This is a genomic window from Deinococcus apachensis DSM 19763 (assembly GCF_000381345.1).
GTDB lineage: Bacteria > Deinococcota > Deinococci > Deinococcales > Deinococcaceae > Deinococcus > Deinococcus apachensis.
The window spans coordinates 55,679-99,460 of sequence record NZ_KB906414.1 but is presented as its reverse complement, the minus strand read 5'-3'; the positions used below and the strand labels follow the sequence as shown (position 1 = coordinate 99,460).

At 68.7% G+C, this 43,782-nt stretch carries 44 protein-coding genes and 4 tRNA genes (1 of these 48 running past the window's edge); 28 read left to right on the top strand and 20 right to left on the bottom strand.

Annotated features, from left to right (window positions below; genetic code table 11):
* Position 1 precedes the first annotated feature (1 nt).
* From tuf to F784_RS0118410, 5 genes are all read right to left on the bottom strand, one after another.
* Positions 2 to 1,219: an elongation factor Tu gene (gene tuf / locus F784_RS0118430; protein ID WP_019586270.1), complete on the bottom strand. Its 1,218-nt coding sequence runs from the start codon at positions 1,217 to 1,219 to the stop codon at positions 2 to 4.
* Positions 1,220 to 1,331: 112 nt separating this feature from the next.
* A tRNA-Thr gene (locus F784_RS0118425) sits at positions 1,332 to 1,406 on the bottom strand.
* A gap of 9 nt (positions 1,407 to 1,415) precedes the next feature.
* A tRNA-Gly gene (locus tag F784_RS0118420) sits at positions 1,416 to 1,488 on the bottom strand.
* 3 nt (positions 1,489 to 1,491) lie between these two features.
* A tRNA-Tyr gene (locus F784_RS0118415) sits at positions 1,492 to 1,577 on the bottom strand.
* Between the two features lie 69 nt (positions 1,578 to 1,646).
* A tRNA-Thr gene (locus tag F784_RS0118410) sits at positions 1,647 to 1,722 on the bottom strand.
* Between the two features lie 374 nt (positions 1,723 to 2,096).
* On the opposite strand from F784_RS0118410, the gene F784_RS0118405 reads away from it, so the two are divergent.
* The 8 genes from F784_RS0118405 (at position 2,097) to F784_RS0118370 (ending at position 12,413) form a co-directional block, all read left to right on the top strand.
* The gene (locus tag F784_RS0118405) at positions 2,097 to 3,989 is read left to right on the top strand and encodes an ABC transporter ATP-binding protein (protein ID WP_019588204.1); all 1,893 of its coding nucleotides are present in this window, start codon (positions 2,097 to 2,099) and stop codon (positions 3,987 to 3,989) included.
* Complete coding sequence (locus F784_RS0118400) at positions 3,986 to 5,854, top strand: ABC transporter ATP-binding protein (RefSeq protein WP_019588203.1); 1,869 nt, start codon at positions 3,986 to 3,988, stop codon at positions 5,852 to 5,854. The genes F784_RS0118405 and F784_RS0118400 overlap by 4 nt, the downstream gene beginning before the upstream one ends.
* Before the next feature lie 105 nt (positions 5,855 to 5,959).
* A complete protein-coding gene (gene pstS, locus F784_RS0118395) occupies positions 5,960 to 6,988 on the top strand; it encodes a phosphate ABC transporter substrate-binding protein PstS (RefSeq protein WP_019588202.1) in 1,029 nt (342 codons plus the stop codon).
* 139 nt (positions 6,989 to 7,127) lie between these two features.
* Positions 7,128 to 8,150, top strand: a complete 1,023-nt coding sequence (pstC, locus tag F784_RS0118390; RefSeq protein ID WP_019588201.1) for a phosphate ABC transporter permease subunit PstC — start codon at positions 7,128 to 7,130, stop codon at positions 8,148 to 8,150.
* Positions 8,150 to 9,013: a phosphate ABC transporter permease PstA gene (gene pstA, locus F784_RS0118385; protein ID WP_026332579.1), complete on the top strand. Its 864-nt coding sequence runs from the start codon at positions 8,150 to 8,152 to the stop codon at positions 9,011 to 9,013. Before pstC ends, pstA begins: the two co-directional genes overlap by 1 nt.
* 71 nt (positions 9,014 to 9,084) lie before the next feature.
* Positions 9,085 to 9,843, top strand: a complete 759-nt coding sequence (pstB, locus tag F784_RS0118380) for a phosphate ABC transporter ATP-binding protein PstB (protein ID WP_019588199.1) — start codon at positions 9,085 to 9,087, stop codon at positions 9,841 to 9,843.
* 60 nt (positions 9,844 to 9,903) lie between these two features.
* The gene (locus F784_RS0118375) at positions 9,904 to 10,554 is read left to right on the top strand and encodes a phosphate signaling complex PhoU family protein (RefSeq protein WP_019588198.1); all 651 of its coding nucleotides are present in this window, start codon (positions 9,904 to 9,906) and stop codon (positions 10,552 to 10,554) included.
* Positions 10,555 to 10,628: 74 nt separating this feature from the next.
* Positions 10,629 to 12,413 (top strand): M3 family oligoendopeptidase, encoded by a 1,785-nt coding sequence (locus F784_RS0118370; protein WP_019588197.1) that lies wholly within the window; start codon positions 10,629 to 10,631, stop codon positions 12,411 to 12,413.
* A 71-nt stretch (positions 12,414 to 12,484) separates the two neighbouring features.
* Here the strand turns inward: F784_RS0118370 and F784_RS0118365 are convergent, their stop codons facing one another.
* The 4 genes from F784_RS0118365 to F784_RS24860 form a co-directional block, all read right to left on the bottom strand.
* Positions 12,485 to 12,895, bottom strand: coding sequence for an OsmC family protein (locus F784_RS0118365; RefSeq protein WP_019588196.1), 411 nt, complete (start codon positions 12,893 to 12,895; stop codon positions 12,485 to 12,487).
* A 526-nt stretch (positions 12,896 to 13,421) separates the two neighbouring features.
* Complete coding sequence (locus F784_RS0118360) at positions 13,422 to 15,029, bottom strand: S49 family peptidase (protein WP_019588195.1); 1,608 nt, start codon at positions 15,027 to 15,029, stop codon at positions 13,422 to 13,424.
* 5 nt (positions 15,030 to 15,034) lie between these two features.
* On the bottom strand, positions 15,035 to 15,877 hold the full coding sequence (locus tag F784_RS24865) for a group III truncated hemoglobin (RefSeq protein ID WP_019588194.1): 843 nt from the start codon (positions 15,875 to 15,877) through the stop codon (positions 15,035 to 15,037).
* Positions 15,878 to 15,928: 51 nt separating this feature from the next.
* The gene (locus tag F784_RS24860; protein ID WP_026332578.1) at positions 15,929 to 16,897 is read right to left on the bottom strand and encodes a c-type cytochrome; all 969 of its coding nucleotides are present in this window, start codon (positions 16,895 to 16,897) and stop codon (positions 15,929 to 15,931) included.
* Positions 16,898 to 17,006: 109 nt separating this feature from the next.
* Here F784_RS24860 and F784_RS0118345 point away from each other — a divergent pair, with 109 nt between their 5' ends.
* Complete coding sequence (locus F784_RS0118345) at positions 17,007 to 17,747, top strand: helical backbone metal receptor (RefSeq protein ID WP_040383543.1); 741 nt, start codon at positions 17,007 to 17,009, stop codon at positions 17,745 to 17,747.
* A 605-nt stretch (positions 17,748 to 18,352) separates the two neighbouring features.
* Positions 18,353 to 18,571 carry a dihydrofolate reductase family protein gene (locus F784_RS0118340; RefSeq protein ID WP_019588192.1) on the top strand — a complete coding sequence of 73 codons (219 nt, stop codon included), beginning with the start codon at positions 18,353 to 18,355 and terminating at the stop codon, positions 18,569 to 18,571.
* Here F784_RS0118340 and F784_RS0118335 read toward each other — a convergent pair.
* The gene (locus F784_RS0118335) at positions 18,568 to 19,155 is read right to left on the bottom strand and encodes a TetR family transcriptional regulator C-terminal domain-containing protein (RefSeq protein WP_026332577.1); all 588 of its coding nucleotides are present in this window, start codon (positions 19,153 to 19,155) and stop codon (positions 18,568 to 18,570) included. The two genes, F784_RS0118340 and F784_RS0118335, sit on opposite strands and share 4 nt — an antisense overlap.
* Before the next feature lie 91 nt (positions 19,156 to 19,246).
* On the opposite strand from F784_RS0118335, the gene F784_RS0118330 reads away from it, so the two are divergent.
* A complete protein-coding gene (locus tag F784_RS0118330; protein ID WP_019588190.1) occupies positions 19,247 to 19,747 on the top strand; it encodes a hypothetical protein in 501 nt (166 codons plus the stop codon).
* Positions 19,748 to 19,752: 5 nt separating this feature from the next.
* Complete coding sequence (locus F784_RS0118325; RefSeq protein ID WP_157465356.1) at positions 19,753 to 20,136, top strand: hypothetical protein; 384 nt, start codon at positions 19,753 to 19,755, stop codon at positions 20,134 to 20,136.
* A 396-nt stretch (positions 20,137 to 20,532) separates the two neighbouring features.
* Here the strand turns inward: F784_RS0118325 and F784_RS0118320 are convergent, their stop codons facing one another.
* On the bottom strand, positions 20,533 to 21,096 hold the full coding sequence (locus tag F784_RS0118320; protein ID WP_019588188.1) for a nucleotidyltransferase family protein: 564 nt from the start codon (positions 21,094 to 21,096) through the stop codon (positions 20,533 to 20,535).
* Complete coding sequence (locus F784_RS0118315) at positions 21,083 to 22,078, bottom strand: ADP-ribosylglycohydrolase family protein (RefSeq protein ID WP_019588187.1); 996 nt, start codon at positions 22,076 to 22,078, stop codon at positions 21,083 to 21,085. Before F784_RS0118315 ends, F784_RS0118320 begins: the two co-directional genes overlap by 14 nt.
* Before the next feature lie 223 nt (positions 22,079 to 22,301).
* Here F784_RS0118315 and F784_RS0118310 point away from each other — a divergent pair, with 223 nt between their 5' ends.
* Both F784_RS0118310 and F784_RS0118305 read left to right on the top strand, forming a co-directional pair.
* Positions 22,302 to 22,625 carry a PadR family transcriptional regulator gene (locus F784_RS0118310; RefSeq protein ID WP_019588186.1) on the top strand — a complete coding sequence of 108 codons (324 nt, stop codon included), beginning with the start codon at positions 22,302 to 22,304 and terminating at the stop codon, positions 22,623 to 22,625.
* Positions 22,626 to 22,628: 3 nt separating this feature from the next.
* A complete protein-coding gene (locus F784_RS0118305) occupies positions 22,629 to 22,967 on the top strand; it encodes a hypothetical protein (protein ID WP_019588185.1) in 339 nt (112 codons plus the stop codon).
* On the opposite strand, the gene F784_RS0118300 is transcribed toward F784_RS0118305, so the two are convergent.
* Positions 22,964 to 23,422: a TlpA family protein disulfide reductase gene (locus tag F784_RS0118300; RefSeq protein ID WP_019588184.1), complete on the bottom strand. Its 459-nt coding sequence runs from the start codon at positions 23,420 to 23,422 to the stop codon at positions 22,964 to 22,966. The two genes, F784_RS0118305 and F784_RS0118300, sit on opposite strands and share 4 nt — an antisense overlap.
* A 38-nt stretch (positions 23,423 to 23,460) precedes the next feature.
* On the opposite strand from F784_RS0118300, the gene F784_RS0118295 reads away from it, so the two are divergent.
* The 7 genes from F784_RS0118295 (at position 23,461) to F784_RS0118265 (ending at position 30,700) form a co-directional block, all read left to right on the top strand.
* A complete protein-coding gene (locus F784_RS0118295) occupies positions 23,461 to 24,222 on the top strand; it encodes an ABC transporter substrate-binding protein (protein WP_019588183.1) in 762 nt (253 codons plus the stop codon).
* Between the two features lie 475 nt (positions 24,223 to 24,697).
* Positions 24,698 to 25,393, top strand: a complete 696-nt coding sequence (locus tag F784_RS0118290; protein ID WP_019588182.1) for an amino acid ABC transporter permease — start codon at positions 24,698 to 24,700, stop codon at positions 25,391 to 25,393.
* Positions 25,393 to 26,292, top strand: a complete 900-nt coding sequence (locus tag F784_RS0118285; protein WP_019588181.1) for a zinc-dependent alcohol dehydrogenase — start codon at positions 25,393 to 25,395, stop codon at positions 26,290 to 26,292. Before F784_RS0118290 ends, F784_RS0118285 begins: the two co-directional genes overlap by 1 nt.
* A 151-nt stretch (positions 26,293 to 26,443) precedes the next feature.
* Positions 26,444 to 27,160 (top strand): AzlC family ABC transporter permease, encoded by a 717-nt coding sequence (locus tag F784_RS0118280; protein ID WP_019588180.1) that lies wholly within the window; start codon positions 26,444 to 26,446, stop codon positions 27,158 to 27,160.
* Entirely contained in the window at positions 27,157 to 27,453 is a 297-nt protein-coding gene (locus tag F784_RS0118275; RefSeq protein ID WP_019588179.1) for an AzlD domain-containing protein, read from the top strand. Before F784_RS0118280 ends, F784_RS0118275 begins: the two co-directional genes overlap by 4 nt.
* Before the next feature lie 341 nt (positions 27,454 to 27,794).
* Positions 27,795 to 29,495 (top strand): PASTA domain-containing protein, encoded by a 1,701-nt coding sequence (locus tag F784_RS0118270; RefSeq protein WP_019588178.1) that lies wholly within the window; start codon positions 27,795 to 27,797, stop codon positions 29,493 to 29,495.
* Between the two features lie 71 nt (positions 29,496 to 29,566).
* On the top strand, positions 29,567 to 30,700 hold the full coding sequence (locus tag F784_RS0118265) for a cysteine desulfurase family protein (RefSeq protein WP_019588177.1): 1,134 nt from the start codon (positions 29,567 to 29,569) through the stop codon (positions 30,698 to 30,700).
* Here F784_RS0118265 and F784_RS0118260 read toward each other — a convergent pair.
* Positions 30,687 to 31,376 (bottom strand): Nif3-like dinuclear metal center hexameric protein, encoded by a 690-nt coding sequence (locus F784_RS0118260; RefSeq protein WP_019588176.1) that lies wholly within the window; start codon positions 31,374 to 31,376, stop codon positions 30,687 to 30,689. The genes F784_RS0118265 and F784_RS0118260 overlap by 14 nt on opposite strands.
* A 506-nt stretch (positions 31,377 to 31,882) precedes the next feature.
* Here F784_RS0118260 and F784_RS23785 point away from each other — a divergent pair.
* Positions 31,883 to 33,019 carry a serine hydrolase domain-containing protein gene (locus F784_RS23785; protein ID WP_019588174.1) on the top strand — a complete coding sequence of 379 codons (1,137 nt, stop codon included), beginning with the start codon at positions 31,883 to 31,885 and terminating at the stop codon, positions 33,017 to 33,019.
* On the top strand, positions 33,020 to 33,343 hold the full coding sequence (locus tag F784_RS0118245) for a hypothetical protein (RefSeq protein ID WP_019588173.1): 324 nt from the start codon (positions 33,020 to 33,022) through the stop codon (positions 33,341 to 33,343).
* 81 nt (positions 33,344 to 33,424) lie between these two features.
* On the opposite strand, the gene F784_RS0118240 is transcribed toward F784_RS0118245, so the two are convergent.
* The 3 genes from F784_RS0118240 to F784_RS0118230 form a co-directional block, all read right to left on the bottom strand.
* The gene (locus F784_RS0118240; RefSeq protein ID WP_019588172.1) at positions 33,425 to 36,190 is read right to left on the bottom strand and encodes a valine--tRNA ligase; all 2,766 of its coding nucleotides are present in this window, start codon (positions 36,188 to 36,190) and stop codon (positions 33,425 to 33,427) included.
* Positions 36,183 to 36,707: an NUDIX hydrolase gene (locus tag F784_RS27650; protein WP_019588171.1), complete on the bottom strand. Its 525-nt coding sequence runs from the start codon at positions 36,705 to 36,707 to the stop codon at positions 36,183 to 36,185. The genes F784_RS0118240 and F784_RS27650 overlap by 8 nt, the downstream gene beginning before the upstream one ends.
* A gap of 364 nt (positions 36,708 to 37,071) precedes the next feature.
* The gene (locus F784_RS0118230; RefSeq protein ID WP_019588170.1) at positions 37,072 to 37,593 is read right to left on the bottom strand and encodes a DUF4388 domain-containing protein; all 522 of its coding nucleotides are present in this window, start codon (positions 37,591 to 37,593) and stop codon (positions 37,072 to 37,074) included.
* Positions 37,594 to 37,733: 140 nt separating this feature from the next.
* Between F784_RS0118230 and pdxH the strand changes: the two genes are divergently transcribed.
* The 4 genes from pdxH (at position 37,734) to mqnB (ending at position 41,568) form a co-directional block, all read left to right on the top strand.
* Entirely contained in the window at positions 37,734 to 38,378 is a 645-nt protein-coding gene (gene pdxH, locus F784_RS0118225; RefSeq protein ID WP_019588169.1) for a pyridoxamine 5'-phosphate oxidase, read from the top strand.
* Between the two features lie 306 nt (positions 38,379 to 38,684).
* Positions 38,685 to 39,209, top strand: a complete 525-nt coding sequence (locus F784_RS0118215; RefSeq protein ID WP_019588168.1) for an NfeD family protein — start codon at positions 38,685 to 38,687, stop codon at positions 39,207 to 39,209.
* A 31-nt stretch (positions 39,210 to 39,240) separates the two neighbouring features.
* Positions 39,241 to 40,845: an SPFH domain-containing protein gene (locus tag F784_RS0118210; protein WP_019588167.1), complete on the top strand. Its 1,605-nt coding sequence runs from the start codon at positions 39,241 to 39,243 to the stop codon at positions 40,843 to 40,845.
* A gap of 93 nt (positions 40,846 to 40,938) precedes the next feature.
* Complete coding sequence (mqnB, locus tag F784_RS0118205) at positions 40,939 to 41,568, top strand: futalosine hydrolase (protein WP_019588166.1); 630 nt, start codon at positions 40,939 to 40,941, stop codon at positions 41,566 to 41,568.
* Between the two features lie 21 nt (positions 41,569 to 41,589).
* Here the strand turns inward: mqnB and F784_RS0118200 are convergent, their stop codons facing one another.
* The 3 genes from F784_RS0118200 to F784_RS26670 form a co-directional block, all read right to left on the bottom strand.
* Entirely contained in the window at positions 41,590 to 41,886 is a 297-nt protein-coding gene (locus F784_RS0118200) for a hypothetical protein (protein ID WP_019588165.1), read from the bottom strand.
* Positions 41,887 to 41,985: 99 nt separating this feature from the next.
* Complete coding sequence (locus F784_RS0118195) at positions 41,986 to 42,402, bottom strand: hypothetical protein (RefSeq protein WP_019588164.1); 417 nt, start codon at positions 42,400 to 42,402, stop codon at positions 41,986 to 41,988.
* A 21-nt stretch (positions 42,403 to 42,423) separates the two neighbouring features.
* Complete coding sequence (locus tag F784_RS26670) at positions 42,424 to 42,570, bottom strand: hypothetical protein (RefSeq protein ID WP_019588163.1); 147 nt, start codon at positions 42,568 to 42,570, stop codon at positions 42,424 to 42,426.
* 227 nt (positions 42,571 to 42,797) lie between these two features.
* Here F784_RS26670 and tdh point away from each other — a divergent pair, with 227 nt between their 5' ends.
* A protein-coding gene (gene tdh / locus F784_RS0118185) for an L-threonine 3-dehydrogenase (protein ID WP_026332576.1) crosses the window boundary here: on the top strand, positions 42,798 to 43,782 show its 5' portion. Its footprint extends 53 nt past the window's final position; only the first 985 of its 1,038 coding nucleotides appear in the window; it begins with the start codon at positions 42,798 to 42,800; its stop codon lies off the right edge, out of view.

Below are 43,782 nucleotides of genomic sequence, written 5' to 3'. Positions count from 1 at the left end.
TTTACTCCAACACTTTCGTGACGACGCCCGCGCCGACGGTACGGCCGCCCTCGCGGATGGCGAAGCGCAGGCCCTCTTCCATGGCGATGGGCTTGATCAGCTCGACGGTGAAGGTCACGTTGTCACCGGGCATCACCATCTCCACGCCCTCGGCCAGCTCCACCACACCCGTCACATCAGTGGTGCGGAAGTAGAACTGCGGACGGTACCCGCCGAAGAACGCCGAGTGACGTCCACCCTCATCCTTGGACAGCACGTACACGCTGGCCTCGAACTTGGTGTGCGGCTTGATGCTGCCCGGCTTGGCCAGTACCTGGCCGCGCTCCACGTCATCACGGGCCACGCCGCGCAGCAGCACCCCCACGTTGTCGCCCGCCATGCCCTGATCCAGCAGCTTGCGGTGCATCTCGATGCCCGTCACCGTGGTCTTCTTGGTATCGCGCAGCCCGATGATCTCCACCTCGTCCTGCACCTTCACCACGCCACGCTCCACGCGGCCGGTGGCCACGGTGCCGCGGCCGGTGATGGTGAACACGTCCTCGACGGGCATCAGGAAGGTCTTGTCGGTGTCGCGCTCGGGGGTGGGGATGTAGCTGTCGATGGCGTCCAGCAGTTCCCAGATGCGGTCGACCCACTGGTTCTCGCCGCGGCTGGTCTTGGGGTTGGCCTGCAGCGCTTCCAGCGCCTGCAGGGCGCTGCCCTTGATCACCGGCAGGTCATCGCCGGGAAACTCGTACTTGCTGAGCAGCTCGCGCACTTCCATCTCCACCAGTTCCAGCAGCTCCTCGTCGTCGACCATGTCCACCTTGTTCATGAACACGACGATGTAGGGCACGCCCACCTGGCGAGCGAGCAGGATGTGCTCGCGGGTCTGGGGCATCGGGCCGTCGGCGCTGCTGACCACCAGGATCGCCCCGTCCATCTGGGCGGCGCCGGTGATCATGTTCTTGACGTAGTCGGCGTGGCCGGGGCAGTCGACGTGGCTGTAGTGGCGGGTGGGGGTGTTGTATTCGACGTGCGCGGTGTTGATGGTGATGCCGCGGGCCTTTTCCTCGGGGGCCTTGTCGATCTGGTCGTAGGCCAGCTTCTCGACGGTGGGGTCCATCGCGGCCGCCGTGAAGGTGATGGCGGCGGTCAGGGTGGTCTTGCCGTGGTCCACGTGCCCGATCGTCCCGACGTTCACGTGCGGCTTCGTCCTCTCAAACGTTCCTTTGGCCATGGTGATTCCTCCTAGAGAAGTCTCCCGGGGGAGACGGGCTTAAGCAGCATACGGCGCTAATAATGACACAAGTGAAAGCGCGGCCCACCTGTCGCGGGCCGCGTTTCCGAAGTGGAGCTCTTGGTCGGGATTGAACCGACGACCTCTCCCTTACCAAGGGAGTGCTCTACCACTGAGCTACAAGAGCGGGCTGGAAAGCGGGAAACGAGACTCGAACTCGCGACATTCAGCTTGGGAAGCTGACGCTCTACCAACTGAGCTATTCCCGCGTGTGGTGGGCAGGGGCGGATTCGAACCGCCGTACACTTACGTGAACAGATTTACAGTCTGTCGCCTTTAACCACTCGGCCACCTACCCAGATTTGCCCCAGATTGCGCTGGCCCGGATTGTCTCGCCCCGGATCGCCGTGACGTGTGGTGCGTCACTTGGAGCCACCCAGGAGAATCGAACTCCCAACCTTCCGATTACAAGTCGGGTGCTCTACCAGTTGAGCTAGGGTGGCACCTGTTCCTGAGGCAGAAGGCGGAGGGATCCCGCCCCTGAGCACGGAAGTTTCGCGCTGACGCGCTTGCTTCCGGCTGTGGATAGTAGCACCGCCCCCCTGGGGTGTCAACAGCAGCGGGACTTCGCCATTGGCGGCTTTTTTCGACCGCTCCACCGGGTTGCCGGTCATTCCCCGCGCGGCTGAACTCTCCTGAAGGTCACGTGAACCCGGCCCATGTGCGGACTCCGCCATTACGCGCATTCCTCCCTCCGCCGGGCGGCGTAGACTGACCGCTCTCGGAGCCGCGCTCCTGATTGCACGCGTCTTTTGGCCGCTCTTCCCCCGAGGTGAATCTCTTGGACAGCCTACGTACCCTCTGGCCCTACCTGCGAATGCACCGGAGGCAGTACCTCATCGGCATCATCGCCGTGGTGATTGCCAACAGTGTCAACCTGCTGCCGTACTACTACATCCGCCTCACCATCGACGGCCTGACGCGGGCGACTGACGCGAGCCCGAACACCGTGGGGGTGGCGCTGGCGCAGGTCGGGCTGTACGCGCTGGGGATCGTACTGGCTGCCGCGACCGCCGGGGCACTGATGCTCCTGATGCGCCGCCAGATCATCATCGCGTCTCGGCAGACGGAGTATGAGATTCGCCGCGACATCTACATGAACCTCCAGACGCTCGACAAGGCGTATTACGACCGCTCGCGCACCGGGGACATCATGAACCGCCTGACGGGCGACCTGAGCGCCGTGCGCGAGATGCTGGGCTTCGGTTCGTGGCAGATCGTGAACATCGTGTCCGCCTTCCTGACGAGCTTCACCGTCCTGTTCGGCCTGAGCTGGCAGCTCACCCTGATCGTGATCGCCGTGCTGCCGTTCATCGTGGGCCTGCTGTATTACCTCGCCCGGCTGATCAACCAGCGCTACACCCGGGTGCAGGAGCAGAACAGCCTGATCGCCGGAAAGGCGCAGGAGAACTTCAGCGGCGCGCGGGTGGTGAAGGGCTACGCCATCGAGGACCGCGAGATCGCCGACTACCGGGCGATGAACCTGGAACTGCTGCGGCGCAACATCGCGCTGACGAAGGTGGACGGGCCGCTGCGGGGCTTCATGAGCCTGCTGATCGGCCTGACCTTCGGGCTGATCCTGCTCGTCGGTGGGCGGCTGATCCTGTTTCCGCAGGGGGGGGCGGACTTCACGGTGGGCAAGTTCGTGCAGTTCGTGGGCACGCTCGACCGCCTCGCCTGGCCCATGCTGATGGTGGGGTGGATCACCGGGGTGACGCAGCGCGGGCTCTCCTCCTGGGAGCGGCTGCGTGAGCTGCTCGACGCCCGCCCCCAGGTCCACGACGAACGGGGCCGCACAGACCCGGGCATCCGCACCGTCCGCGGGGACGTGACCTTCGAGAACGTGAGCCTGCGCTACGGCGACTTCACTGTGCTCGACCGGGTGAACCTGCATATCCCCGCAGGGACCTTCCTGGGAATTACCGGCCCCACCGGGAGCGGCAAGACGTCCCTCGCGGCGCTCATCACCCGCAGCATGGACCCCACGAGCGGCGTGGTGCGGGTGGACGGGCACGACGTGCGGGTGATTCCGTTGCGCGTCCTGCGTGAACACGTCTCCGTCGTGCCGCAGGAACCCTTCCTCTTCAGCGACACGATTGCCAACAACATCGCCTTCGGGCTGGAGGGGCGGGACCTCCCCGCGATTCCGACCGGGGTGAATGTGGCGAAAGTGCCCGCGCCCCCCGAACTGCCCCAGCAGCCCGACCTCGCCCGGGTCCACGAGGCCGCGCGGCTGGCCGGGCTGGCGGGCGACGTGGAGGGCTTCCCCCAAGGGTATGACACGATGCTGGGCGAGCGCGGCGTGACCCTCTCGGGCGGGCAGCGGCAGCGCACGGCCATCGCCCGCGCCATCGTCCGCAACCCGGCGATCCTGATCCTGGACGACAGCCTCTCGGCGGTGGACACCGAGACCGAGCGGCGCATCCTCGATGGGCTGCGGGAGGTCGCCAAGGGGCGCACCGTCATCCTGATCGCCCACCGCGTGAGCAGCCTGCGCCATGCCGACCGGATCGTGGTGCTAGAGGAGGGGCGCGTGATCGAGCAGGGCACCCACGAGGAACTGCTCGCGGCGGGCGGCCACTACGCCGAACTCGAACGCCTCCAGCGCCTCGCCTCCGACCTCGACGCCGAGGACGAGCCCATCCGGGATGCGGAGACGGCAGCCGACGACCTCGAACACTCCGCCCTGCCCCAGGAGGCCGTGAAGTGACCGCGCCCGATCCCCTCGACGCCGCCAAGAAGGGCTTCGACGTCCACCTGACACGGCGCATCCTGAGCTATTTGCGGCCGTACAAGGCACTCGCCTTGACTGCCGTGGTCGTCGCGCTGCTGCTCGCGGTTCTGTCGCCGCTGCCCACGCTGGTCCTGCGCCACGCCATCGACGCCTTCCTCTCGCCCTTCGAGCGCAACCCCGGCCTGAACGCCGAGACGCTGTACCGCGGCCTGACCCTCGCCGCGCTGGGGTACATGGGGCTGCGGGTGATCGAATTCGTCCTGAACTACGTCTCCACCCTCGCCATCGGCTACCTGGGGCAGAACGTGCTGCGCGACATCCGCTCGGACGTGTTCGGCAAGCTCCAGCGGTTACAGCTGGCGTACTTCGACCAGAACCCGGTGGGCCGCCTGATTACCCGCGTCACGAGCGACGTGGACGCGATCAACCAGTTCATCACGGGCGGGCTGGTCAGCATGATCACAAGCAGCCTCCTGATCCTGGTCTATGCGGGCTTCATGCTGCGGCTGAACTGGAAGCTCGCGCTAATCAGTTTCACGGTGCTGCCGGTGCTGTTTTTCGCCACCAACTTCTTCCGGGCACGGCTGCGCGACGCCTTCCGCGCCACCCGCATCCAGCAGGCCATCGTGAACACCCGGCTGAACGAGAACATCACCGGGATGCTGACGGTCCAGCTTTTCCGGCGCGAGGCGCGCACTGCGCTGGACTTTGATCACGCCAACCGGAACCTGCTGACGGCCACGGTGAACAGCGTGTACTGGTTCTCACTGTTCATGCCGACCGTCGCGGTGCTGGGCCAGGTCGCCGTGGCACTCGTGCTGTACTTCGCCGCCCGTCAGATCTTGGGGCAGGACGCGGTGGCGAGCGGGGTGGCCGGGGCCGTCACGGTGGGCACGCTCTTCGCCTTCGTGCAATGGACGCAGCAGCTCTTCCAACCCATCCAGGACCTCGCGGACGTGTTCAACAACCTGCAAGCGGCGATGGCGAGCAGCGAGCGCATCTTTACGGTGCTCGATACCGAGGAGGAGATCACCGACAAGCCGGACGCGAGGAGGCTGGAACACTTCGAGGGCCGGGTGGACTTCGAGGGGGTATGGTTCGCCTACGACCAGACGGTGAAGGCCGACACGCCCGACGACGACCGCTGGATTCTGCGCGGAATCGACCTGCACATCCAGCCGGGCGAGAGCGTGGCCCTCGTTGGCGCAACGGGCGCGGGCAAGACGAGCGTGACGGCGCTGGTGAGCCGCTTCTACGACGTGCAGCGCGGCGCAGTGAAGGTGGACGGGATCGACGTGCGCGACCTGGCCCAGCACGATCTGAGAAAGCACGTCGGCGTGGTGCTTCAGGACGTGTTCCTCTTTGCTGGGACCATCGAGAGCAACCTGACGCTGAACAACCCTGACATTCCCCACGAGCGGGTGGTGGAGGCCTGCCGCTACGTCGGCGTCCACGATTACATCCTCTCGCTGCCGGACGGCTACGACACCGAGGTCCGCGAGCGCGGTGCCACTCTCTCGACCGGGCAGAAGCAACTGCTCGCCTTCGCCCGCGCCCTGATCCAGAACCCCGACATCCTGCTGGTCCTGGACGAGGCGACCGCGAACGTGGACACCGAGACGGAGATGCGAATTCAGCAGGCGCTGGAAAAGGTGATGCTGGGCCGCACGAGTATCATCATCGCGCACCGCCTGAGTACCATCGAGCACTGCGACCGCATCGTGGTGATGCGCCGGGGCCGTATCGTGGAGCAGGGGAGCCACCGCGACCTGCTGGAAAAGGGCGGCTACTACGCGCGGCTGCACCGCCTCCAGTACGCCCAGGCGGAAGCGGCGGACTAAGAGAATGGAGGAGGTCGGGGGCGGTGGGGGAGACCTCGCCGCCCCTGACCTTTCCATGACATGCCAGTGACGCGGCCCTGACAGTTCGCCCGCACGCTGTCAGCTATGAAGAAGACCTTTCTCCTGGGCCTGGCCCTGATGACGACTGGTATGGCAGCGGCGCAGACGAGCCTGACGGGTGCGGGCGCCTCGTTCCCCTACCCGCTGTACTCCAAGATGTTCGCCGAGTACAAGGACGCCACCGGCGTCAACGTCAACTACCAGTCGGTCGGCAGCGGTGCCGGACAGAAGCAGATCCTGGAGCGCACCGTCGACTTCGCGGGGTCGGACAACCCCATGAGCGACGAGACGCTGAAGACCGCCCCGGCCGCCCTGCTGCACGTCCCCACCGCCATCGGCGCGGTCGTGCCCGCCTACAACCTCCCCGGGGTGACCCAGCCCCTGAAGTTCACGGGCCGGGTGCTGGCCGACATCTACCTGGGCAAGATCAAGACCTGGAATGACAAGGCCATCGCGGCCCTGAACCCCGGCGTGACGATTCCCCCGCTGCCCATTACTGTTGCCCGCCGCAGCGACGGTTCCGGGACGACCTACGTGTTCTCGGACTACCTGAGCAAGGTCAGCAACGAGTGGAAGAGCAAGGTCGGGGTGGGCAACAGCCTCCAGTGGCCGGTGGGCACCGGGGCCAAGGGCAACGACGGGGTGGCGGGTGTGGTGAAGAGCACCCCCGGGGCCATCGGGTACGTGGAACTGGTGTATGCCAAGCAGAACAAGCTGCCCTTCGGCAGCGTGCAGAACCGCGCCGGGAAGTTCGTGCTGGCGGATAACGGTCCGGCGGCGGCGGCGGCGCTGGGGGTGGTGATTCCCAAGGACACGCGGGTGAGCCTGACAAACAGCGCGAACGCGAACGCCTACCCGATCGCCAGCTTCACCTACGTGATCTTCTACCAAGATCAGAAGTACGGCAACCGTACCGAGGGGCAGGCGAAGGCACTGAAGAACCTGCTGAGTTGGATGGTGACCACCGGGCAGGGGTACAACGAGGGGCTGGATTACGCCAAGCTGCCCGCCAACGTCGTCACGAAGGTCAAGGGCATCATCAACTCTATAACCTACGGCGGCAAGAGAATTTAAGACGAAACTTCCTCGTCGGCGGCCCTCCACTGGAGGGCTGCCCCTTTTTTGTCCCGCGTCCCTCTTGTCCTCACCTGACCTGCCCCTGACGCTTTGCCTGTCAACTGGGGTCAGCCTGCCCCCGAGAGGTCATGCCCCTATGAGTGAATCTGCCCGCTCCTCCCCCACACCCGTCCGCTCCCGGCTCGGCGCCGCGCTGTCGAGCCGCAGCGACCGCACCTTTCAAATCCTGATTCTCGCGCTGGCGTCGGTGATCGTCATGGTGTTCGTGCTGAGCGTCTACCAGCTCGGGCGCGAGTCGTGGCCCGCCTTGCAAGCCTTCGGCTGGCGTTTTTTCACTGAGCGCACCTGGAACCCGGTGCAGGACCGCTTCGGCGCCGCCGCCATGATCGTCGGCACCCTCGTAACCAGCCTCGCTGCCCTGGTGATCAGTGTGCCACTCGCGGTGGCGAGTGCGCTATTCGTGGCCGAGTACGCGCCGAAGTGGCTGGCGAACCCGGTGGGCTACCTGATCGAGCTGCTGGCCGCCGTGCCCAGCGTGGTGTACGGCCTGTGGGCGCTGTTCGTCATCGCCCCCATTCTGGCCCACTGGCAGACCGCCTACTTCGTAAACCCGGAGAACGTGGCCACCATCACCCGGTGCAATGAGCTGTGGGCGCAACAGCAGACCAGCCTCCAGTGCTTCTTCGTGCCGTCGGGCGCGGGGGGGCGAGGGCTGGCCCTCGCCATCATCATCCTGACGGTGATGATCCTGCCCTACACGGCCAGCGTGGCGCGAGACGTGATCCGCCTGGTGCCTCAGGATCAGCGCGAGGCGATGTATGCCCTGGGCGCGACGAAATGGGAAGTGATTTCCCGGGCGATCCTGCCCTACGCCCGCGCCGGAATTCTGGGGGGCGTGATCCTCGCGCTGGGCCGCGCCCTGGGCGAGACGTTGGCGGTGGCCATGGTGATCGGGGATAGCCAGGACATTCTCAAGAGCCTCTGGGGCGGTGCCAGCACGATGGCCTCGGTGATTGCCAACCAGTTCGGGGACGCGCAGGAGGCCCTGCACCGCTCCAGCGTGGTCACCCTGGGCCTGACCCTCTTTTTCGTCAGTGTGGTCGTCAACTTCGCCGCCCGCCTCATCATCGCGCGGCTGACGCCGAAGGGCATTCAATGATGCGCGTCGCCTCTGCTGCCACCGCCCGCCCGAGCGCCCGCCTCAGCCCAGCCCGGCGGGTCAAGAACCTGCTGATGGGGGCTTTGATCCTGCTCGCCACGCTGATCGTGGTGGCGCCGCTGATCCTGATCTTCGTCTACCTGTTGCGTGAGGGTCTGGGGGCGATGAACCTCGCCTTCTTCACCCGGACTCCGGCTCCCGAGGGTGAGGCGGGGGGCGGGCTTCTGAACGCCATTACTGGCAGCCTGCTGATGCTGGCAATGGCGAGCGTGATCGGCGTGCTGATCGGGGTGGCGGGCGGCATCTTCCTGGCCGAGTACCCCCGGCACCGCCTGATGCCCTCCATCCGCATGATCAGTGACGTGCTGGCGGGCATTCCCGCCATCGTGATGGGGTTGGTCGCCTACGGATTGATCGTGCTGCACTTCGGCTTCTCGGGGCTGGCTGGGGCACTGGCGCTGGGGTTCCTGATGATCCCCATCGTGGTCCGCACCACCGAGGAAGTGCTCAAGCTGGTGCCGCTGAGTGTACGCGAGGCAGGCCTCGCGCTGGGGTTACCCCAGTGGCTGGTGATCCTGCGGATCGTCCTGCCCGCCGCCGCTGGTGGCATTGTCACGGGTGTGATGCTGGCCCTGGCCCGCGTCGCCGGGGAGGCCGCACCGCTGCTCTTTACGGCTTTCGGGAACAACAACGTCAACCTCGATCCCACCAAACCGATGAGTGCGCTACCGCTGGAGATTTACCGTGGCGCCACGAGTGCCTATGACGAGAACCAACGCTTGGCAAAGGCGGGTGCCCTGCTGCTGATCACCCTGATCTTCCTGACCAGCCTGCTCGCCCGGCGGGCGAGCAGAAGGCGATGAGCCTGGGGTCATCAGGAACACGCCCCTCCTTCTGACCGTTTCTCTCCCATCCTCCAAGGAGCTTTCCTTTCATGACCTCCCTGCTCAGTGCCCGGAACGTCAGCATCTACTACGGCGACAAACAGGCCGTGCGCGACGTCAACCTGGACATTCAACCCAGCACCGTGAACGCCCTGATCGGTCCCAGCGGCTGTGGCAAGACGACCTTTCTGCGCGCGGTGAACCGCATGCATGACCTCACCCCGGGTGCCCGGGTCACGGGCACCCTCCTCCTTGACGGCGAGGATATGTACGGCCCGAAGGTTGATCCGGTCTCCATGCGTCGCCGAGTCGGCATGGTCTTCCAGAAGCCCAACCCCTTCCCCACCATGAGCGTCTTCGACAACGTCGTCAGCGGCCTGAGACTCGCGGGCGTCCGGGATGGCAAGCGCCTGATGGAGGTCGCCGAACGTTCCCTGCGCGGTGCGGCCCTCTGGGACGAGGTCAAGGACCGCCTCAAGACGCCCGCCACCGGCCTCTCCGGTGGGCAGCAGCAGCGGCTGTGCATCGCCCGTGCGCTGGCCGTCGAGCCCGAGATCCTGCTGATGGACGAGCCGACCTCGGCGCTTGACCCCGCCAGCACCGCGAGGATCGAGGACCTGATGACGGACCTGAAAAAGGTCACCACCATCATCATCGTCACCCACAACATGCATCAGGCTGCCCGAGTGAGCGATACGACCTCGTTCTTCCTCAACGGTGACCTCGTCGAACATGGCGTCACCGATCAGGTCTTCACCAGCCCCACAGACGAGCGCACCGAGGCCTACGTCACCGGCCGCTTCGGGTAACCATGGCGGTGAACGTCGGGGCTGACCTGCCCCTCACGAAGGGCCACGATACTCGCTGCCATGACCCACGGTGAGGCGAGCACCCGGTACCTGACGGCGCGGTTCCTGCGAATGCTCAGCCTCACGCTGGGGGAACTTGACGCGGTGCGCGACGCCGCCCGGCGCGCCGAGTACGCGGGCCTGACCCGCCGCGCGGGCGCCCTGGAACGCGAGACGGACGCGCTGGAACGGGAGATTGAGGACGCCTGCCTCCACGCCTTCGCGGGGCCGCTCACGCCGGACGAGCTCGCCTTTCACCTGATGGTGTTTCGCAGCCTGACCAACCTGGAGCGGGTGGGCGACTACGCCTTCGGGGTGGCCCGCGACCTGGAGGCGCTTGCCCCGCGCACCCGCAGCGCCACCCTCCAGGACGTGCTGCCCCTCGTGAACCTCCTCGCCGAGATGCTCGAACGCCTGGCCTACGCCTTCGCCGAGCGCGACGTAAAGGCCGCCCGCGAGGTGATGCGCCTGGACGAGGAGGAGGTGGACGCCCTGTACGAGCAGATGCTGCGCGCCAGTCTCACCCGGCTGCACGAGCGCCCCGACGACGTGGAGGTCGCGCTCGCTGCCCACCGGATGGCCCGCAGCCTGGAACGCCTGGGCGATCACCTTGTCAACGTGGCCGAGCGGCTGGAGGCGTTGGTGCAGGGAAGCGTCCAGGCCGTGTGGTAGTGGATGTGGAAATCGCCCGCTAGGCCATCTGGCGGAGACGAGCAGGCCGGGCCTGCGGGGCTAAACTGCCCCCCATGACCACAACCCAGGCAAGAGATCTTCCCCGCTGGCGCACCGACGACCTCTATGCCGGGCTGGACGACCCCCGTCTGACCGCCGACCTCGCCATGTTGCGCGAGGAGGTGGCGGCGCTGGAGGCGACCTTTGGTGAGGTAGGCGTGCGCAAGGGCGGGAGTGCAGCCACGCCCCAGGCCCTTGACCGCGTACTGGGAGGCCTGAACGCCCTCCTCGCCCGCCTGACCCCGTTGCGCGGCTTCGTCTCCGCCTTCGTGACGACCGACAGCCGTGACGCGCTGGCCCAGCAGCGGATGGGGGACCTGACCACCCTGACGCTGCCGCTGGGGCCGCTGCGCTCGCGCCTGACCGCCTGGCTGGGGGAGCAGGACGTGGAGGCGCTGCTGAAGCAGTCCGACGTGGCCCGCGACCACGAACACCTCATCCGCCGCAGCGTGGAGTACGCGCGGCATCAGATGACGCCCGAGGAGGAGGACCTGGCCGCCCGGCTGCGACCCAGCGGCGCGGGGGGCTGGGCCAAGCTGCACGGGAACTACTCCAGCCAACTGACGGGCGAGTACCGGGGCCAGCGGTTGCCCGTCACCGCGCTGCGAGCCCTCGCCACCGATCCCGACGAGAACGTGCGCCGGGAGGCCTTCGAGGCCGAGCTGAAGGTCTGGAAGGACGCGGAGGTCGTGCTGGCCGCCGCAATGAACGGTGTGAAGGGCGAGGAGGGCACCCTTGCTGCCCGCCGGGGCTTCCCGGATGCCGTAGCGCCCAGCCTGCTCACCCACGGCATTGACCGCGAGACGCTGGAGGCGATGCAGGGGGCGGTCGAGCGCAGCCTGCCCGACTTCCGCCGCTACTTCACTGCCAAGGCCCGCGCGCTGGGCAAGCCGAAACTCGACTGGTGGGACCTCTTCGCGCCGCTGGGCCGCAGCGAGACGGAATGGACGTACGAGGCCGGGACACGCTTCGTGGAGGAGCAGTTCCGGGGCTACTCCGACAAGCTCGGGGACTTCGCCAGCCGTGCCTTCCACGAGAGCTGGATCGACGCCGGGCCGCGCGACGGCAAGCGCGGCGGGGCCTTTTGCATGGGCTGGCAGGGCGACGAGAGCCGCATCCTGATGAACCATGACCCCAGCCTCGACAGCGTGTCCACCCTCGCGCATGAGCTGGGGCACGGCTACCACAACCTCCTCAAGGCGCCGCGCACGCCCCTGCAACGCGAGACACCCATGACCCTGGCCGAGACGGCCTCCATCTTCTGCGAGACGATCATCCAGAACGCGGCGCTGGAGCGGGCAACGGGCGAGGAGCGGCTGTACGTCCTCGAAACGCAACTGCTGGGGCACGCGCAGGTCGTGGTGGACATCCACTCGCGCTTCCTGTTCGAGCGGGCCGTCTTCGAGAAACGGGCCGAACGCGACCTGACGCCACAGGAGCTGAACGACTTGATGACCTGGGCGCAGCGCGAGACGTACAGCGACGCCCTGGAGACGACCCACCCGTACATGTGGGCCGTCAAGCCGCACTACTACAGCCTGGGCTTCTACAACTACCCGTACACCTTCGGCCTGCTGTTCGGCCTGGGCCTGTACGCGCAGTACCAGCAGGCGAAGGCGGAGGGCCGCGAGGACGACTTCCAGACCCGCTACGACGACCTCCTCGCCGCCACAGGCCTGGCCGATGCCCGCACCCTCGCCGCCCGCTTCGGCATCGACCTGCACGCGCCGGAGTTCTGGGAGGGGAGCCTGGACGTGATCCGGGGGCAGATCGCGGCGTATGAGGAGGCGACGGCCTGACCTTCGGCCGGGAACGTCGAGGGGAGGGGGAGCCGCCCGGGCGGCTCCCCCTCCCCAGCTTTTCTCACGTTCTAGACGCTCTGCACTTCGGCATCCGTCAGGGTCACGGCCACTCCGGCCCTGAGTGTCTTCTGGATCTCGGCGACCCGGTCGGTGTGGTGCAGCAGGTCCCGGACTTCGGCCTCGTCCCCCCGGGTGGCGATCCGGACGCGGTAAGTCACGTTCCGGGCAGGTTCGCCCTCGGCCCTGAACTCGCCGGAAACCTCCACCCGCTCCACCTCCAGGGCACGTTTTGCCGCCTCCCGGTAAACATTGTTGCAGTAACAGGTCGCCAGGGCGAGGAACAGCAGTTCGCCCCCGTTGACGCCGGACCCGAAGCCGGTCGACCTGGGCGAAATGGCAAGGCGCTGGACATGACCGTTCGTCCGCAGCGTGACCTCGTGCTGGCCTCCTCCGTTTTGGACGAGGGCGCTGATGTTCATGGCATACCTCCGGGAGCGTTCAGCGGATGAGCGGACGGAAAGTCACGAACCAGATCAGGGCGCAGGTTGCGCTGGCGAACAGGGCGACGAGAATCTGCGGCCAGGGGTAGGACGAGGGGTTTTTAGGCCTTCCCCCCTTGCCCTCGCCATCTGGAAGGCGTCAGTACTCCTTCTCTTGGGATGGCCCAGCACCAGACATCCGGCGAAGGCGTCCATCACCCGTCCGGGCAAGTTGATGCCATTCAGGACCACGATCAGGGTGTGCCCGGCGAAGAGGTAACCGAGCAAGGCCCTCACCAGTTCCCCAAGAAGTCCTCAGGTCAGCCCACGCTCAAAAGAGTCAAGACCACTACTGGCCGCGATTGCACTTACGTGTCTTCCATACTTCGGAGCCTACCCCCGGAGCGCCTGCTGTGGGCCTTATAGGAGTTTGAGCGTTGCCTCAAGCAGCAGGGGCTGCCTTGGTTGGATCAAAGAGGGGCGGACGCTTGTTCGATGCGTCCGCCCCTTTTGCTTCGCTCGCCTATTACCTGACCTTGATCTCCTGATCCAGCCAGGTCAACACCCGCTCACGGCCGAAGGGCCACACGCTGAGCTGAGCGGCGCGGGCGGCCTCCTGCACGAATTCGGGGAGGGGGCCGGTGCGGGCGGGGGTGACGTTCCAGGTCGGGGCATCGTAGGGGAGCCCGGCAAGTTCGCAGGCCCGCTCAATGCCCAAGTGCAGGTCGCCCAGCTCGTCCACCAGCCCCAGGTCGAGGGCGTCCAGTCCGCTCCAGATGCGGCCACGGCCGATCTCGTTCACACGCTGGGGCGTCATCTTGCGGCCCTGCGCCACGCGGGTCACGAAGCGGTCGTAGACCTCAGAGATGCCCTTCTCAACGTGGGCGCGTTCCTCATCCGAGAAGGGGCGGGAGGCGCTGTACATCAGGGCGCGCTCGCGGCCCACAGGCTCGGGCTTCAGGCCATGGCGGGCGTTGAACTCGCGCAGCACGGGCTTGCCGCTCACCACGCCAATGCTGCCCGTCAGGGTGTAGGGGCTGGCGACCACGTGCCGCGCGTGCGCCAGGACGTAGTAGCCGCCGCTCGCCGCGTACTCGCCCATCACGGCGACGACAGGCTTTTCCGAGGTGGCGACCTCCCGCCAGATCAGGTCCGACGCCAGCGCCGAGCCGCCGCCGCTGTTTACGTACAGCACGATGGCCTTGGTCTTGTCGTCCTTCTTCGCGCGCTTGAGGGCCGCGACAACTGTGTCCGACCCCGCCTGCGGCCCTCCCAGCAGCGGGATGGGCAGCGGGTTGTTGCGGCTCTTGCCGGGCACGATGGTGCCGACGAGGGAGACGACGGCAACCCGCCCATCCTTCGCGTTCCCCCGTCTGGGCATCAGCAGGTCGATCACCGCCGCCAGCGGCCGGGTGCCGGGGCCGACGAGTTCGTCCTCGTAGGCGACGCGGGTGATCAGGCCCGCCTCCTCGGCGGCCCGCGCACTCGTGAGGTCGCCCGTCAGCCACGCGCGAGCTGTCTCCTCGCCCACGCCACGCGCCGCCGAGAGGTCGAGCGCCCAGGCGGTTTCCAGCCCGTTCAGGTACGCGGTGAGCTGCTCGCGGTTCGCGTCGTCCATGTGGTCCTGAGAGAAGCGGGTCAGCGCTGCCTTGTACTCCCGGATCCGCAGGTTCTCGAACTCGACGCCGCTCTTCTTCAGGAACTCGCCCAGGAAGGTGGGCTCGACGGCAAAACCGGGCACGAGCACGTCCGCCGACTCGGGCGCGGCGATTTCCTTTGCCCCGCTCGCCGCGAGCAGCGCCGTCATCGTGAGCTGCGGGAGGTAGGCGATCACCCGCTTGTCCTGCCCCAGTCGGGCGAGGATCTGGCGGATCGCGTGGGCGGTCGCGGGTGCCGCCGTGAACTCTGAGATGCGGACCAGAACGCCGTGCAGCCAGTCGGCGTGCCGCAGCTTCTCGGCGCGGGCTTCGAGGGCCTCCAGTGTGTCCTCGCGGTTGAGCAGCGCCTGGATGGGGTTGGCGGGCTGCCGCTCGGGGTAGGCGCCGGTCACGTCGAGGATGACCCAGGTGGGGCGGCTCACCCCGCCGGGCAGCTTGTCCTCGTTCTTCAGGAAGGGGATGTTGAAGGGTGCCATACCCCTTACGGTACGCGCCTGACGTGAGGACCGTTCCCCCGTTTTCCTTGACCCAGCCGCGCCCCCATCGCCTCCGCCCGGGTGGTGAGCAGCGCGGCGGCCTGCGGGGAGAGGTGGGCCTGCGCCGCCGCCCGGAACAGCGCCAGCCAACGTGCAAGGTGCGGACCACGGATGCCCAGCCCCGCGTGAACGCTATTGAGGTTGCCCCGCCAGGCTGCCCCACCCCCCAGCATCGTGACCCAGAAGGCGGTCACCCGGTCCAGGTGGGCGTCCCAATCGGTGACGTGCGCGGCGAAGAGCGGGCCGAGCAGGTCGTCCGCCCGTGCCCGCGCATAGAAGTCGGCCAGCAGGGGGCGCAGCGCCGCCTCGCCGCCCACCATCTCCAGGGGAGTTCCGGGGGTGCGGGGTCCGGTGGAGGCCAGGCCCGCCAGGAAGGCCTCTCTCAACGCCTCCGGCAGGGTCACGCCCGCCCAGGCCGTCACGTTGCCCGCGCGCCACAGCAGAGGCACTTCCCCCTCCCACTCCTCGGTAACCGCGCCGCGAGGCAGCTCTGACCACTCCAGGGCGGGGTCCGGTCCACCCCCCACCCTGACCCGCGCGCCCAGGGCCCGGCCCGCCATCGCCGCCCCTGTTCCCCAGGCCAGCACGGGCACGCTCCGCCGCACCGCGCCCGACAGCAGGGTTAGGAGTGCCCAGCGGTCAGGTCTGTCCCGGATATCTGCGACCGGCCCGCCATCGTGCGGCACGAGCAGGCCCGCCGCGGTGAACAGCTCGTCTGGGGTCGCCTCCACCACCCCCACCCCGAACGCCGTCAGGGGAGAGGTCGTCAGCAGGGGGCTGGGCGTCACGCACTAAGAATAGAGCCCGCCGGGAAGGGCGGGCCGGGGAATTGCGGGCGCTTACTGGCGCAGCGTTTTGAGGTAGGCATAGATGTCGGTCAGGTCCTCGTCGCTGAGCTGCTCCTTGGTGAAGCGGGGCATGATGGGGCCGAGTTCGTGGTCGGGCGCGTGGCCCTGGCGGACGGCGGCCTCGAACTGCCCGATGTCCCAGGAGCCGGGGCCTGTGGCGGCGTTCAGGGCCGGGCCGATGCCGCCTTCGCCGTTCTGGCCGTGGCAGCCACTGCAGGTCGCCACGAACTTCTTCTGCCCCTCGGCCGTGTCGCCGCTGAGCGCGCTGGAGACCTCGGCCGCCTTGGAGTCGCTCAGGCCCCCACTGGCCGCCGTCGCCTTTTCGGTGTTGGAGGCGCCGGTCTGGCCGAGCTGGGTCTCCTCGCTACCCTGGACGGTTGGCGAGGGCACGTTCGGCTGCCCCTCACCCCTCAGGCTGTTGTTCTGCGGAGCAGTGGTCTGATCCCCGCCAGTCTGATCCGTGCTGCTCTGGTCCCCCGTGGTCCCGGTCCCGCCGGTCTGCTCGCCGCTGGCGTCGCCCGAGCCGCCCCCGGTGCTGCCGGTGCCGCCGCTCTCGGTACCGCTGCCCGTCTCCGTCGTCTTAGTCCCGCCGTCGGTCGTGGTGCCGCCATTCTGGTTGCTGGTGGTGCCCGCATCGGCTCCCGCGCCCCCGGAGTCCTCGCCACCGTCAGCGGCCACCGCCCCGTTCTCGCCCGCCTTGGCGCCGCCCGCCTGGTCCTGCTCCATCACGTTGCCCTGGGCGGTCGACAGGTCGTTGCTGCCCTGGGTGGCGGCCTCGCGGGCCGAGGGCACCGACTCGCTCTTCACGTCCTGGGTGGTCGGGTCACCGATGGATTCCGCCCCGCCCTTGCTGGCTTCGGCGGCCTCGTTTGGGGTCGTCGCAATCCGGTATCCGGCAAAGGAGCCGCCCAGCGCGAGCGCCAGCAGCAGCGTCATGGTGACGGCGAACGTGTTCTTCATACCCGCCACCCTACCATACGGTCAGGGGGCGTTTGCCCGTTCTGACACGCTTGAAAAGGCTCCTGAGGGGTGGGTGAAGGAGCCGCGGCCCGCCCGCTATGCTGCCCTCATGCGCCTCGTCTCGCTGACCTCCTCCAACTCCGACATCCTCGCGGCCCTGGGCGTTTCGGGCTGGGTCGTGGCCGCCGACAGCCACAGCGACGCGCCGGGGCTGGAGGGGGCGCGCCGCGTTGGCCCGGACCTGAACATTGACGTGTCGGCGGTGTGCGAGGCTCGGCCGGATCTCGTCCTCGCCAGCCTGAGCGTGCCGGGCATGGAGCGGGTGGTGGAGGGGGTGCGCGATGCGGGCCTGCCCACCCTCGTCCTCGACCCCGTGAGCGTGCCGGATACCCTGCGGGACATCCGCGAGATCGGGGCGGCCATCGGATTGCCGGAGCGGGGGGAGGACGTGGCCGGGCGGCTGGAGGCGGAACTGCGAGGGTTAAGGCGGGTTTACCCCCGCCCGCCCCGCGTCCTCGTGGAGTGGTGGCCCCGCCCGATCATCGCGGCGACGCGCGACTCCTGGGTGACGGACCTGCTGGAGGGGCTGGGCGCCGTGAATGCTCTGGGGAAACGGCCGGGCCGCAGTTCCCCCCTCACGCTGGAGGAGGTGCGCGCGGCGCAACCCGACCTGATCGTCTGCTCGTGGTGCGGCGTGAAAAAGCTCCGTCCCGAGGTCATCGAGGCGCGCGGCCTGGGCGTCCCGGTCGTCTGCGTGCCCGAGAGCGGCCTGGGCCGTCCCGGTCCCCGGCTGGTCGAGGGGGCGCGGCAGATCGCGGCGGCGCTGGTGGGCTTGCCCTTGCCGGAATGAGGAGCACCGTGGGTTGTGCTCGTTCCCGTGGGGGGTCCCTGGTCGGCGGCCTCCCACCATCGTGGGACGGGCGGGAGCAGTCTGAACGGATGTCCGGGCTCCCGCCCCATCGCGTCCGCACGCAGGTGCAACTTCCCAGGACGACCCGGGCGGGATTGAAGGTCCGGTTGCGGCTCAAAACGGACGCCGGACACGATGCGGCATGATTTGGCCGAGAGCAGAGGGCAGGGCACTCTCGACCGAGGTGGCCGTAAACGGGTGAAGGGAGAGAACATCTGCCTGAGCTGGTTTGTGAACTGATCGTCAGTCTCGACAGCTTTGCCCAAGGTCAGCGTTCCTCCGGTTCCTTCGGCTATTTTGGCCCCGATTTTCCCGCCCGGGTCAATACCAACGCGGCGGTTCCACATCGGCTGCTCCTCGGACGCCGGACCTACGAGCTGCTGGAGGGACTGCCCGCCGAGGCGCGGGATGGGGAACGATGAGGGCCACGCCCGGCTGGCTGTTCTCGCGCGCCCTGGAGACGACAGACTGGCCCTCTCTAAACGCCGTCCGTGATGATCTGGTGGGGTTTGCGCGTGAGTTGAAGCGGACGGATAGTCCCGAGCGTGGGCAGCCTCTCGCTGGTTCGGCAACTGCTCGCGGCTGGTCTGGTGGACCGCCTCAGACTCGTTGTCTGCCCCCTGGCGCTCGGACAGACCGGCCTTGAGCCAATTTTCCAGGGGCTGCCGGACCTGGGTTTCGATCTGCTCTCGACCCGGATTCTGGATGAGCGCGTCCTGCTGCTGGCCTACCGGCCGACCGGGGCGCCGCCGTACAGCGCTTAATTCCCCCACCCCAGAATCGCCCTGAGTCCCCGCAGGCACTCGGCCCGGTAGGCTTGGAGGTCCGGCTCGGGGTCGGCCAGGAAGCGCACGCTCAGGCCCTCGACGAGCGCCCGCAGCAGCCGTGCCCGCTCCTCGGCGCCCGCCTCCCCGGCCAGCCGGGCGAGTTCGAGGTCGAGGGCCAGCGTCCCCCGCAGGAAGTCGCGCTGCACGGCCATCAGTTCGGGGTCACGGGTGGCCGCCGCCAGGAAGTCCAGCGACACCGTGTAGAAGCGCCGGGTGTTCTCCACCCCGTAGAACTGGTTCTCGACGTAGGCGGCGAGCTTGGCCTCGGGGGTGGTCGCTTGCCGCAGCGCCCGGCGGGTGGCCGCCGTGATCGTGCGGGTGAAGCGGCGCATGACCGCTGCGAGCAGGCCTGTCCGGCTGCCGAAGTGATAGGCGAGCGTCCCCTTGCTGACGCCCGCGTACCCGGCAATATCGGCCAGCGTCACACCCGCGTAGCCCCGCTCGTAGATCGCCAGGTACGCCGCCTTCTCCAGCGCCGCGCGCCGTGCCCGGTCCTGGATGGGATTCACGCGGCGAGCCATGAGGGGCAGGGTAACAGGCGAGGGGCGGGGGCGTGACCTCACCGTGAGCATGGGTGCCGACAACCTCCGCCCGGCCCGGTAGCATGGCCGCATGAACGTGCCGCGTGCCGCCGTTACCCTGATCGCGGGTTTAAGTGCCGCCCTGATCGCCTACAGCGCCTTCTACGTGCGGGGGGATACGGCGGGCGTGATGCACTACCTGCGCGAGCGGGGCGATGTGCGTGACCTCACGGCAAGCGGGGCGAGCGCGGCGGCGGTGGAAGCGGCGCGGCGGAACCTCGCAGAATTAGGCGCCCGGATCGCCGACCCCGACTTCGCCCTGCGGATGGTGCCGGTCGCGCTCCTGATCGGCGTGCTGGTCGCCTGGGCGGTGTGGCGCGCGTTCGGGTCGCGGGTGGGTAGTGCTGAGCGGGGCGACGTGCAGGAGCGCATGATTCTGCGGCTGGCCTACCGAAAGGGCGGGCAGTTCACGCTGGGGGACCTGAGCGCTTCCTCGCCCCTGTCCGAGGAGCAGGCCCGGGCCGTGACGCGCCGGATGCTGGATGCGGGCCGCCTGACCCGGGAGGGTGACACCTTCCGGCTGGTGCGGTGAGCGCGGTGAGCCTTCAGCCTCAGGACCTCGCCCGGCTGCTGGAGGGCGCGCAGAACGGGCCGCACTACAGCATCCGGGCGGCCCTGTCGCTGGTCGATGGGCAACCCCCGCCGCGCATCGCGGGGCTCGTGACGGGGCTCACCGGCAGCAAGCGGGCGCTGTGGGCGAGGATCGCGCAGGTAACGGGGACGCCTGCGCCGCCGGACGATGCTGGGCTCACGCGGCTTTCCGAGTGGGAGGTGCAGGCGGTGCGGACCCTGAAGCCGGAGCATCTGGCGGTGCGGGTGCAGGGGCGGGTGATGGAGGATTTGCTTCTGGAACACGTTCGGGAAGTGTTGTGGACGGCGGGGCAGATTGCGGCGCATGCTAATCGGGTTCGGTTTGCGTGAGGGGGAGGGGCCGGGCATCTTGATGCGGTTTGCTCCTACCCCCAGGGGGGCAGGGGGAGCGGCGCTGCGCCAGGCAAGGTCCCTACCCTTCGCGCCCGTGGCCGTCCTTCTTCACGCGCAATGTTTGATCTTGCTGCTCCCTCACTCACCAGCCCACCGTCTCGCTGCGCGAGCAAGGCGGGGTGAAGGCCGTGCGAGAGCCAGCTACTTGTGGCGATTGGCCGTCCACAAGAGACAGCTTTGAACAGCGAGAGCTTTGGCGCTCTTACTCCTCCCCCGCAAGGGGGAGGTGGGGAGGGGGGTGGCAGCCGCAGGCAGCCGTCTAAAGCCTGGTCCTAACCCCTTTGGCAAGCAACTCTACAAGTCCAGAGCAAAGAGCTGGAAGTACCCTCTGCGCTACTCACCCTCTCCGTCCCCCACTTCCCGCAGCCACGGCCAGCGTTGGCGGTAGTCGGCCACTTTTGCCGCGTACAGGTCGGGCGTGTGATTCTGGAGGTTGGGACGCAGGCGGCCCGCCGCGAGGTCGGCCAGCCCGTAGGGGGCGTAGACGGTGCCACGCTCGTCCACGCCGACGCAGGTGCATTCTACGAGGAATTGGTCGATGCCTTCGCGGGCACTGTGCAGGGGTGGGCGGGTCAGGCCGAATTTCTGCGGAAACCACAGGTGGACGCGGGCCTGGTTGCGGACCTCGATGCGGGCGCCCAGGTCGGCGAAGAGGGCAGCGGCGCGGCGAATCACCGTGTCCTCCGCCTCGTAGCTCGTGTCGGCGTCCCAGTAGAACAGGTCGTAGTCGCGGATACGAGTGTCTGGCGCCTGTCCGCTCCGCACGTTCCATATGGTCTGGAAGAGTGCCCCGGCGACGAGGTGCGCCTGAGAGACCTCCAACTCGGGCAGGCGGTCGAGGATCGCCGCGTTCGCCAGGTTGAGGCGGACGGTGTACAGGAACTCAGCCTCGGTCATGGGCTCCCTTCAAGACGGCCGGGAAGTGTTCGGTGCAGGCCCAGCCACGTTCCCAGCCGGGCCAGGTGTGCCCCAGGCGAAGCGGGGGAAGGAGATGGGCGGGAATCTCCACCCCCCGCGCTCCGGCAATGGCCCCGACCACGCAGGCCACAGTGTCGCTGTCGTCGCCCCCCAGCACAGCGGGTTCCACACAGGCGAGCCATGAGTCGGCCCGGGCGTGGGCGATGGCGGCCTCCAGTGTGTCCAGCACGTAGCCGTTCTGGGAGGTGAGGCGCCCATCCAGCCCGGAGCGGACGCGGGCGCGGACCTGGGCGCGGGCCTCGCGGTCCTGCTTCTGGAAAGCGTCGTGGGCCGTCCTTGTAGTCAGCCCGAAGACTCCGGCGTCCAGCAGCGTGCGGCGGGCGTCCAGCCCGTCCATCCTTCTCAGGGCCGTCTCAGCCGCCTCCCGGTAGGACTGCCCTACATGCAGGGCTTCCAGAAAAGCCGTCAGAAAGACGCTGGCGTACACGCAGCGCGGGTCGGCGTGCGTGAGGGCTGTGATCGTGGCAGACTCCCGCGCCAGGACTTCTCCCCTGAACCCCGCGATCCACACCGCCGCGATTCGCATCAGCCCGCCGTTTCCGGCACTCTGGAAACCACTCCCGGCCCAGGCTCTCGCCCCGCCATCAAGGGTCCCGTACCCCAGGGCGGCACGAGTTAGTCCTCCCACATCCGGTGGTCCAGTCGCCAGCCAGTCGCGCAGGGCCGTCAGTACCCCCTCCAATTCCCCACCCTGCCCGTAGCCCAGCAGGGTCGCTACCGTCATCTGGCTGTCGTCGGTCGCCTCGCCAGGGGCGAAGCCGAACACACTGCCGGGCTGGTAGTCCCCAAAAGTCTTGCCGTAGCGGGCGCGGATCGCCTCGGGCGTCTTGAACTCGGTGGCGGCCCCGAGCGCGTCCGCCGCCGTGAGGGAGAAAAGAGTGTGCAGATGCGGGTCGGTCACGCCTCATTCTCGCTCAGCCAGCGGAAGCCCCAGGGGTCACGCTGCGAGAGGGCACCCACCCGCGCCGCGTCATGAACCCGTACGGGCAGTGGGAGATCAGCGGGCGAGACGGGGACGCACAAGAGAGATCTACTACCTAGACAGACTATGTAGTCAGTCAAGGCTTTGTAGGGCCAGCAACTGCACGGGACGCCGAGCGGCCGACGGCCCACCCAGGAGGACTATGAACTCCGACCTGCTGCGCGGCAACCTCGACCTGATCCTGCTCTCGATCCTGGAGGCGCGGCCCCTGTACGGCTTCGCCATCATCCAGGAGGCGCGGGAGCGCACGGACGGCTACTTCGACTTCAAGGAGGGCAGCCTCTACCCGGCGCTGCACCGCCTGGAGGGGGAGGGCCAGCTCGCCCCCCAGTTCGGCGAGGTTGGGCGCAACGGCAAGCCGCGCAAGTATTACGCCCTGACCGACCGGGGCCGCGAGGTGCTGCGGGCCAAGCGCGAGGAATTCCGCGCCTTTACCGGAGCCGTGTGGCGCCTGGCGGGGGGCTGAGCCGTGACCTCCCTGACAGGCACGCCCGCTGCGCTAACCGCCTATCTGCGCCGCGCGACCTGGGGATTGCCGAAAGCCCGCCAGCAGGAACTGTGGGACGAGCTGGAAGAACACGTGCTGACCCGCGTGGACCATCTCTGCGCGCTCGGAGCCTTGCCTCAGGAAGCGACCTTCTACAACAACCAGGCTCACCTCCGTTTCGTCTCCACCCCCGCCCAACTCACCCCCAACCCCATCAATGGGCGCATCCCAGCCCTCCTCGTCCGCGTGACCAACGTCCCGCTTCGCAACCTGAAATCGGGCATCTTTCTCCCCACACAGCGCACGTCCGACGCCAACTAACCCTCTTCCGGCCCGCCACCCACCTGTTCTTCCAGCAGGTACTGGAGGCGGGTCTGCGCGTTCTCCTGACTGCCATACACGCTCCGCAGCAACCCGCCGCCCGGCGCGAAGGCGAACCAGTGGGGCGTGCCCTCCGTCTCCCACGCGCGGGCGAGGTCGCCACTGAGGTCGAGGGCGACGGGGAAGGGCAGGCGCGCGAAGTCCCGGGCGAACCGCACCAGCGTCGGCTCCACGTCCTCGCGCGCGAGGAGGCGGTGGCCCCGGCTGGTATGCAGGGCCATCAGCTCCACCCGGCCGCCGAACTCGGTGTGGAGACGCTTTAGGAAGGGAATGCCGCGGGATACGCAGGCCGGGCACTCCAGGTTGAAAACCATCACCAGCCCCGGTTTCTCCCACTCCGTTGGCGGCGGCAGCACTTCCCCATACACGAAGTCGGCGGGTGGGGGCCAGTCCATGCGGAAGAGTTTAGGCGACGCTCGCCTATGCTGGGGCCATGAAGCGTGCGCTGCTGGTGCTGTCGGCCCTGGTCCTGTCCTCCACGTCGCTCGCCACGACGGTCGCGCAGGTGAAGCAGAAGGGGGTGCTGGTGCTGGGCACCGACCCGACCTTCGCGCCCTTCGAGTTCAAGGGGCCGGGCGGGGAGGTGCAGGGTTTCGACATTGACATCGCCCGGGCGCTGGCAAAAGACCTCGGTGTGCGGCTGGAGGTCCGCTCGGTGGGCTTCGGCGCCCTGATGCCCCAGGCGGTCACGTCGGGCCGGGTGGACATGGCGATGAGCGGCATCACGATCACACCCGAGCGGGCGAAGGTGGTCTCCTTCAGCGCCCCGTACTACCGCAGCGCGCAGGTGTTCATCGTGCGGGGGGGCAACCCGGGCAAATTCACCTGGCCCGGCGACGTGAAGGGCAAGACCATCGGCGTACAGGCGAACACGACCGGGCAGTACGCGGCGGGCGACCTCCTCAAGCCCAAGGGCGCGACGATCAAGGTCTATGACGACTTCGCGGCGGGCCTGGCCGACGTGCGCGCGGGCCGCATCGCCGCCCTAATTGGGGACGCGCCCACCGTCGCCGACCTGCAAAAGCGGCTGCCGGGCCAGTACGCCAAGGCGGGTCAGGATCTCACCGCCGAGGATTACGGCATGGTGTTTGCCAAAGGGAGTGACCTCGCCGCCGCGGCGAACCGGACGCTGGCGCGGCTGCGGGCGAGCGGGGAGTACCAGCAGCTTCTGAACAAGTGGATCGTGCAGAAGTAAGAGGCGGGCTCGCCTTTAATACGAGGCGCCGAAATCGTCTCCTGCCGGGAACAGTTCTGGGTAACTTGAATTCGCCCAGTGACGGGCGGGCAGATGACAGCGCGGGGAAGTGCCAGGGGCGTCACGTCAGCCCACGACCGAACCTCTCACAGGGAAAGGCAGTGGCCGGACGCCCTGGGAGAAGGTGTCCGGCCCGGTACCACTATGAACCCACATAGGCGTACCAGAAAACGGCCCCAGCCGCGCAGGAAGCCGGGAAGCAACGGAAGCGGGTCGCCCCATGGAAGGAGCCCATCGGCCTCGCCTCGCTGGTCTGGAGTGTCTTCCGGTTCTTCTGGGAGCATGGTCATCGGAGTGACGAATAGCCCCTCTGAATTGGGTTTAAGCCTCTCGCACCCCGCGCCAGTATCTCCTTATTTTGGCCCGCCGCCCCCACTGGGCGGTTTTTTCTTTTCGCGCACTAGACTGACCCGGCATGGCCGACCTCATCACCGGCTTCCGCACCATCCTCGCGGGCGACTATCCGGCGCTGCTGCTCTCCGGCCTGGGCCTGACGCTCGCCGTGAGTCTGTGCGCGCTGGGGGTGTCGGTGGTGCTGGGCACGGCGCTGGGGGTGGCGCGGGTCTTCCAGGTGCCCGCGCTTGGGACGTTCGGCAACGCCTACGTGGAGGTCGTGCGAGGCATTCCGCTGATCGTGCTGCTCAGCGTCGTGTACTACGGGCTGCCCGCGCTGGGGCTCACGTTGAGCGATTTTCCGGCGGCGGTGCTCGCCCTGGGGCTGTACTCGGCGGCGTACACGAGCGAGATCGTGCGCGGAGGCCTGACGAGCGTGCCGGCCGGACAGGTCGAGGCCGCGCGCAGCCTGGGCCTGAGCCGCACGCAGGCGCTGCGCTTCGTGGTGCTGCCGCAGGCGTGGCGGGTCGCGCTGCCCGCGCTGGGGAACGAGTTCGTCAGCCTGATCCTGGGGAGCAGCCTTGCCAGCGCCGTCACCTTGCAAGAACTCTTCGCGCAGGGCAAGTACATTACGGGCGTCACCTATCGCCAGTTCGAGGTGTACGCCGTCCTCGCCGCCTTGTATTTCGTGCTCACGTTTACCCTGACTCGCCTCGTGCGCGCTCTGGAGCGGCACCTGGGACGGGGGCAGACTCTCCCCAACCGGCGGGTGATCTGATGCGGGTCCGCCGCCTGATCCTCACGGCCCCGCATAGGTTCGTCTGGGAGGAGGTCGTCTTGCCCCCACCCGGTTCCGGCGAGGTGTGGGTAAGGACCCGCCTGAGCGCCGTGAGTGTCGGCTCCGAATTAAGCGTGGTGGAGGGCCGGGCGTCCGGCGTGGTTTATCCCTGCCCTCTCGGCTACCAGACGCTCGGCGTGGTGGGGGAAGGGGTGGCCCTGGCTCCCGGTACTCGGGCGGTCACCACACTGGGCCACGCGAGCGGCGGACTGCACGCAGCTTCCACGGTGCTGCCCGTTCCCGATCACGTCCCCGACCGCGCCGCCCTGGCCGCCATCTTGGGCGAGGAGACGCACAAGGGTATCCGCAAGGTCGAACCTCGGCTGGGGGAACGGGTGCTGGTGGCCGGGGCGGGATTGCTGGGCCTCCTGACGGTGTTCAACCTGACCCGGCGGGGCGTGCGGGACGTGACCGTGCTGGAACCGGATGCGGAGCGCCGCGCCCTGGCCCAGGCGTTCGGGGCGGTGGCGCTGCCCCCCGGCAGCCTGCCCCACGACACCTTCGATGTGGGCTTCGAGTGCAGCGCATCCCCAGCAGGTTTCACAGAATTGCTGGAACACCTGCGCCCCGGTGGACGGACCTGTGTGCTGTCCGATGGGAACTGGGGCACGCTGGGCCTGCCACCCGCCTTCCACACGCGCGAGCTGAGTGTCACGGCCTCCAGCGACGGGGGGGATTATGCCGCCTATGCCTGCTGGCTGTGGGACCATACCGACCCACTGCTGGAACGGCTGTTCGCGGTCACGGTCAAGCCGGACGAGCTGCCCGGCACCCTCGGGCGGTTGTCCGCCCTGCCGCGCCCCGTTTCGCTTGTCGCCGACTGGACGGGAGCGGTGTGAGGGTCCGGGTGTCGCTGGACGTGGGTGAGCCCCTCACCCTCATCCGGAGTCGGAATCTGCTGCTTCCTGCTGTACGAGAGATGTGGCCAGGCCCCCGGAGCAGCAGAACCTTTCGAGACAGTTGACCTCCCGGCCCGCTAAGCTCGCGGGCATGGTGACAGCTTCCCCTCCCGCCTTCTGGCCCGCGTTCTGGCGCGGTTTCCGGGTCCTGATGCCGCTGTGGCTGGGCGTGATTCCCTTTGCGGTCGCCTACGCAGTCACGGCGAGGGCGGCGGGATTGGGGGTCGGAGAAACTCAGCTCATGAGCCTGACGGTCTTCGCGGGCGCCTCGCAGTTCGCGGCGGCGGGACTGTTTGCCGGGGGAGCCTCGGCCCTGGGCATCGTCGCTACCACCTTTCTTCTCAATGTCCGGCACGTGCTGTACGGACTGAGCCTGGCGCGGCAGGTGCCTCTGACTCGTACCCAACGGGTGGTCGCCGCCCAGTTCCTCACCGACGAGGCGTATGGCGTGGCGGTCGTGCGCGGGCCGGGCGAGCCGGGTGGGCTGAGCTTCGCCTTCCTGCTGGGCGCCGAACTCAGCCTGTACGCAGTGTGGAACGCGGCCACCCTCGCCGGGGCGCTGGCGGGTGGGGTGCTGCCCGATCCCGCCGCATTGGGTGTGGGCGTGATCTTCCCACTCGCCTTCCTGGGTTTGCTGGTGCCGTTGCTGGTGGACCGGCAGGCCATCGTGGTCGCCCTCGCCTCGGGCCTGGGGGCGTGGGGGCTCTCCCGCGTTCTGCCCGGTGGATTGGTCGTGCTGCTCGCCGGGGTGGGCGGGGCGTTGCTGGGCGCGTTTCTCGTCACGCGGGGGCGGGGGAGGAAGGCATGAGCGTCCCCCTCGTCATCGTGCTGATGTGGCTGGTCACGTACCCGGCGCGCCTGCTCGGCCTCAGCCTCGGCCGCCTGAAATTGCCGCCCTTCTGGCTGGCTTTCCTGCGCTTCGTGCCTGTCAGCGTCTTCGCCGCCCTGATCGTGCCCGACGTCTTGGGCAGCCCCGAGTGGCCCCGCCGCCTTCCCGCCGCCCTGGTCGGCGCGCTGCTCATGTGGCGTACCCGCAACCTCGCCCTGGGAATTCTGGGAGGCTTCGCGGTGTACTGGGCGGTGAGGGTGGCTGGGGGGTAAAGGTCGTTCTCCATGTGGGGCTGGATGCTGCACTCGTCCCGCTCTGTATGAAAAGTGCGATAAGCAGCTCTGCGAGTCCCAACCCCCCTCCTCGGGGGGCTTTTTGTTGTCCCACACTGTTTTCCCTGCGTTAACAGACTTCCGCATGTCATTCCGCGCCCCGTGATAACGGGAGCGTGAGACCCAGGTCAGCGCTTGCAAGGTAGCCTGGCTCGTCTATCCGCGGCGCTGCCGGGCGACCCCGACTCCGACTCCGTCAATGCGACATGTCAGGCTCACCCGGCCTCCTCCAAGCTCGACCGCCCCCTCTCCTCACTTCGCCGCGCTATGCTGGGCCACGCATGACGGGGCAGGCGGCAGCGGTAATTGACGGGAAGTATCAGGTCGTGCGGGAACTCGCGCGCGAGGGGCACGTGACTCTCAGCGAGGTTCGCGCGGGCGAGGGCGTGACGCGCCAGGTGGCGTGGTTCGATGTGACCTCGCCCGCCGCGCGGCAGGGCTTCCACGCCTACCGCGCGGCCCTGCGCGCGATTGCCCCAGCGGGCCTGACCGACGTGGTCGCGCGCCCCGGCGCCTACTACGCGGTGTGGCAACCCGTGACGGGCACGCCGCTCGCCGAGTTCGCCGCCCAGCCCGGGACGAAGCAGGAGGAGACGGTGCAGGCGGTGCGGAACCTCGCCGCCCGGCTGGCCGAACACGGCTACGCCCTCCCCGATGCCGACGTACTCGTGGACGGCAAGGAGGTGCGGGTGGCCTACCTGCGCCCCGCACCCGAGGGCCGCTCCCCCGAGGAGGTCGCCCGGCTCAACGCCGCCGCCCTCGCCCCGCTGAACGGGAGCCGGGTGCGCCGCAAGCGGCAGCCGGGAGCCTGGCTGACCTTCGTGCCGGGACTGCTGCTGCTGGGCGGCGCGGGGTATCTGGGGGCTCAGGCTGCGCAGATTTACCTGAACCCCCCGGTCCGCGAGATCGCGGCGGTGACTGGTAAGCCCGCGCCGGAAGCCGCCCGTGCCCTCACCGCCGCCGGATTCAAGGTGAGCTACGCTAAGGGTGACGCGGCCAACCTGCCCATCGGGGCGGTGATCCGACAGGACCCCCCGGCGGGGACGAACCTTCCAGTGGGGCGCCAGGTGACCCTGACGGTCAACAACCCGCCCTCGGTGACCGTGCCCCGGCTAGAGGAACTCACGGTGGAGCAGGCCCGCGCCTCCTTGCGTGACAATTCATTGACCCTGGGTGGAGTGATCCGAGTGGATGGCACCCTGACCAAGACGCCGGAGGGCCGCGTGATCGCGCAGGTGCCCGACGCGGGGGCAGATCTCCAGCGCGGGCAACCCGTGCAGCTTGTGGTGTCCACGGGGGTGCGCGGCAAGGAGACCTGGCTGACCAACCTGGAGGGACTGACCTACCAGGCGGCCCGCGAGCACGCCCGCATCGCGGGCCTGGTGGTCACCCGCGTGATCCAGCAGCCCAGCGACGCCCCCGAGAACACCGTGCTCGAGCAGACGCCCGCGCCCTACGTGCGGGTGCCCGTAGGCAGCCCCGTCACGCTGACGGTCGCCGTCGCCCGTTACAGCCCGCCCAGCCAGCCTGCGGGCAGCCTGCCCCTGCCGCCGCCCGTCACGCCCACCACCGAGCAGGGGGGGACGGGAACATCCGGCACCGAGGGGACTGGCCAGGGCGACACCGGCCAGACGGGCGCGGAGGGGACAGAGGTCGCCCCCCCCGAGGCCCCCGAGGCTACGCCCGACGGGACGACGGCCCCGCTCACGCCCGAGCAGATCCCCGCGACCCCCGCGGACTCCGGCACAACCTCCGACGCGACCACGCGGACGGTGAACTTCCGCTACGAATTCCCGAGGGACCTCCCAGCGGGCACCTACACCATCGTCATTCGGGACGCCGACGGCGAGCGGGAGGTGTACGGCCCGACCGACGGCAGCCAGTTCGCGGGTTCGGTGGCCGAGGGTCCCGTGCCCGTCCGCGGCGACGCCACCTTCATCATTCGCCGGGACGGTAACGAGTACGCGACCGTCACGCCGTAGCGGCAGGCTTCGTCTTCCGGCTGAGCCTGGAAACGGCTCGCGGGGCAGCTCCTGCCCCAAACCCCACCCCCATGATCTACCTCGACTACGCCGCCACCCATCCCATGACGCCCGAGGCGCTGGCCGCCTACGCGCGGGCCGCCGCATTGCCCGGTAATCCCGCCTCCGTCCACGCAGCGGGGCAGGTCGCCCGCGAACGTCTGGAGGAGGGCCGCGCCCGCGTCGCCGCCGCCCTGGGGGTGGACGCCCGCACCCTGATCGCCAACGGCGGCGGCACAGAGGGAGACAACCACGTTCTGCTGGGCGTGGCCCGCGCCTGGACGGAGGCGCAGAGGCGGCCCGGCCACCTCGTGACCACGCAGACGGAGCATTCCGCCGTCCTGGCCCCCGCCCGCTGGCTGGCAGGCCAGGGCTGGGCCGTGACGTTCCTGAAGCCGGACGCGCACGGCCGCTATTCGCCCGAACAGCTCGCGGACGCTTTGCGGGACGACACCACCCTCGTCTCCGTCCACCACGCGAACAACGAGATCGGTACGGTGCAGGACACCGCCGCGCTCGCCGCCGTCGCCGCCGCACGGGACATTCCCTACCACGCCGACGCGGTGCAGGCGCCCGGTGTGCTGCCGCTCGACCTGATGGGCTGGGACGTCACCTTCGCCACCTTCAGTGCCCACAAGTGGGGTGGGCCGCGCGGGGTGGGCTTTCTGTACGTGAAACGCGGCGCCGTGCTGCCCCCCGTCACATTGGGGGGCGGTCAGGAGGGCGGCCTGCGCCCCGGCACGCAGAACACGGCGGGCGTGTACGCGGCGGGCGTGGCCCTCACCCACGCGGAGGAAGCGCGGGAGGCTACCTTCGCGCACCTGACCCGAATGCGGGAGCAGTTCCTCGCCCGAGTGGCGTCCATTCCGAACCTCCGTGTGAACCACCCCCCGGACGGCAGCCCCAAGGTCGCCTCCGTCACCCTGCCCGGCGCGGACGGCGAGGCGCTGCTGATGAATCTCGACCTGCTGGGCGTCTCTGCGAGTGCGGGGAGTGCATGCGCCGCCGGGACGATGCAGCCCAGCCACGTCCTGACGGCCCTCGGCCTGAGCGAGGAGGATGCCCGCGCCACGCTGCGGTTCAGCTTCGGTGCGGCGACGACTGGGGCCGAGGTGGACGCGGCGGCGGATGCGCTCGTGCAGGCGGCAGAGTTCAGCCGGGCGTGACCGCTTCCGCCGTGGGGTAAACCTGGGTCTGAAGGTCGGGGAAGGCCGCGCGCAATTCCCGGGCAAGCTGGCACAGCCCCCACAGCTCGGTGCGACGATGCCCCAACGCGATCACGCCCACCCCCCGCTCCTTAGTCGCCGCCACCGCCGAGGGCCGAAGCTGCCCGGTGAGGTAGACCCGGACGCCGAGGTTGACGACGTGCCCGATCAGGGCCGAATTCATCGCGTTCATCAGGGCGAGGCGTAGGGAGCTCGCCGGGTCCGGCGGCCAGGAGGTGTCCTCGCCCCCCAGTTCGGCGTGCAGGGCGGCGCGCAACTCGGCCCACGTCCGCTGCGGAGGCGTCGCTATTAGCCCCACTATGCGGCCCTCCCAGACCACCTCCCGCACGTCAGCCCAGCCCAGGGCACGGGCCAGGCGCCGATTCGGTCCGGTGGTGAGGTGAGAGTCAAAGCCGTCGTGGACGCCCAGGATGCCGAGGCCCGGCCAGGCGTTCCCCAACCGCCGGGAGCGGTGAAGAAACAGGGCGTCCGCCTCCGGCTCGGCGGGGAGGTCGGCAGGCTCCAGGGCCAGCGCCAGCCGCCGCACCTCGGGGGGACCGGGGCGACGCAGCGGTTCCGGCTCACCCAACGAGGCGCGGAGCCAGTCGGCGAGGTCGGTGAGGGTGGGCGGGGTCATGCTCCAGGATGCCCTAGCCGGGGCGCCGCCATTCCTCCTCGTTGGGCGGCTCGTACCGGCGCGGCCACTCGTCCAGCTCCGCCGGGATGACGGGAAAGGTGTTCGGGGGGGTCACGGTTGCGGGCTTCCAGCCGCCGCCACAACTCCTCGCGTGGAGCGTCCAGCGCCTCAACCCGGGCGTGGTCGTTCTCCCGTTGCGAGCGCGACCAGACGCCGAAGTCCAAAACCACGTTTACCCCGAGGGTCAGGCGCAGCGCCTGGCGCTCCTGTTCCAGCCGCCACTCGGGCAGGGTCCTGCTAAAACAGGGCAGGCCGACAAGGAGTGGAGGGTGAGGGGCATGGGCAGAGGATATGGTGCCCCACCCTGAGCCTGGGGCGCAGCACCCGGGAACGAAACTGCCCAATGGCCGTATTGCTGACAATACCTGGAGCACCCCCGCCCATCTTGTCCCCCAGGAGGCCGCGACAGGTCCGCACGGAGAGGAGAAGCTGCTGTGAGGCTCAGGATGTCGGAAGCCGCGTTCGCCGTCTTACTCACCGCCCTGCTGGCCTGGGCCGCCCACGCGGTGCCCAGGGGGGTAAGCTCGGGGCCGGACCTCGCCGCCATCGACGCCCATGTCGAGGCCACCATGCGGGCCGACCGGGTCCCGGGTGCGGCCCTGGTCATCGTGAACCCCGAGCGTGTGGTGCATCTGCGTGGGTTCGGGCAGGATGGTCGCGGCGGGGCGGTCACGCCGCAGACCTCGTTCCTGCTGGGCTCCATGAGCAAGTCCTTCACGGCCCTCGCCGTGATGCAACTCGTCGAGCAGGGCCGGGTGGATTTGAAGGCCCCGGTGCGGCGGTACCTGCCCTGGTTCCGGGTGGCGGACCCGGAGGCCTCGGAAGCGATCACCGTCGCGCAGGCCCTCGCCCACACCACGGGCATCCCCACCCGGGCACCCCGGGCGGGGGAACCGGCCACCCTGGAGGATCAGGTGCGGGCGTTGTCGCGGGTCCACCTGAGCCATCCCCCGGGCACCCGGTACGAGTACGCCAGCCCCAACTACCTCATTCTCGGGGCGATTGTCGAGCGGGTCAGCGGGCAGACCTACGGCGACTTCCTGCGGCGGAACGTCTTCACCCCACTGAACATGAACCGCAGCTTCACCTCCCAGGATGCGGCGTGGCGCTCGGGAATGTCGAGCGGCCACCGCTACTGGTTGGGCTTTCCCGCACCCGTCCTGCTGCCCTACGAGGCCGACCGGCTCCCCACGGCGGCCATCATCAGCAGTGCGGGGGACCTGGGCCACTACCTGATCGCGCAGCTCAGCGGCGGGCGCTACGCGGAGCGCCGGGTGCTCTCGGCCGCGGGAGTCGCGCAGATGCACCGGGGCACCGTGGCCGCACCGGGCGAGAACTTTCGCTACGCGATGGGTTGGCGGGAGGGGCCTGTTCGCGGGGTCCCGGCGATCCACCACGGCGGAATCCTGCCCCATTTCCGCGGGAAGATGGTCCTGCTTCGGGAAACAGGCTGGGGTGTGGCCGTCCTGACGAACGTCTCCAGCGTGCTGCCCCTGGTCCCCACCAGCCACCGCATGGCGGACGATATCGCCGCGTCGTTGGTGGGCGTTCCCCTGCCGGGCCCCTCCCGGCTGTTCCAGTGAGTGTACTGGGCCATCACGGTGGGTGTGGTCCTGAGCCTCCTCGGCCAGGTGCGGGCCCTGCTGGACTTGCCCACCTGGCCCGCGCGGGTCCGGAACCGACCCAGGAGGAGCGTCTGGGGAGAGATCACCTCCGATCTTCTGCTCCTGCCTGTGGTCCTGCTCGTCGTGCCGTTCCTGGTGCGGCTGCCCTTGGCCGAGCTGCTGCGCTCGTTGCCCGACCTGACGGGATGGCTGTTGCTCAGCCTGGCCCTGGGGGTGGCGGGTGGACTGGCCAAGGTCTGGATGGTGGTGTGGGGGCGGGCGCTTTCCACCCGGCAGCCCTGAGCGGCCTGGCCCGGAGGAGACGAGTCCCCGTCACCCACTTGGGGCACGGGGACTGGCGCTGGCGGGTGGCGGGGCGTCCGCCTAAGCGAACTGCGCCAGCACCTGCTCCAGCCGCTCCTTCTGCGCGCCGAAATCCTGCACCCGGCGGCGCTCCTCTTCGATCACCTCGGCGGGGGCGCGGGCCACGAAGCCCTGGTTGTTCAGCTTGCCCTGCGCCTGCTTGATCTGCTTGTCGAACTCGGCGAGGCGCTTTTTCTGCTTGGCGAGCCAGTCCTGCACGTCCACAGTGCCTTCAAGCGGGGCGCGCACGGTCACGCCTGCCTCCACGGCGCTGAGGGTGCGGCCCGTCAGCGAAGGCGCCAGCGCCACGCGGGCGATGCCCTCCACCACCTGGGCGTTCTCATGCACGAGGGGGGCGAGGTCCCCCTCCAGCGCCACGTTCAGACGGTCCTGCGGAGAAAGGCCCAGTTCGTTCTTCAGGCTGCGGGCGGCACTCACGGCGGCACGCAGCGCATCAAAGGCGCGGGTGGCCTCGGCATCGTGGAGCGCGGGGTCGGGTTGCGGCCAGGAGTGCAGGGCGAGCTGGCGGCGGTGCCCCAGCGCCCCGTACAACTCCGACGTGATGAAGGGCATGAAGGGGTGCAGCAGCTTCAGAATATGCTCCAGCACAGCCTTGAGGGTCCCCAGCGTGCCCGGTCGCCCCTCCGCGAGCGCGGGTTTGGCGGCCTCGATGTACCAGTCGCAGAACTCGTCCCAGGTGAACGAGTACAGGGTGCGGATGGCGGCGCCGATGTCGTAGGCGTCAAGCTGGGCGGTCGCCTCGGCCGTCACCGCGTCCAGGCGGCTGATAATCCAGCGATCAGCCAGGGTAAGGTCGGGACGGGCGCGAAGCTGGGCCAGGACGTCGCGGCTTCGCAGCGTCTCGCCCTCCTGCCGGTCCACGGCGGCGCGCACGTAGTGGGTCAGCGCGTCGTCCCCGGTGAGGTTCGGCACCCCCTCCGACAGCCGCAGCAGGGCGAAGCGGGCCGCATTCCACAGCTTGTTGGCGAAGTTACGCCCCTGCTCGAATCTCCTGGGGTCGTGCCGGATGTCCTGCCCGCCCGTCGAGAGGCTGGCGAAGGCGAAGCGGCAGGCGTCCACCCCGTAGGTGCCGAAGAGTTCCAGCGGGTCGATGCCGTTCCCCTTGCTCTTGGACATCTTCTGCCCCTTGGCGTCCAGGTACAGGCCGTGCAGCATCACCGTGGAGAAGGGCGCCTGCCCCGTGAAGTGATACCCCGCCATCTCCATGCGCGCCACCCAGAAGAACAGGATGTCGTACCCGGTCACGAGCACCTGCGTCGGATAGAACTTGCGGTAGTCCTCGCAGTCGGTGTCGGGCCAGCCCAGGGTGGAAAAGGGCCAGAGGTTGGAGGAGAACCACGTATCGAACACGTCCGGGTCGCGCCGCAGGTTGAGGTGCGCGTAGCGCGGGTCCTGGTCGCAGTCGAGGTCAGGGTTCCCGGGGTCGGGCACGTACACGTTGCCCTCGTCGTCGTACCAGGCGGGGATTTGATGACCCCACCAGAGCTGGCGTGAGATGTTCCAGTCGCGGATGTTCTCCAGCCAGTCGCGGTTGACCTTGGTGTACCGCTCGGGTGTCAGCCGAATTTCGCCCGCGTCCAGCCCGGTGAGCACCCGCTCGGCCATCGGCTTCATGTTCACGAACCACTGGGTGGACACGATGGGCTCCACCGGCACCTTCGTCCGCTCACTCAGGCCGATGGCAGTGTCGTGGTCCTTCTCCTCGATCAGGTCGCCGGACTCGGCCAGCGCCGCCACCACCGCCTTGCGCGCCGCGAAGCGCTCCATTCCCCGGAACTGTTCCGGCACGAGGTCAGAGGTAAGGTTGCCATCCAGGTCAATCACGCTGGGCCGCGCCAGGCCATGCCGCTCCCCGATCTCGAAGTCCGTCGGGTCGTGGGCGGGCGTGATCTTCAGCGCCCCCACGCCGAATTCCCGCTCCACCGCCTCGTCCGCGATGATGGGAATGAAGCGGTCGGTGAGGGGGATACGTGCGCGCTGGCCGATCAGGTGAGTGAAGCGCTCGTCCTCGGGATGCACGGCGATAGCCTGATCCGCGAAGATCGTCTCCGGGCGCACGGTGGCGATGCGGATTTCACCGGGCTCGCCGTTGCTGGCGGGGAGAGAGGCGTCCTCCAGCCTGTAGCTCAGGGTGGACATCTTCCCCTTCCGCACCTCGCGGTCGATCTCCAGCTCCGAAAGGGTGGTCTGCGAGGCCGGGTCCCAGTTCACGATGCGCTCGCCGCGGTAGGCCAGACCCTCGTGGTACAGCCGCACAAACTGGGCGCGCACGGCCTTGCTGAGCTCCTCGTCCATCGTGAAGCGCTCGCGCGTCCAGTCCACGCTCACGCCCAGGCGGGTGAGCTGGTCCAGAATCATGCCGCCCGAATCAGCCTTCCACTCCCACACGCGGTTCACAAAGGCCTCGCGTCCCAGGTCGAAGCGGCTCAGGCCTTCGTTCCTGAGCTGCCGCTCCACCACCACCTGCGTGCTGATGCCCGCGTGGTCCATGCCCGGCAGGTACAGCGCCTCATAGCCCTGCATCCGCTTGAACCGGATCAGCGTGTCGATCAGCGTGTTGTCGAGCGCGTGCCCCAGGTGCAGGTTGCCCGTCACATTGGGCGGCGGAATCACGATGGTAAAGGGCTCCCTGCCGCTGCTCGCGTCCGCACGGAAGGGCTCATTACGCCAGCGGGCCGCCCACGCGGGCTCGATGGCGGCCGGGTCGAAGGCTTTGGCGAGGGTGTTCGCCTCGGCGGGAAGGTCCGGGGAGGTCGTGTCAGTCATGGGAGGGCTCCGATGAGGCGGGGGAGAGACGCTGGGTCAGGATGGGAAGGACTGAGTCGTAACCAGAACCGGGAACAAGGCCGGTCGTGTTCAGTGAGGCGAAGTGGCAGAGGAAGGTCAACCCGGCGTCGTCCTCCCCATGGCTAACCTGATGAGCCCAGGCGTCTGGTGCGGAGAGCGGGGCTGACAGGTGGAAATAGTGCCACACCTCTTCCCGCTCCCCCCGCTGCCAGTGCCATGAGGCCAGGTAAACAGGGGCAGTCAGGCTCAGGCCGGTCTCCTCCCACGTTTCGCGTAGAGCGGCTTGCTCGGGCGTCTCGCCGGGTTCCAGACCACCTGCCGGAACCTGCACGCCCGCGTCGGGGTATTCAGGAGCGTGTTCAAAGACCAGCAGCTCATCCGTTCCACGCGTGACATAGCCGAGGACACGCTCACGCAACCCGCGACGTAGGGCGAGTGCGCGGGCGTCGGTCAGGAACAGAGGAACGCCAGTCAAGGGGGGCAGGGGTTGGATCATGGAACCTCCGGGAAACGAAAACGCCTCGCCCGCCGGAGTCTACGCTCCGAGTGCGGACGAGACGAGGCATTCCTGCTGGGTCCCGTGGTACCACCGCCGTTCCGGCCCGTATGCGGGCGCGGCGCTCTACTGCGCGTTGACGGGCGCTCCCGGAGGGCTCTACGCACCGCCCGTGTGGGGCGACTTCTGCCCTCGCGCTCGCGGGCGACTTTCCCCGGCTGCCCTCCCGGCTCCGCTCTCAGTCGCGGCGGGGCCTTCCTGTGGGCGCAACCTCCGGGTACTCCTCCCGGTCACTGCCCCGTCAGTATACGTGGGCCGGGCCGGGAATGCATGGGTCAGGTGGCTCAGGGCAGGGGAGGGCGCTTCACCCCACCTCGACCAACCCCGCCGTCACGAAGGGGCGCAGCGTCTCCAGCGTCGTGCGGGGGGGCTGGCCGGTGCGCTCTAACAGGGTCTTGAGCGGCAGGCCCTCGGGGATCAGGCTCAGCGCTACGTACTGTCCCCGGGTGACGGGTTGTGCGTCCGTCCAGCGCGGGGTGAAGCGCAGGGGCCTGTTCCAGTCGGGAAACACGCGCAGCAGCGCCCCCCAGGCGTCCGTTTCCTCGATCAGGCGGCGCAGGGCAGCGTCACGGCGCAGGGCGAGAGTTCGCTCGGTGGGCACCACGTCGGGGGCGAAGGTGAACTGCCCGCCGTCCAGGCTGCTCAGCACTTGCAGGGCCGCGTCCCCCGTCAGCGCCCCGGCCCGCGCGTGGACGACCTCCCCCGGCTCCAGCCACAGCTCGCCGCCGCGCGGGTGGGCCACGCTGAACCGCCCGGCCCGCCCGCTGGAGAGCAGCATCTGCATGACGGGCATGAAGGGGAAGACTGCCAGGTCACCGCGCACCATATGGGGAGCAGTTTAAAGGGCACGTCAGGGGTTAAGAAAGAGTGGGGAAAGGGGGGGTGGAACGCTGGGCCGCCCGGACGCTGTCCCTCCGGCATACTGACGCTGCCTGTTCCAAGCCCTTTTGCCCCCCGGAGACCCCCATGACCGACCTCACCTCCCTGCGCCTCTCCTATACCCGCGCCGAACTGCGCCGCACCGACCTGAACCCCGACCCCCTGGCCCAATTCCAGGGCTGGCTGGACGAGGCCATCCGGGACGGCCTGCGCGAGCCCTACGCCCTGAGCCTCGCCACGGCGGACGCCTCGGGGCGTCCCAGCGTGCGGACGGTGCTGCTGCGCGGGGCGGACGAGCGCGGCCTGACCTTCTACACCAACTACGACTCTCACAAGGGCCGCGACCTGGCCGGGAACCCGCGGGCCGAGATGCTCTTTCACTGGGCCGACCACGAGCGCCAGGTGCGCGCCTCGGGCGAGGTCGAGCGCGTTTCTGACGAGGAGAGCGCCGCCTACTTCCACGCCCGGCCCTACCAGAGCCAGCTCGCCGCGCACGCCAGCGACCCGCAGAGCGCGCCCATCGAGAACCGGGGAGTGCTCGAAGCCCGCTTCGCCGAACTCCAGGCCCGCTACCCGGAGGGCACGCCCGTCCCCAAGCCTGACTACTGGGGCGGCTACCGGGTGCGCGTGGGGGAGTGGGAATTCTGGCAGGGCCGCCGCAACCGCATGCACGACCGTTTCCGCTATGCACGGGAGGGGGAGGGGTGGCGGATCGAACGGCTGATGCCGTAGGGGAGAGAAAGGAGACAGCCCGCGCTGAACGGGTTTTTGCCCCTCCCCCTTGAGGGGGAGGCTGGGAGGGGGTGAGCGGGCACGCCCTGCGGCGCGGTCAGTAGACGAGGCAAGCCATCTTGTAGGCGCTGCCGCTGGTCACACGCCCCATCACCCCAACCCTCTGCTTCGCAACTTTGCGAGTCCCCCACGCGGGGAGAGGGAGAAATAGCGTGGCATCACCCGCTTCCGGTGGGTGTACACCTTCCTTGCGGCAACCTCCCCGCCCCTGCTCGCGTACCGTGGGGCAAGGAGGACAATCTGGGCATGGACATCTATCTGCTGTGCCTGCTCGTGGGCGGTGGCCTGCTCGCCGCGTCGCTGCTCGGCGGGCACCACGGCGATCTGAACGCAGGTGATGGGGTGGGGCACGGGCCAGACCTGCACGACCTCGCCTCGTGGTTCTCGTTGCGCTCGCTGGTCAGCTTCGCGGCCTTTTTCGGGCTGGCGGGGGTGGTGGGCGGACTGGCGGGATTATCGGGACCGGGTCGCTTGACCGTGGCGCTCGTGACCGGGCTGGCGGTGGGGGCCTTGACCTCGCTCGCCTTCCGGGTGGCGCGCACCCGCGGCGAGGTGAGCGCGGCGGCGGGGCGAATGGCGGGCCGGACCGGGAAAGTGCTCGTGCCCCCCGCGCCAGGCCGTCCGGGCAAGGTCGCGCTGACGGTCGCCGGGCAGATCGAACATGTGCTGGCCCGCAGCGACGACCCCCTGCACGCCGGGGACCCAGTCATCGTCATCGGGACGCAGGGCGGCGTGCTGGACGTGAAAGCCTGGGACGGGCGCGTGGCGTGAGGCCCGGCCCGCAGGAAAGAAGGAGAACATCGTGGTACTCACCGGAACGCTGATCACCGCCGGGCTGATCCTGCTGGGGATCATCCTCCTCTTCATCCTCATTCAGAACTTCCTGATCGTGGTGCCGCCCAACCGGGTGCTCGTGATCTCGGGCCGCAGCCGCCACACCGAGGAGGGCGACGTGGTGGGTTACCGGGTCATCCGGGGCGGGCGGGCCTTCCGCATTCCGGTGCTGGAAAAGGTGTCGTGGATGGACCTCACGACCATTCCGCTCGACCTCAGCATCGAGAACGCCTACTCGAAGGGCGGCATTCCCCTCAAGATTCACGCCGTCGCCAACGTGAAGATCAACGCGCAGGAGCCGCAGCTCTCGAACGCCATTGAGCGTTTTCTGGAGGTGCCGCGCGAACAGCTCACGGCGATCGTCCGCGACACGCTGGAGGGCAACCTGCGCGGCGTGGTGGCGACCCTGACGCCCGAGGAGATCAACGAGGATCGCCTGCGCTTCGCCGAGGCCCTGATTGAGGAGGCCGAGCACGACACGAACAACCTCGGCATCAAACTCGACACGCTCAAGATTCAGAACGTGTCCGACGTGGGCGGCTACTTGAACGCCATTGGCCGCCGCAAGGCCGCCGAGGTGCTGAAGGAGGCCCGCATTGCGGAGGCCGAGCGTAACGCGGAGGCGACCCAGGCCGAGGCCCAGGCCCTGCAACGCAGCCAGGTTGCCCAGGCGATCAGCCAGCAGGCGATCCTGGAGGAGCAGAACAAGCTGGAGGTCCGCCGCACTGAGTTGAACGCCATCCAGCTCTCGCGTCAGAACGAGGCGGCCGTGCAGTCCGAACTCGCCAAGGTTCGCGCCACCCAGAACTTCGAGCAGGAGCAGGCCGCGCTGGAGGCCGCCCTGCGCCAGCGCCGCGCCGAGGCCCAGCGTCAGGCGCGAATCATTGAGGCGCAGCAGAACGCCGAGGCGTCCGAGGTGGAAGCCCAGGCGAGGCAGCGCGCGACCATCGCCCAGACCTCGTCCCAGCAGGCGATCCTGGAGCGCGAGAACGAGCTGCGCGTCCGCCGGGCCGAACTGGAGGCGGTCTCCGCCGCCCGCGAGAACGAGGCCAAAGTCACCGCCGAGCAGGCCCGCGTGGTCGCCGAGCAGCAACTGGAGCAGGAGCGCGTGACCCTCAACCAGAAGCGCCTGGAGGCCGACGTGGTGGCCCCCGCCCGTGCCCGCCGCGAGGCCGAACTCCTCGCCGCGCAGGCCGCCGCTGCCCCCATCATCGAGGAGGGCCGCGCCAAGGCGCAGGCGGTCAGCCTGATGGTCGAGGCCTTCCGCAATGCCGGGGCCGAGGGCGAGCGCGCCTACGTCCTGAACATGCTCCCCGACATCGTCGAGCAGTTCGCCAAGAGCGTGCAGGGCATGCAGATCGACAAGCTGACGGTGATCGACTCGGGCAACGGCCAGGCGACGAAGAGCGCCGTGCAGACCCTCCCCGCCAACATCATCGGCATGGTCGAGCAGGTCGAGAACGCGACGGGCGTGAACCTGCTCAGCCTGCTTCAGAACCGGGGCCAGCCCAGGGGGAACGGGGCGAGCGCGGTGCAGCCGCCGCAGGTGGTCGGAACGAAGACGGACGCCTGAATCCGCCTGCCGGGCGGACGCTCGCATAGCCGGGCGTCCGCCTCCTCTTTCCCGCGCCCATCCGCGCTACGTTGACCCCATGAGGGTGTCCAGATGAGGGTGCTGATCGTCGTCGCCACCGCCGGGGAGGCGGCCCGGCTCGCGGACCTGCCCGCCCGGGTGGTGGTGAGTGGCGTCGGGCCGGTCGCGGCGGCCCTCGCCACCGCACGCGCCCTGGCGCGGGAACCCTTCGACCTTGCCGTGAACGCGGGCATCGGCGGGGCCTATCCGGGCAGCGGCCTGATTCCGGGCGACCTCGCCGTGTCGAGCGTGATCGTGCAGGCCGACCTGGGCGCGCGGGACGGCGAACACTTCCTCGACCTCGCGGCGTTGGGGCTCTCCGTCCTGCCGGATGCTCCCCATGCCGGACTGTTCCCCGCCTGGGAGGGGGCGCGGGCCCTCGCTGAGCGCGTGGGGGCGGCGTGCGGCCCGGCCCTCACCCTGAATACCGTCACGGGGACGGTGGAGGGGGCCCTCGCCCTCATCCGGCGTTTTCCCAGCGTCCTGACCGAGGGGATGGAGGGGGCGGGGGTCGCTCACGCGGCCCTGCTCGCGGGCGTTCCGGTCCTGGAGGTGCGCGGGGTGAGCAACCCCGTCGGCCCCCGCGACCGCGCGAGCTGGCGCATCCCGGAGGCGCTCATGGCGACGCGGCGCGGGCTGGAGGGGCTGCTGGGCATCGGGTGAGGGACTGGGTTTGGGTTCCCGTCAACGCGAATCGTCCACGGGTCCCTGGGGGGTGAAGAGCGAGTCGCTCTGGGTATTGGTGTCCGTGTCGTCGTCAAGGTCGAGGGGCCTCCCCGCGTCCTCCCCGACCGCCTCAATGCGGAAGGCATACTCGGGGGCGAGGCCGTCCAGGTGGTCCTCCCGCACCGTCCAGAAGATGTCGCCGCGCACCTGGTTGTGGGCGTAACGCTTGGCGTCCAGCAAGTTGTCGAAATCACGCTCGAAGTGTTCGGCGGCGGCACCGGACTGCAACTCTATGGTCAGGCGGTAGGGCATCATGCCTCCTCTCCCGCGCAGCATGTGCCTTGTCGGAAGCCGGAGCGTGTGCCGACGCTGTCCTGATCTTCAGCGTCGGGTCATGAACGGCGGCCCCCTGCCTTAACTGTTCGGCGTGTCCGCCACCGGCTCGGGGAACTTGACGCTGACCGTCACGCTCGTGCCGACCGGCGTTCCCGGCTCTATATTCAGCCAGTGGCTCGCCAGCACGGGCGGGTTGGGCTGCGGGTCGATGGCGCGCACCAGCACCCGGCCCTGCGAGGGGACGAACAGGCACCAGCCCTCCGGCGTGGCGGAAAAGGCGCGCACGGGCAGGATGCTTTGCAGGGTCAGGTCCTTCCCGTCCGGCCAGTACTCGACAAGCAGGCAGGCGTGTTCGCGGCCCAGGTCGGCGGCGTCCAGGTCGAGCTGCACCTCGACGGCGTCGGCTTGGCCGGGCACCAGGTTCATCCAGCCTGGGACGACGGTGCGGCCGCTGGCGGCACTCTTGAACTGCGGGGGGGCGCTGGGAGCAGTCATGCGGACAGGGTAACGCAGGGACTACTCGTTCTGCCCTCGCGTCAGCGTACCCAGCAGCGCCCGCGTCGCCAGGTACCCCACCACGAAAAACAGCAGCGGCGTCAGGTTCACGCTAATCTCGGCGTCCTTTTCGGGGGTCAGGGCGTTCTGCCTGCGGTAGCGGATCATGCGTCCAGCCTACCCGGCCGGGCTCCTCCTCACCTTGAGGCTCGCTTGGGCCTTGGCGTGAGGGTCAGCATGGTGGGCGGCCCAACTCCGCGTTATGTTGAGCTGGATACCGAGTGCGCCGCCTGATCGCGGCCCCGCCTACGACGAGACCGGGAGGAGCCCCCTCCCCGAAAGGACCTGCCATGACCGCCCCCTCGCCCCTTGCCCCGACCGCCACTCCCACCACCATGAAGGCCCTCAGCAAGCAGGAAGCCCGCGCGGGGCTGTGGATGATCGAAACCCAGGTGCCCACACCTGGCCCGAACGACCTGCTGATCCGCATCAGGAACAGCTCCATCTGCGGCACGGATGTCCACATCTACAAGTGGGACGAGTGGGCGCAGAAGACGATTCCGGTCCCCATGGTCGTCGGTCACGAGTACGTCGGCGTGGTCGCCGGGATGGGCTCAGAGGTGCGCGGCTTCGAGATCGGCGACCGGGTGAGCGGCGAGGGCCACGTCACCTGCGGGCACTGCCGCAACTGCCGCGCCGGGCGCCGCCACCTCTGCCGCAACACGCTGGGCGTGGGGGTGAACCGCCCCGGAAGCTTTGCCGAATACCTCGTCCTGCCCGCCTTCAACGCCTTCAAGCTTCCCGCCGACATCCCCGACGAGATCGCCTCCATCTTCGACCCCTTCGGCAACGCGGTCCACACGGCGCTGACCTACGACCTGGTGGGCGAGGACGTGCTGATTACCGGAGCTGGGCCGATTGGTGTGATGGCCGCCGCTGTCGCCCGGCATGTGGGCGCACGGAATGTCGTGGTGACCGACGTGAACGACTACCGACTCGACCTCGCGCGCAGGATGGGGGCGACCCGGGCCGTCAACGTCGCCCACGAGGACCTCTGGGCCGTCGCGCAGGCCGAACTCGGCATGACCGAGGGCTTCGACGTGGGCCTGGAGATGAGCGGAAGCGGCGCGGCGCTGGCCCAGATGGTCCGCACGATGAACCACGGCGGCAAGGTGGCGATGCTGGGTATCCCCTCCGGGCACGTGGACATCGACTGGAACGACGTGATTTTCAAGATGCTGACGATCAAGGGCATCTACGGCCGCGAGATGTTCGAGACGTGGTACAAGATGACGGCCCTGATCCAGTCGGGCCTGGACCTCACGCCCGTCCTGACACACCGCTTCCCCATTGATGACTTCCAGAGGGGCTTTGACGCGA

Excerpts from the sequence above, each read along its gene's own strand:
- tuf (WP_019586270.1), bottom strand. The coding sequence starts at position 1,219 with ATGGCCAAAGGAACGTTTGAGAGGACGAAGCCGCACGTGAACGTCGGG.
- F784_RS0118405 (WP_019588204.1), top strand. The coding sequence starts at position 2,097 with ATGCACCGGAGGCAGTACCTCATCGGCATCATCGCCGTGGTGATTGCC.
- pstS (WP_019588202.1), top strand. The coding sequence starts at position 5,960 with ATGAAGAAGACCTTTCTCCTGGGCCTGGCCCTGATGACGACTGGTATG.
- pstC (WP_019588201.1), top strand. The coding sequence starts at position 7,128 with ATGAGTGAATCTGCCCGCTCCTCCCCCACACCCGTCCGCTCCCGGCTC.
- pstA (WP_026332579.1), top strand. The coding sequence starts at position 8,150 with ATGCGCGTCGCCTCTGCTGCCACCGCCCGCCCGAGCGCCCGCCTCAGC.
- pstB (WP_019588199.1), top strand. The coding sequence starts at position 9,085 with ATGACCTCCCTGCTCAGTGCCCGGAACGTCAGCATCTACTACGGCGAC.
- F784_RS0118375 (WP_019588198.1), top strand. The coding sequence starts at position 9,904 with ATGACCCACGGTGAGGCGAGCACCCGGTACCTGACGGCGCGGTTCCTG.
- F784_RS0118370 (WP_019588197.1), top strand. The coding sequence starts at position 10,629 with ATGACCACAACCCAGGCAAGAGATCTTCCCCGCTGGCGCACCGACGAC.
- F784_RS0118365 (WP_019588196.1), bottom strand. The coding sequence starts at position 12,895 with ATGAACATCAGCGCCCTCGTCCAAAACGGAGGAGGCCAGCACGAGGTC.
- F784_RS0118360 (WP_019588195.1), bottom strand. The coding sequence starts at position 15,029 with ATGGCACCCTTCAACATCCCCTTCCTGAAGAACGAGGACAAGCTGCCC.
- F784_RS24860 (WP_026332578.1), bottom strand. The coding sequence starts at position 16,897 with ATGAAGAACACGTTCGCCGTCACCATGACGCTGCTGCTGGCGCTCGCG.
- F784_RS0118345 (WP_040383543.1), top strand. The coding sequence starts at position 17,007 with ATGCGCCTCGTCTCGCTGACCTCCTCCAACTCCGACATCCTCGCGGCC.
- F784_RS0118335 (WP_026332577.1), bottom strand. The coding sequence starts at position 19,155 with ATGGCTCGCCGCGTGAATCCCATCCAGGACCGGGCACGGCGCGCGGCG.
- F784_RS0118330 (WP_019588190.1), top strand. The coding sequence starts at position 19,247 with ATGAACGTGCCGCGTGCCGCCGTTACCCTGATCGCGGGTTTAAGTGCC.
- F784_RS0118320 (WP_019588188.1), bottom strand. The coding sequence starts at position 21,096 with ATGACCGAGGCTGAGTTCCTGTACACCGTCCGCCTCAACCTGGCGAAC.
- F784_RS0118310 (WP_019588186.1), top strand. The coding sequence starts at position 22,302 with ATGAACTCCGACCTGCTGCGCGGCAACCTCGACCTGATCCTGCTCTCG.
- F784_RS0118300 (WP_019588184.1), bottom strand. The coding sequence starts at position 23,422 with ATGGACTGGCCCCCACCCGCCGACTTCGTGTATGGGGAAGTGCTGCCG.
- F784_RS0118295 (WP_019588183.1), top strand. The coding sequence starts at position 23,461 with ATGAAGCGTGCGCTGCTGGTGCTGTCGGCCCTGGTCCTGTCCTCCACG.
- F784_RS0118290 (WP_019588182.1), top strand. The coding sequence starts at position 24,698 with ATGGCCGACCTCATCACCGGCTTCCGCACCATCCTCGCGGGCGACTAT.
- F784_RS0118285 (WP_019588181.1), top strand. The coding sequence starts at position 25,393 with ATGCGGGTCCGCCGCCTGATCCTCACGGCCCCGCATAGGTTCGTCTGG.
- F784_RS0118280 (WP_019588180.1), top strand. The coding sequence starts at position 26,444 with ATGGTGACAGCTTCCCCTCCCGCCTTCTGGCCCGCGTTCTGGCGCGGT.
- F784_RS0118275 (WP_019588179.1), top strand. The coding sequence starts at position 27,157 with ATGAGCGTCCCCCTCGTCATCGTGCTGATGTGGCTGGTCACGTACCCG.
- F784_RS0118270 (WP_019588178.1), top strand. The coding sequence starts at position 27,795 with ATGACGGGGCAGGCGGCAGCGGTAATTGACGGGAAGTATCAGGTCGTG.
- F784_RS0118265 (WP_019588177.1), top strand. The coding sequence starts at position 29,567 with ATGATCTACCTCGACTACGCCGCCACCCATCCCATGACGCCCGAGGCG.
- F784_RS0118260 (WP_019588176.1), bottom strand. The coding sequence starts at position 31,376 with ATGACCCCGCCCACCCTCACCGACCTCGCCGACTGGCTCCGCGCCTCG.
- F784_RS23785 (WP_019588174.1), top strand. The coding sequence starts at position 31,883 with ATGTCGGAAGCCGCGTTCGCCGTCTTACTCACCGCCCTGCTGGCCTGG.
- F784_RS0118240 (WP_019588172.1), bottom strand. The coding sequence starts at position 36,190 with ATGACTGACACGACCTCCCCGGACCTTCCCGCCGAGGCGAACACCCTC.
- F784_RS27650 (WP_019588171.1), bottom strand. The coding sequence starts at position 36,707 with ATGATCCAACCCCTGCCCCCCTTGACTGGCGTTCCTCTGTTCCTGACC.
- F784_RS0118230 (WP_019588170.1), bottom strand. The coding sequence starts at position 37,593 with ATGGTGCGCGGTGACCTGGCAGTCTTCCCCTTCATGCCCGTCATGCAG.
- pdxH (WP_019588169.1), top strand. The coding sequence starts at position 37,734 with ATGACCGACCTCACCTCCCTGCGCCTCTCCTATACCCGCGCCGAACTG.
- F784_RS0118215 (WP_019588168.1), top strand. The coding sequence starts at position 38,685 with ATGGACATCTATCTGCTGTGCCTGCTCGTGGGCGGTGGCCTGCTCGCC.
- mqnB (WP_019588166.1), top strand. The coding sequence starts at position 40,939 with ATGAGGGTGCTGATCGTCGTCGCCACCGCCGGGGAGGCGGCCCGGCTC.
- F784_RS0118200 (WP_019588165.1), bottom strand. The coding sequence starts at position 41,886 with ATGATGCCCTACCGCCTGACCATAGAGTTGCAGTCCGGTGCCGCCGCC.
- F784_RS0118195 (WP_019588164.1), bottom strand. The coding sequence starts at position 42,402 with ATGACTGCTCCCAGCGCCCCCCCGCAGTTCAAGAGTGCCGCCAGCGGC.
- F784_RS26670 (WP_019588163.1), bottom strand. The coding sequence starts at position 42,570 with ATGATCCGCTACCGCAGGCAGAACGCCCTGACCCCCGAAAAGGACGCC.